General features: G+C 36.3%; 46 protein-coding genes and 1 pseudogene. 15 read left to right on the top strand and 32 right to left on the bottom strand.

What is annotated here, in order from left to right; translation table 11 throughout:
* Positions 1-146: 146 nt before the first annotated feature.
* Both K9V48_RS14370 and K9V48_RS14365 read right to left on the bottom strand, forming a co-directional pair.
* The gene (locus K9V48_RS14370) at positions 147-1,049 is read right to left on the bottom strand and encodes a fumarylacetoacetate hydrolase family protein (protein WP_224139662.1); all 903 of its coding nucleotides are present in this window, start codon (positions 1,047-1,049) and stop codon (positions 147-149) included.
* A gap of 27 nt (positions 1,050-1,076) precedes the next feature.
* Positions 1,077-1,865 carry a TatD family hydrolase gene (locus K9V48_RS14365; protein ID WP_224139661.1) on the bottom strand — a complete coding sequence of 263 codons (789 nt, stop codon included), beginning with the start codon at positions 1,863-1,865 and terminating at the stop codon, positions 1,077-1,079.
* 284 nt (positions 1,866-2,149) lie between these two features.
* Between K9V48_RS14365 and K9V48_RS14360 the strand changes: the two genes are divergently transcribed.
* The 8 genes from K9V48_RS14360 to K9V48_RS14325 all read left to right on the top strand — a co-directional run bounded on the left by K9V48_RS14360 (position 2,150) and on the right by K9V48_RS14325 (position 5,158).
* Positions 2,150-2,323: an aspartyl-phosphate phosphatase Spo0E family protein gene (locus K9V48_RS14360; protein ID WP_224139660.1), complete on the top strand. Its 174-nt coding sequence runs from the start codon at positions 2,150-2,152 to the stop codon at positions 2,321-2,323.
* A 253-nt stretch (positions 2,324-2,576) separates the two neighbouring features.
* On the top strand, positions 2,577-2,798 hold the full coding sequence (locus K9V48_RS14355) for a spore germination protein (RefSeq protein WP_224139659.1): 222 nt from the start codon (positions 2,577-2,579) through the stop codon (positions 2,796-2,798).
* Positions 2,799-2,810: 12 nt separating this feature from the next.
* The gene (locus tag K9V48_RS14350; RefSeq protein ID WP_224139658.1) at positions 2,811-3,047 is read left to right on the top strand and encodes a spore germination protein GerPB; all 237 of its coding nucleotides are present in this window, start codon (positions 2,811-2,813) and stop codon (positions 3,045-3,047) included.
* A gap of 133 nt (positions 3,048-3,180) precedes the next feature.
* The gene (gene gerPC / locus K9V48_RS14345) at positions 3,181-3,780 is read left to right on the top strand and encodes a spore germination protein GerPC (RefSeq protein WP_224139657.1); all 600 of its coding nucleotides are present in this window, start codon (positions 3,181-3,183) and stop codon (positions 3,778-3,780) included.
* Positions 3,781-3,821: 41 nt separating this feature from the next.
* Complete coding sequence (locus K9V48_RS14340; RefSeq protein ID WP_224139656.1) at positions 3,822-3,998, top strand: spore germination protein GerPD; 177 nt, start codon at positions 3,822-3,824, stop codon at positions 3,996-3,998.
* Entirely contained in the window at positions 3,995-4,360 is a 366-nt protein-coding gene (locus K9V48_RS14335; protein WP_224139655.1) for a spore germination protein GerPE, read from the top strand. Before K9V48_RS14340 ends, K9V48_RS14335 begins: the two co-directional genes overlap by 4 nt.
* 95 nt (positions 4,361-4,455) lie before the next feature.
* Positions 4,456-4,674, top strand: coding sequence for a spore germination protein (locus K9V48_RS14330; RefSeq protein WP_224139654.1), 219 nt, complete (start codon positions 4,456-4,458; stop codon positions 4,672-4,674).
* A gap of 346 nt (positions 4,675-5,020) precedes the next feature.
* Positions 5,021-5,158 (top strand): hypothetical protein, encoded by a 138-nt coding sequence (locus tag K9V48_RS14325; protein ID WP_224139653.1) that lies wholly within the window; start codon positions 5,021-5,023, stop codon positions 5,156-5,158.
* Positions 5,159-5,413: 255 nt separating this feature from the next.
* Here the strand turns inward: K9V48_RS14325 and K9V48_RS14320 are convergent, their stop codons facing one another.
* From K9V48_RS14320 to K9V48_RS14285, 8 genes are all read right to left on the bottom strand, one after another.
* Entirely contained in the window at positions 5,414-8,812 is a 3,399-nt protein-coding gene (locus K9V48_RS14320; RefSeq protein WP_224139652.1) for an AAA family ATPase, read from the bottom strand.
* Entirely contained in the window at positions 8,809-9,990 is a 1,182-nt protein-coding gene (locus K9V48_RS14315) for an exonuclease SbcCD subunit D (RefSeq protein ID WP_224139651.1), read from the bottom strand. Before K9V48_RS14315 ends, K9V48_RS14320 begins: the two co-directional genes overlap by 4 nt.
* A 139-nt stretch (positions 9,991-10,129) precedes the next feature.
* Entirely contained in the window at positions 10,130-13,852 is a 3,723-nt protein-coding gene (addA, locus tag K9V48_RS14310) for a helicase-exonuclease AddAB subunit AddA (protein ID WP_224139650.1), read from the bottom strand.
* Positions 13,845-17,333, bottom strand: coding sequence for a helicase-exonuclease AddAB subunit AddB (gene addB, locus K9V48_RS14305; RefSeq protein ID WP_224139649.1), 3,489 nt, complete (start codon positions 17,331-17,333; stop codon positions 13,845-13,847). Before addB ends, addA begins: the two co-directional genes overlap by 8 nt.
* Before the next feature lie 199 nt (positions 17,334-17,532).
* Entirely contained in the window at positions 17,533-18,456 is a 924-nt protein-coding gene (locus K9V48_RS14300) for a DMT family transporter (RefSeq protein WP_224139648.1), read from the bottom strand.
* Positions 18,457-18,724: 268 nt separating this feature from the next.
* A complete protein-coding gene (locus tag K9V48_RS14295; protein ID WP_224139647.1) occupies positions 18,725-19,360 on the bottom strand; it encodes a DUF5342 family protein in 636 nt (211 codons plus the stop codon).
* A gap of 479 nt (positions 19,361-19,839) precedes the next feature.
* The gene (gene lepB / locus K9V48_RS14290; protein WP_224139646.1) at positions 19,840-20,346 is read right to left on the bottom strand and encodes a signal peptidase I; all 507 of its coding nucleotides are present in this window, start codon (positions 20,344-20,346) and stop codon (positions 19,840-19,842) included.
* Between the two features lie 17 nt (positions 20,347-20,363).
* Positions 20,364-20,981: a TVP38/TMEM64 family protein gene (locus K9V48_RS14285; protein ID WP_224139645.1), complete on the bottom strand. Its 618-nt coding sequence runs from the start codon at positions 20,979-20,981 to the stop codon at positions 20,364-20,366.
* Between the two features lie 108 nt (positions 20,982-21,089).
* Between K9V48_RS14285 and K9V48_RS30185 the strand changes: the two genes are divergently transcribed.
* Together K9V48_RS30185 and K9V48_RS14280 are read left to right on the top strand one after the other, a co-directional pair.
* Positions 21,090-21,236 carry a YhjD family protein gene (locus K9V48_RS30185; RefSeq protein WP_498043128.1) on the top strand — a complete coding sequence of 49 codons (147 nt, stop codon included), beginning with the start codon at positions 21,090-21,092 and terminating at the stop codon, positions 21,234-21,236.
* A 576-nt stretch (positions 21,237-21,812) separates the two neighbouring features.
* On the top strand, positions 21,813-22,019 hold the full coding sequence (locus K9V48_RS14280; RefSeq protein ID WP_224139644.1) for a hypothetical protein: 207 nt from the start codon (positions 21,813-21,815) through the stop codon (positions 22,017-22,019).
* Here K9V48_RS14280 and K9V48_RS14275 read toward each other — a convergent pair.
* Positions 21,994-22,563 (bottom strand): competence protein ComK, encoded by a 570-nt coding sequence (locus K9V48_RS14275; protein ID WP_224139643.1) that lies wholly within the window; start codon positions 22,561-22,563, stop codon positions 21,994-21,996. The two genes, K9V48_RS14280 and K9V48_RS14275, sit on opposite strands and share 26 nt — an antisense overlap.
* Positions 22,564-22,965: 402 nt before the next feature.
* On the opposite strand from K9V48_RS14275, the gene K9V48_RS14270 reads away from it, so the two are divergent.
* Positions 22,966-23,199, top strand: coding sequence for an IDEAL domain-containing protein (locus K9V48_RS14270; RefSeq protein ID WP_224139642.1), 234 nt, complete (start codon positions 22,966-22,968; stop codon positions 23,197-23,199).
* Positions 23,200-23,489: 290 nt separating this feature from the next.
* Here K9V48_RS14270 and K9V48_RS14265 read toward each other — a convergent pair whose 3' ends face one another.
* The 10 genes from K9V48_RS14265 to garR form a co-directional block, all read right to left on the bottom strand.
* Positions 23,490-24,764 carry an MFS transporter gene (locus tag K9V48_RS14265; RefSeq protein WP_224139641.1) on the bottom strand — a complete coding sequence of 425 codons (1,275 nt, stop codon included), beginning with the start codon at positions 24,762-24,764 and terminating at the stop codon, positions 23,490-23,492.
* Positions 24,765-25,222: 458 nt separating this feature from the next.
* Positions 25,223-26,656: a PTS transporter subunit EIIC gene (locus tag K9V48_RS14260; RefSeq protein WP_224139640.1), complete on the bottom strand. Its 1,434-nt coding sequence runs from the start codon at positions 26,654-26,656 to the stop codon at positions 25,223-25,225.
* A 5-nt stretch (positions 26,657-26,661) separates the two neighbouring features.
* Positions 26,662-28,785 carry a BglG family transcription antiterminator gene (locus K9V48_RS14255; RefSeq protein WP_224139639.1) on the bottom strand — a complete coding sequence of 708 codons (2,124 nt, stop codon included), beginning with the start codon at positions 28,783-28,785 and terminating at the stop codon, positions 26,662-26,664.
* A gap of 204 nt (positions 28,786-28,989) precedes the next feature.
* Complete coding sequence (locus tag K9V48_RS14250) at positions 28,990-30,531, bottom strand: extracellular solute-binding protein (protein WP_224139638.1); 1,542 nt, start codon at positions 30,529-30,531, stop codon at positions 28,990-28,992.
* 210 nt (positions 30,532-30,741) lie between these two features.
* Complete coding sequence (gene xylB, locus K9V48_RS14245; protein WP_224139637.1) at positions 30,742-32,235, bottom strand: xylulokinase; 1,494 nt, start codon at positions 32,233-32,235, stop codon at positions 30,742-30,744.
* A gap of 128 nt (positions 32,236-32,363) precedes the next feature.
* On the bottom strand, positions 32,364-33,371 hold the full coding sequence (locus K9V48_RS14240; protein WP_224139636.1) for a zinc-dependent alcohol dehydrogenase family protein: 1,008 nt from the start codon (positions 33,369-33,371) through the stop codon (positions 32,364-32,366).
* 678 nt (positions 33,372-34,049) lie between these two features.
* Positions 34,050-35,372: a gluconate:H+ symporter gene (locus K9V48_RS14235; protein WP_224139635.1), complete on the bottom strand. Its 1,323-nt coding sequence runs from the start codon at positions 35,370-35,372 to the stop codon at positions 34,050-34,052.
* Between the two features lie 148 nt (positions 35,373-35,520).
* A complete protein-coding gene (locus tag K9V48_RS14230) occupies positions 35,521-36,357 on the bottom strand; it encodes a class II fructose-bisphosphate aldolase (RefSeq protein WP_224139634.1) in 837 nt (278 codons plus the stop codon).
* Positions 36,358-36,577: 220 nt separating this feature from the next.
* A complete protein-coding gene (locus tag K9V48_RS14225) occupies positions 36,578-38,026 on the bottom strand; it encodes a four-carbon acid sugar kinase family protein (protein ID WP_224139633.1) in 1,449 nt (482 codons plus the stop codon).
* Between the two features lie 2 nt (positions 38,027-38,028).
* Positions 38,029-38,922: a 2-hydroxy-3-oxopropionate reductase gene (gene garR, locus K9V48_RS14220; RefSeq protein WP_224139632.1), complete on the bottom strand. Its 894-nt coding sequence runs from the start codon at positions 38,920-38,922 to the stop codon at positions 38,029-38,031.
* A 254-nt stretch (positions 38,923-39,176) separates the two neighbouring features.
* Between garR and K9V48_RS14215 the strand changes: the two genes are divergently transcribed.
* Positions 39,177-39,815 (top strand): GntR family transcriptional regulator, encoded by a 639-nt coding sequence (locus tag K9V48_RS14215; protein WP_224139631.1) that lies wholly within the window; start codon positions 39,177-39,179, stop codon positions 39,813-39,815.
* Positions 39,816-40,066: 251 nt separating this feature from the next.
* Here K9V48_RS14215 and K9V48_RS14210 read toward each other — a convergent pair.
* Positions 40,067-40,257 (bottom strand): annotated as a pseudogene (locus K9V48_RS14210) (isocitrate lyase); the annotation flags it as partial.
* Between the two features lie 917 nt (positions 40,258-41,174).
* On the opposite strand from K9V48_RS14210, the gene K9V48_RS14205 reads away from it, so the two are divergent.
* Complete coding sequence (locus K9V48_RS14205; RefSeq protein WP_224139630.1) at positions 41,175-41,942, top strand: SDR family oxidoreductase; 768 nt, start codon at positions 41,175-41,177, stop codon at positions 41,940-41,942.
* A 696-nt stretch (positions 41,943-42,638) separates the two neighbouring features.
* Here the strand turns inward: K9V48_RS14205 and fsa are convergent.
* The 9 genes from fsa to K9V48_RS14160 all read right to left on the bottom strand — a co-directional run bounded on the left by fsa (position 42,639) and on the right by K9V48_RS14160 (position 53,171).
* The gene (gene fsa / locus K9V48_RS14200) at positions 42,639-43,307 is read right to left on the bottom strand and encodes a fructose-6-phosphate aldolase (protein WP_224139629.1); all 669 of its coding nucleotides are present in this window, start codon (positions 43,305-43,307) and stop codon (positions 42,639-42,641) included.
* A gap of 60 nt (positions 43,308-43,367) precedes the next feature.
* On the bottom strand, positions 43,368-44,333 hold the full coding sequence (pfkA, locus tag K9V48_RS14195; RefSeq protein ID WP_224139628.1) for a 6-phosphofructokinase: 966 nt from the start codon (positions 44,331-44,333) through the stop codon (positions 43,368-43,370).
* Between the two features lie 118 nt (positions 44,334-44,451).
* Positions 44,452-46,455 carry a transketolase gene (gene tkt / locus K9V48_RS14190; RefSeq protein WP_224139627.1) on the bottom strand — a complete coding sequence of 668 codons (2,004 nt, stop codon included), beginning with the start codon at positions 46,453-46,455 and terminating at the stop codon, positions 44,452-44,454.
* Between the two features lie 381 nt (positions 46,456-46,836).
* The gene (gene glpX, locus K9V48_RS14185; RefSeq protein ID WP_224139626.1) at positions 46,837-47,808 is read right to left on the bottom strand and encodes a class II fructose-bisphosphatase; all 972 of its coding nucleotides are present in this window, start codon (positions 47,806-47,808) and stop codon (positions 46,837-46,839) included.
* Positions 47,809-48,078: 270 nt separating this feature from the next.
* Entirely contained in the window at positions 48,079-48,729 is a 651-nt protein-coding gene (gene dhaL, locus K9V48_RS14180) for a dihydroxyacetone kinase subunit DhaL (RefSeq protein ID WP_224139625.1), read from the bottom strand.
* Between the two features lie 20 nt (positions 48,730-48,749).
* The gene (locus tag K9V48_RS14175) at positions 48,750-49,754 is read right to left on the bottom strand and encodes a dihydroxyacetone kinase subunit DhaK (protein WP_224139624.1); all 1,005 of its coding nucleotides are present in this window, start codon (positions 49,752-49,754) and stop codon (positions 48,750-48,752) included.
* A gap of 1 nt (position 49,755) precedes the next feature.
* Positions 49,756-50,217, bottom strand: coding sequence for a ribose 5-phosphate isomerase B (rpiB, locus tag K9V48_RS14170; RefSeq protein ID WP_224139623.1), 462 nt, complete (start codon positions 50,215-50,217; stop codon positions 49,756-49,758).
* Positions 50,218-50,434: 217 nt separating this feature from the next.
* Positions 50,435-51,700 (bottom strand): MFS transporter, encoded by a 1,266-nt coding sequence (locus tag K9V48_RS14165; RefSeq protein ID WP_224139622.1) that lies wholly within the window; start codon positions 51,698-51,700, stop codon positions 50,435-50,437.
* A gap of 331 nt (positions 51,701-52,031) precedes the next feature.
* A complete protein-coding gene (locus tag K9V48_RS14160) occupies positions 52,032-53,171 on the bottom strand; it encodes an MDR/zinc-dependent alcohol dehydrogenase-like family protein (protein ID WP_224139621.1) in 1,140 nt (379 codons plus the stop codon).
* Positions 53,172-53,657: 486 nt separating this feature from the next.
* Between K9V48_RS14160 and K9V48_RS14155 the strand changes: the two genes are divergently transcribed.
* Both K9V48_RS14155 and K9V48_RS14150 read left to right on the top strand, forming a co-directional pair.
* Positions 53,658-54,446 (top strand): DeoR/GlpR family DNA-binding transcription regulator, encoded by a 789-nt coding sequence (locus K9V48_RS14155; RefSeq protein WP_224139620.1) that lies wholly within the window; start codon positions 53,658-53,660, stop codon positions 54,444-54,446.
* A 618-nt stretch (positions 54,447-55,064) separates the two neighbouring features.
* Complete coding sequence (locus K9V48_RS14150) at positions 55,065-55,967, top strand: AEC family transporter (protein WP_224139619.1); 903 nt, start codon at positions 55,065-55,067, stop codon at positions 55,965-55,967.
* 98 nt (positions 55,968-56,065) lie between these two features.
* Here K9V48_RS14150 and K9V48_RS14145 read toward each other — a convergent pair whose 3' ends face one another.
* Complete coding sequence (locus tag K9V48_RS14145; RefSeq protein ID WP_224139618.1) at positions 56,066-57,325, bottom strand: M48 family metallopeptidase; 1,260 nt, start codon at positions 57,323-57,325, stop codon at positions 56,066-56,068.
* Between the last annotated feature and the right edge of the window lie 219 nt (positions 57,326-57,544).

The raw sequence follows: 57,544 nt of genomic DNA, 5'->3' as shown, positions 1-57,544 counted from the left end.
TTCTTCATCCCCACTGATGGTTAGCGAGACTTATCGGATCTTTACGGGCAGTTATCTCCCACTTATCTTCTTTGCTTCTCTCGAATCTCGAAGTCGGAGTTTTACTGCCCGTTAAGGTGGGATAAATTAGACTAGTACCTTCATTGTTATCCCATAATTCGATTTCTTAAAACACCAATCCTATCAACCTCAATTTCCACAACATCACCTGGCTGTAAAAACTTAGGTGGATTAAATCCATTTCCAACCCCTGCTGGAGTTCCTGTTGCAATAATATCACCTGGTTCAAGCGTTGTCCCTTGTGAGATCGTCGAGATAATTTGTTCTATTGGAAAAATCATATCTTTTATTTGACCATCTTGCCTTACTTCCTCATTAACCCTCGTTGTAATTTTTAGATCATAAGGATTGTCAATAGCAGATTTATGAACGAGATATGGTCCAATCGGACATGAGGTGTCTAGACTTTTTCCGAGCAGGTATTGCTTATGCTGTCTTTGGAGATTTCTTGCAGTCACATCGTTAAGAATCGTATAGCCAAACACATAATCCATCGCTTCTTCTTCTTTGATTTGCTTGCCCTTTTTGCCAATCACAACAGCGAGCTCACCTTCATAATCTAGCTCTTTTGTAATATGTAAATGAGGATCAATTTCATCTTCGTGTCCAATGACAGTTGTTGGAGTTTTCGAAAAAAGCATTACGTGTTCTGGCACATCTGCTTCACTACCCATTTCAATCGCATGGTCACGATAGTTTTTTCCTACACAGAAAATATTTTTCATTGGTCTTGGTATAGGTGAGAGAAGCTTTACATCAGATATCGGATAAAGATAACCTTCTGCCCCTTCTTCCACATTGATCTTATCTACAATGAGTTTAACATTTTGAATGAATTTATCACCTAATGGGATACATTCCAATAAAGTTGTTGGAAACGAGGATATCTCAAATATATCCTTTTCAGCTTTTTGTAAATTAATTATTTTATCACCGTGTACAAGACCAATAAACTGTTCATTTTGTAGAGTTGCCGTTACAAGTTTCATCAAGATCCTCCTATTTTTTTATAACATTCAACTTTTATCCGTCACAAAATTGGGATAAAGTCGGTTTGTATTATTGAAGATTTTTTCATTTAAGTTCTTTAAAGGTATTTTAGTTATATTCGATACAGACTTACTAATTTCCTTCAATAGTAATGGAGATGTTTCTTTTCTTGCAAAAGGTCCACCGTACTGCCATGGACCATCTGTTTCAATTAACAGCTGATCAATTGGAACTTTCTTTACTAATCTTTGATCTCTTTCACGATAACAAACCTCAGGTGTAACTGAAACATAATAGCCTTCTGAGACGATTTCATGGATCACCTCATCTGGTGCCTTTAACCAATGAAAATGTGCTTTTTGAATGGAGTGCTTCTTTAAAAAAGATAAAACTTTTTTCGATTCTTCATGAACAGCATGCAGTGCTACAGGTAAATTTTCATCCTTGGCCAACTTTAGAAACGTTTCTAAAATAGCGTTGAATTCTTCTTCACGGTTACGCTCTAAAAGCTCTTCTTTTCGATAAGTCGGTAAACCAATTTCACCGATTCCCGATAGATTATGTCTTTCACTTTTAACTAATTTGGTTAATTCATATAAATCGTGTTTGCTTGGTGGTGGAATTTCAGGATGGTGTCCAATTGCAGCACGAACAAAAATTGGAAAGTCTTGCTTAAGTTTTAATATATCATAGCTTGACCTCAAATTAGTTGCTACCCCTACCACTCCATCAATACCGTTTTCTTGCCACCTTTTTATGCGATCTTTTATCTCTTCTGCATCATATTGGTCAAGATGAATATGTGCATCAATCATATGTACTCCTCCCTTTTTAACACGTAAAGAAATGATTTTGCAAATGGCGATCTATCTCTTTTGAAACAAATCCAATTTTGTCTGTATACCTTTAGTTTACAATTTTCGTAGCACTTTACGAGCGTATATTTATGTAGAATCCTGTATGTTTTTTTGTTATTTTAGCGAATATGATTTTTTTAATTCAATCCATTGTATAATAAGTTTGTCCTAGTAAATGAAGGCATTTTCACTACTTCGTGAACGTTCATTTCTAAATATTAATTAAGAGATGGAGAAAGAAAATGATTATCAATAATATTGAATTAAAAAGACAAGATTTAATAAAAACAGCTATGCAATACGGGATGAACTCAGTTGAAACAATAGAATGTAGTCAAGAACTAGATACTTTGTTACTTCAGGAAATTAAGTGGAGTAATGAGAAGAAGATCGTTAACGAGAAGAAAAGCAATTAATTCAACTTGATATCTATCTTGTGTAAGAAGCTAAAAGTAAAGAATGTATTCCTACCCTCGATCATTGGTGTTCCACTGACGAAGCCTTTACCTAACATCTTCTTCACAGTTTATTAACCTCTTATTTAAATCAGATTTTTCCGCGAATATCACACATTTTCTGTTTTTTCATAAAATAATTAACATCAGTACAAATACATGAAGTCATTTTAATCGTGTATCGTTTGCCAAACTGAAAAAAGGGATGTTCATAATGCCAGCTATCGTAGGTGCATTTAAGGTAAATAGTGTTGGAACGAGTAGTGTTGTGCATATTGGAGATGTGATAACAATTTCTCCGTATAGTGAAGTAAAGACATTTGCAGGTGCCGGTTCCTTTAACACTGGTGATGGTCTTAATATTTACAACCAGAATTCTGTCACAAATACGTATGATAATGATGTTATCGATCAACCGATTGCAGGGAATTTATAAGGAGTGTTGACGATGAATTTCTATATTAATCAATCCATTTGTATTAATTACTTGCGGGTCGAAGCCGTAAGCAATTCCTCTGTCTTACAAATTGGAAGTGCTGGAATAATTAAGCCTCTTTCAAACCTTTACAATACAGGTGGCTTTACACAACCAGCTCCTCAAATTGAGAGTGAAGCATTAACCGGAGTCTTATCAGAAACAGAAGAACCAATCGTTCCACTTACATCACCAACTGCCAGTCCATAAAGTGAAACTTCCATCAGTGAGGGTTTTACTGCCCATGTATCTGGAATAAATTAGGCATTCACCCACTTACCCAGATTTGCATATATAGATAGTATCAACTGTTGTGTGAAGTAATAAAGGTGGGTGATGAAATTTGTATAATTACGATATTATGAACTACTTACAGCAACTTCAGCAATATATCCAACAACAGGATCAAAAAATTCAACAGCTGAATGAAACGATTCGTGATCTCAAATCAGATGTTGAAAAAATTAAGAAACAGCCATACACTAATATTGAAAAAATTGAATACAAATTTGACCAGCTAAAAGTTGAACATCTTGATGGTACATTGAATATAGGTCTAAACCCAACTGACCCTGGGCAAATTGACAACTTCGACGTCCAACAAGGTGGGATGAACGTAAATGGCGTTCACCAACAATTACGAGAACAACTATTTCAGCAATGCAGCGAAGAAGTAAGTCAGTTTTTAAATGAGGATTGTGTACGATTGATCGAACAGGCGGAACACCAATATGACCTGCGCCTTGATGATCCGCATCGCAAACATATTATTGAGGATATTCGTAAACAAATCGATAGTCGAATTCAATATTATATAAATGGTCAACCATTAACAGAACAAGATTCCCTACTGGATAAAAAGCAAGATATTCTCCGGCAAGTTAAAAAAGACGTTGAAAACTCAATTCATCACTTTTTAAATCATTTACCAAAAGACCAATAGGCTTTCCCTTATTCTTATTAAATAAAGGGTGTGTGACACTTATGAATTTCACAGTTGTCAATCGCGGTTTGCAAGTTGGGGCTATCCGCATTGTTGGGGTATCTAGTTCTTCTGTTTTCTTAATTGGGGATACAAATACGATTTCACTTTCAGCTACATTTGACACACCACCTGAGGCTCTTATCGTTGGTGCATTTGTGCCGCTGGCTCCACAATGATTAGTCGCTTCTCTAATGTCACTACAGCTTACGTCAATTCAATAGGGATTAGCTCGGTATTCCAAATTGGCGATTCCATGCAAGTAAAACCTTCCGTAAAGGTTTTAGCCGTACAACGTGAAGAAGAACGATATTACGGGACGGAAGGTGATCTATCCCAATATCAAATTTTTGAAGAGGAAATTCCTCAACCTCTTTTCTATGAACAGCTGACAACGAATTTCTTTCATGAAAATCCTAAAATTAACGTGCAAACCATAAATATTATCGCTCTATCAAGTTCAGCTGTATTTCAGATCGGATCAACAAGAGATATTATCTGTGAAACACGAACGAAGCATATCCGTCATTATAAAGATTAAAGCGTATATTTATCCCTTTTCCATTAGCAGACGAACACTCCAAAAAACATCTGCATAAAGTAAAGTACCATCGAAATCGAAAAGGATGTTTTAATATGCCCGCAATTGTAGGTCCAATTAAGATTAATAGTGTTGGTGGCGGAGTGGTCAACTTCGGAGATTCCTTTTATCTCTCTCCGAAAAGCCAGTCAAAATCAGCTGCAGGCTCTGGTGGAGGAAACACTGGAGATTTTCATATTGTTAATAACGGTATTAATGTGACAAATATGATTGACCCCGATGTAACAGATCAAAATATGATAGCTAATAATTAAGTGTTCGAGAAAAAGCAGCGACAGCATTCTCTAGCACGTTCCGGCAAGCCAGAAAAACACAGATTAAATCACTCAATTATCTACCATGATATCAAGCTACTATATAACTTCAAAAAAGAGCTTGGAAAATATTCCAGGCTCTTTCCCATGTTACTGTCCGTTAATGAGCGATAAAATTAAAAAACAGTTGACTAGCGTCTAGTCTGTTATATAATATAATTAAATAATTAATTCTGTTATATAACAAAATTCTTTTAATCCTAACTAAATAATAAAAGGGAACATTGTATTGAAATGACTTATTTTCAAGAAGAAAACGATGAAGAATTGAAAAGGGGCTGACAAAATGGAAAAATATCAGCGGGCTTATGAACGATATACTGAAAAATGTGAAAAGTTTGGAATCCAACTAATCGACATGATTGAATTCATCCAAAATGTAACGAAAGAACAAGCTGAAATGATGTTAAATGAAATAAACTAACTAATATTTTGGAGTAACAAGTATGTGAGGTCTTTAGGTAACCACCTGTTCAAACATTATGTTAGGTAACAGGTGGTTTTTAATTTGCTCTTTCACTTCACTATCCGAAAATTACCTTTGGTTAGCCTTTTCCAATAAGTTACTTATCAATAAATGGTAAATCATTTGTGAGGATAAGGAGCCCTCACTGATGGAAGTCTCGCTTTATTCATCAATTAAAATCGTTGCATATATGCACCATTATTCGTATTTTCCCTACATGGTTTCAAGATAAACTGTTGAACCTTTACCAGAAGGTTCAGCTGGCTCGACAATTAACTTTCTTGGTAATCTCGCACGCAGTTCAGCGACATGGCTAATGACTCCAACTGAAAGGTTTTGAGATTGGAGTTTTTCAAGAGCTGTGATAACTGTATCAAGTAGATCGACATCTAACGTTCCAAACCCTTCGTCAAGAAAGAAGAATTGGAGTGGATATTCACCGCTGAGCTGAATTTGTGTCGATAAAGAAAGCGCCAAAGCAAGTGATGTTAAAAAGGTTTCTCCACCAGATAGTGTTGATACAGGTCTTTTCACTCCACCATTTGCATCATCTCTCATAATAAACCCGCCTTGAGAGTCTACCTCAATGGCGTACCTGCCACGAGTTAAGATCGCAAGTCGTTCAGAAGCATCTCGACTTACTTGCACTAGCTGTTCTTCCGCAACATATTCAACAAAGCTATTTCCTTTGAATACGGCTTGGAGCTTTTCTAGCTTTTGCAGCGAGTCATTTAGTTCCTTTTGCTGATTTTCTATTTCCATGAATCGATCATGTTTTTCTAGCAGGACTTGAAGTGCATTTGTTGCAGCGCCCTTGCTTGCAACCGCCTCATCAACTTGTTCCTTCACTTCAATTTTAATTTGTTGAATTTGCTCCCATTCCTCTAATGAAAGCTGATTACCTGATAGTTTTTCATTAATACGATGTAAATCTGTTTGAAGCTGCTTTACTTTATCTGTATACGACTCTATTTTCATCCTCATTTTCTGTTTTATCTCAACCGATAGTAAAGAGGCTAGCGTTTCCTCAATCGTTTTAAATGAAGTCCCTTCACAAACCGACTGCCATTTTTGCTCTGCCTCTTTAAGCTTTTGATTCGTTTGAGCAAATGATTTTTCATTTGCTGCAAACTCGCTTTGAGATTTTTGAAGTTGATTAGACTGCTCTTGCCATGATTGATACAAGTCATTCTCTCTTTTAATCAACTGCTTTAATTGTGTTTCTGTTTCTTCTAAATGAAAACGAATTTGCTGACCTTGCCCAACCTCTCTAAGTTTCTCCTGCTTTTCCATCATAAGCTGTTCACAATTATTCAAAGCAGCCTGACATTCAATTTCTTGCTCGGTTAGCTGTTGATTTTTGCGCTCCTGCTCTTTTACCATTGCTTCTTGTTCATCAATAAAAGAAACACTTTTTTCAATTCGTTCATTTAATTGCTCAAACTCTTCATCTTTGTCCACGATTATCTTTTGTAGCTGCTCAACCTTATCAAGCGGTATAGTCGAGAAACGTTCAGAATAGGAAGTTATCTCTTCCTCATATGTTTTTTGAACAGCTTGCAGCTTTTGCGTCCATTCATTCGCATCATTTGTTGCCGTAGTGATGGCATCATTTCGTCTCATCACTTCTTGCTGTAACTCTCTTATTTGCTTCATTATTTTTTCAATCGATTCTTTTACTTGGAGGTAGTCCTGAGTGATTGATTTAAATTCTGTGTGAAATCTTCTGTATCCTTGCTCTGGTCGTTCTTGATCATTCGTGATTAGCTTGTCTATTTCAGCTTCTTCGATTTGTTTTAGGTCATGAAGAAATGAAAAGTCAGAAGCTACTTGTTGGGAAACACCTTCAAGCTTAATCTTAATTGAGTGGCTTTCCTGGCTCAAACTTTGCAAACGCTCAAGCTGTTCCTTTACTAATGCCGATTGTTTGTTGGCATCATCAGTATCATCTTCCTCTAAGTGAGCAGGACTTGGATGATTACAGGATCCACATACTGGACACGGCTCGCCATCAGTCAGTTGCTTAACAAGCTCAAACGCTAGCCTTTGACTTTTCGCTTTTTCTTCCTTGGTTAGTAAGATATCCAGCTGATTTTTTACTGTTTGGACATACCTAGCATGCTCTCTTTCTCTCTCTGAAACAAGAAAATAAAGTTGGTTTAAGCTGATAAATTGTTCATGAAGCTGTTGTTTACTCTTTGTTAACTTCTCTATTAGTGCGTCTAACGTTTGTTTTTCCTGATTAATAGCTACTGTCTTTTTATTAACTTGTTCAGTCGCTTCGTCTAACCTATGCTGATTATGTGTGACTTTCTGCTTCGCTTCTAACGCTGCACGAATTTGTTCACGCTCTTTCGCTGTTACCGTTTTTGTTTTTTGTTCATCTTTTAACGCTTGTTGCTTCACGTTAGCCTTCTCAACTAAGCCCCTTGCTTTCATTAATAAGGCATTGCTTTTTTCACGTTGTTCTATAAGCTCAAGTTTTTTCTGCTGTAGATCATGAAATTGCTTTTTATCACGCTGCAGCTCTTCCTCTACCTTTTGCAATTGAAGCAGCTTTTCTCGTTTAGCGACTAAAATTGGCTCCTGTTCTGCTTTATTCTTACGGATATCTTCATATGAACGACTAATGTTTTCAAACTGTTCTTTCATATCAAGATAATTGTTCTTTGCAACAGCTAGATTGATTTCCGCTTCTTTTTTCTCGTTGATAAGAGCTTGTAAGCCTTCAGCATAAGGTCGTAGGGACTCAGCTTCCTCCGCCTTATTTAATTGACGTTGTAAATCTTTGATTGTATCCTCTTCTGCTTTAAGCAATGAATTTTCCTTTTCAATGCTAGCTTTTTGCAGTTGAAGCTGCCAGATCCCTTGCTTTTGTTCAAAGTCTTTTGTGATACTCTCTAGCTCTGTCTGCCGTTTGTTTAGAAGCAATTCTGCATTTTTAAGGCGTTCTTCAGCTTCTTTCACCGCTTCTTTGGAAGCATCACCTAAGCCTTTCTTTTCTGCTTCTAGCTCATCACGCTTAATTTTTGTTGAGGCTACTCTTTTTTTCAATTTTTTCATTAATTGATCGCCATATTGTTCAAGATGAAATAGACGTTGAAGCATTTGGCGTCTGTCCGCACCTTTTAACGAGAGAAATTCAGCAAATTTTCCTTGTGGAAGAACAACGGCACGAGTAAAATCTTCGATCGTTAATCCAAGTAAACGATAGATTTGTCCATTCACATCTGCTGCTTTATCCGCAAGGACAATTTGCTCTTCACCTACTTCGATCAAGCGGCAAATTGATGTTTTGACTCGAATTTCATCTGTCCGTTTAAAGACACGTTCCACCGTATAACGTTTCTTCCCAGATGCATTTTCAAGCTCAAAGGTAAATGAGACAGTTAATTGATCTTCCGAATGATTTAAAATCCCTTGTGTATTATTCAGTGCTCGTTCGACTTTGCCATATAACGCAAGGGTCATCGCATCTAAAATAGAGGACTTTCCACTTCCAGTCGGTCCAAAAATCCCGAAAATTCCACCATCACATAATGAATCAAAATTAATAATCTGCTTTTCTCTGAAACTATGCAATCCTGAAACAGCTAATTCGATCGGCTTCATTCTTCATCACCCTCCTTGAGATCGTCATCTTGTTGGACTAGCTCCAAGAAAAGCTTGATTAACTCTGGTTCTGGTTTTGCACCACCTGTTTGCTTTTCGTAAAACTGTGAAAATAATTGATCTATTGGTAAATTGGCTTGTCTTGTCGCTGCAACTTCAAGCTCTTGCTGAAATACAGGACGAATATGAATAAATCCAGGATGCCATTTTCGTAAACGATGGATTTCTTCAATTGAGAGAGTTGTTGTTAGATGAATTTCTAAGTCAATCCATGCGGACGAATCGCGGCCTTCCTCTAACCAGCTGTGCACCTGACTAATCCCTTCTGTTGCCTTCCATCTCACAAGCGGTTTTCCTGATGATAATGGAATTTCCTTCATCACAACAGGCTGATTAGGCTCAGCATCTAAAATCGTTACCGATTTCGCATAGCCGATTTCTGAAAAACTGTAGGCAAGTGGAGAACCGGAATATCTTGTTAATGTACTTGCACGATTTATGTTTTGTGGACGATGCAAATGCCCTAATGCCACATATTGAGCCGCTTCAGGCATACTGGTTGCCGCTACCGTATAAGCTCCTCCAACTTCGATAGGACGCTCGGAATCAGTTGAGCTTCCTCCTGCTACATGAATATGACTCATCGCCATGTTTACTGTATTTGGTTGAAACTGCTTGCTCATAATCGAAAAAAGCTCGCGAATTCTTTCATCATATTTATTTCGTAACAGTACTTCATCATGTGTTTCTGATAGCACCTGCAAAAGTCTAGCTTCTGAAGGATATGCAAGTGCCGCAACCATCATCTGTTGTTGCGCACGTGGAACATCTACTTTCAAAACTTCTGCCGTTGGATAGCCGATTAAATGGATTGAATGGTTACCAGCTAGAGGAGATGCAGCCGACAAACGATCAGGATTGTCATGATTTCCCGCAATCACAATAATTGGTCGTTTTCCATTGTCAGATAATCGGGCTAGTCCATCATAAAACAGCTGCTCTGCTGCAGCCGGTGGATTGACCGTATCAAATGCATCACCAGCCATTAAAATCGCATCTACTTTTTCTTCTTCAACGATTTTCACGAGCTCATCGATAAATTGCGCTTGTTCTGCTAAACGACTTCGCCCCTCCAACGTTCTTCCAAGGTGCCAGTCTGCCGTGTGCAATATTCGCATTCATTAAAACATCCTTTCACAGCTTCAATTAGGGGTGGAACGAGCAAGCACAGCATCATAGTATTTTCGTTATACGAATCTTTTTGCAGGCTTGCTCAGATTTTAAAAGTAAGAAAGTGGTTTCCGTCCCCTTTACTATCTACATTTCAATTAAATATCCACCATCGAAGAAAAATAGATATTTTTCATTGAGAGGTCTTTGGATAATAGCTTCAATCGCTTTTGTATATAATTCGATTTGTACTCGATACCGTTCCCTTAACACCTGTTCTACTTCTGTCATCTCATTAGAAAAACGACCTTCGATTGTATCTGTTTTATAATCTAATAACACAATGCCTTCTTCATCTTCAAATAAGCAATCAATGATACCTTGTACTAATACAGGTTCATTTTCCAAGTCGTCATATAGCTGTTCTGCTTGTAACGCATAACTAAATGGAACCTCTCGATACACTTGTTTGGCGTGAAGCAGTCTTTCGCCAATACGTGAAGAGAAAAATTCAACAATTTGCTCAATGTTAATGACCTCAGCTAGTTCAATAGATAGAAGTTCTTTCTCAACTAATTCTTGAATTTTAGCCGTCACATCCATTTTTGTTACCGGCTCGCTTTGCTTCATATGCTGCATTACCGTATGCATCGCTGTTCCACGTTCCGCAGGCGAAACGGACTTACTTTGCATAAAGCTTGGTCGATTATATAAAAAGGCTTGAGATGATTGATTCCTAATAAACTGCTGATCACTATATTCATCCTGGACCTCTCGCTGTCTTTTTAATTCTGATACCGATTGCTTTGAACGGCTTGTTGTTGCAGCTTTGTAAGGATAGCTCCACATTAATTGATTGTTTACTTGTTGTTTTTGTTCACTTTCAATCAAAACGGGTTCACCACGGCTAATCGATGTCAACAATTCAAGATTTACTTCTTCCTCAGCCTTGAATGTTTCAACGAGCTCCTCCCCTTTTACCGTTTCAATTGTCCATTTAGAAGGATGCAGGGAAATCTCCTCATTTAAACATCGTTGACCTTCATTAAGTATTACACTGTCTTGATGACGAATTAATGCAGGACCGATCCAATCTAGGTAGCTTTTCGCCTTTGCTCGTTCAAAGTCTGGTAATAACCAATCAGAATGGGATAGTTGATTTCGCCAGTCAGCGATTTTCTTATCAGCATCCTTCAACGTTCCGAGCAAATAAAGCTTCTCTTTTGCCCTTGTTAAAGCAACGTATAACACACGCATTTCTTCTGCGAGAAGTTCCATTCTCATTTTCCTTTTCAAGGAAATATACGGTAGTGTCGGATAGCTTACACGTAATTTAGGATTGATTAATTTTGTTCCAAATCCTAATTCCTTATCAAGCAAATACTTTTTATTCAGATCCATCATATTAAATTGCTTCGAGAGCCCTGCAACAAAGACAATTGGAAACTCAAGTCCTTTACTACTATGAATCGTCATTAATCGCACAACATCTTCCTGCTCTCCAAGCGCACGGGCTGCACCGAGATCGTCTCCACGCTCCTGCATACGTTCAATAAAACGTAAAAAGCGAAACAAGCCGCGAAACGATGTTGCTTCATATTGACGAGCACGATCATAGAGTGCACGCAAATTTGCTTGACGTTGTTTTCCACCAGGCATTCCACCTACAAAGTCAAAAAACTTTGTATCACGGTAAAGCTGCCATATTAAGTCTGAAACTGATCCTTGTCTTGCAAGATCACGCCAGCCTTGCATAAGCTCTACAAAGGAGTTTAGTTTGATAAAAAGGGTTTGGTTCGCTAATGAACCTTTCTCTAAAAATGTTTTCAACGCATCGTAATACGTTCCCTTTTTATCAAAAGTTCGAATAAGTGCTAGCTCATTTGCATCTAAGCCAACAACAGGTGAACGAAGCACTGATGCTAACGGAATATCCTGAAATGGATTATCAATAACTTTTAAAACAGATAGCATGATTGCTACTTCTGTTGCTTCAAAATATCCGTTTGACAGATTCGCATATACTGGAATGCCAGCCTGTTTAAACTCCTCCATGATTTGTGGAGCCCATGGCATTGAACGAAGTAAAATCACAACATCACGATAGGTGACAGCACGGGTACCGCCGATGCTTCGATCATAGATTTGGAATTGCTGATCAATAAGTGATTTAATTTTTTTGGCCATTAATCTCGCTTCTAACTGAACAGTTTCCAATTCTTGTTCGTCAAAAACACCAGTCTCATCGCCTTGTTCAGCCTCTTCATCCTTTCCACCACGTTCAATTAAGAGGAGCTCTGTATTCATAAGCTCATTTTCAGGGTACGCTGCCCCAAGCTTTAGCTCTGCATCATCATCATAAACAATTTCTCCGACCTTCTCGCCCATGATTTGCTTAAATACATAATTCGTTCCGTCCAACACTTCTGTACGGCTCCGGAAGTTTTTCGATAAATCAATGCGCATGCCAGTTTGTTCTGCTGTTTGAGTAAATCGCTTATACTTATTTAAAAATAAAAACGGCTCGGCTAAACGGAAGCGATAGATTGACTGTTTGACGTCGCCGACCATGAACATATTCCCTGTTGCTTCCTCGTCTTTTGTTACGAACCTTAGAATCGATTCTTGGACAAGATTGACATCCTGATATTCATCGACTAATACTTCAACAAACTGTTGTTTATAAAATAATGCAGCCTCACTTGGTTCCTTTTCTTCCGTTTGAAGAATTTGCAGACAATAATGCTCCAAATCTGCGAAGTCAACGATTCCTTTTTCTTTTTTCATTCCTTCATAGCGGTCGGCAAATTGTTTTACAAGTGAAACAAGCTTTGTAACGACAGGCTTTAAATGCTCAAAATCCAATAAATAATTCCTAAGCGTTCGTGAAAACATTTCATCTCGTAGCTGTTCAATTTGTTTTTTCACTGCATTTCGTAAGGATGTTACCTGATCTGTTAAGGCTTTATCATATTGATCGCCTTTTACAATTTTCGCTCGTGACAATTTAAAGGTCTTGATTTGCTCACTTAGCTGCTCCCACGAACTTTTTAACGCAATTAGCTCTGACACCTGTTTTAAATCATCAACTAAGTTTTCCGCACGCGGTGCCGGTCCAGCAGGCAATGTTGTCAGTTCCATTGCTTGCTCAAGCTGATCCTTTGCTCCTAATAACTGCATCTCGATATCCTGTAGCAAATATTGAACAAACGGTAATGACTCAACTTCTTCGGTTTCACCAAGATCATACATCGCTGTAAGCTGATCAAGCCAAACGCTTGGCGTCGGATGGGATCTTGAAAAAAAGTAAAGCTCACGAATTAATGTTTGTAGCTCCACATCATTTCGATCAGATGTATAGCGATCAACAAGGTCAAAAAAGGCCTCATTATCTTCACGGCTATACTCCTCTTCAAACATTTCATCTAGCACTTCATCAATTAGTAATTGACCCTCGGTTTGATCAGCAATCCGAAATCCTGGATCGATGTTGATCAAATAATAATACTTCCTGACAACCTGTAAACAGAACGAGTGCAACGTAGAAATCGACGCTTTGTTTAATAATGTTAGCTGTCTACGTAAATGAAGCGAGGATGGATTTTCCTTTAATGCCTTTTCCAGCGCTTCTCCGATTCGACTTCTCATTTCCGCAGCAGATGCATTTGTAAACGTCACAACGAGCAGCGCATCCACATCTACTGGATTTTCTTTAGATATGATTTTTCGAATAATCCGTTCAACTAAGACTGCCGTTTTTCCTGATCCTGCTGCAGCCGCTACTAAAATGTCCTGTCCACTTGCGACAATAGCCTTCCACTGATCATCTGTCCATTGGCTATTTTCCGGCTTTGAAATAATCTCACTCATTACCTTTCCCCTCCTCTCTCATTCTTTTTAACACATCAGCATTTTTCTCACTTTTTAAGATTCGATAATTATTTTCCTCTAATGATTCGTCAAATTGACAAACGGATTTAAATTCACAAAACGTACACGGCATTTTGTCCTTTAGCTTAAATGGATTTATCTCAATGATACCGTCCGTTATATCCGTTCCAATTTTTTTAAACGTTGAACGAACATGATTTCTTAATAGATCAAACTCATCTTCACTAGCAATTGATGAGGTCGAACGGAAGCCACCTTCTTTTTTCAACCCTGCCGCTATGATGTTTGATGTGCTTCCTTCACTAAGATTGTTATCCATTAAACGTACTGCTTCCTCATCACCGAGCAATAGCCCCTTCATCTTAAACTTCTTAAAAATTTCATCATCAAGCTTATCCTCTGATAACATCGTATTTGCTTGAATCATCGGATCATGCACATGGAAATATAAAACGCCAGCCGGAGTCGCTTCTATACCGAGCCACATCTGTGAATTCGAAATTATCACGTCTAAATAAGTAAGCATTTGTAAGGCTAAACCGTAATATATTTCAGTTAGTTGTACATTTTTATCACTTGATTTATAGTCAATAATCCGCAGGAGCACACGTCCTGAATCTGTCGCTTTGTCCACGCGGTCAATTCTTCCGGCAACCTCCATTGTACAGCCATTTGGCAAGGTAAAGCGGATTGGTGGAAGTTCACCACCCTTACCGAATCCAAGCTCTAAGCCAACGGGTGTAAAACCACTAGCCTTTGCATGTTCACTTAAGATTTTTGATGCTCGCGCAAGGATTTTTTGTAGCTTTCGTTTAATGTAATGATAGCGATTCGAGCTAAGCAGAATTTCCCTTTGCAGGCGTGGAGCAAGCTTTTCTACCGCATCATTCGATAACCGCTCGCATTGATCTTTTGTTAGCTCCTTCCAATCGATATTCAGCTGCTGTAACCGATCTGAAATTAGCTTTAATGCAGAGTGAAACATTTGCCCGATATCAGGTGCTTCAAGTTTAAAAAATTGTCTTTCTCTTAGCTTTAAACCATGTGAAGTAAAATGTGAGAATGCACAGCTATTAAATTGCTCCATTCGAGAGACACTTCCCTGAATATGCTCTCCATACAACTTACGGCTCACTGATATTTCTAGCTGCTCTGGTTTGTTTTGATATGATAAACTGCTCAATACTCGTTTCGTTAATTGTTGATTTTCTGATGTGACAAAATGGTTATAGGCGTCCCACCAAATAGGATGAATGGGGTAACCACGCTTCCAAGATTGGAGCTGTGAGGTAACATAAGATAATGTCACATGCTTATTTACGATAAATGAAAGCTGTTCTTCTAAAGAAAACTGTTCTGGTTCGTTAAGAAGTCGTAGTTTTTCAATCGCTGGAAACATCTCTTCGATTCGTTTCACAATAACAGAAGGAAGCAAGGATTTTCCTTCTTCATCAGCCATTGGGTACGATAAATAAAGCTGTTCAGATGAACTCGCTAAAGCCATATAGATAATGAAATTTTCATCAAGAAGCTGTTGTCTTGCTGTTGGTGCAAGATTTATCCCTTGATAATGTAATGCCTCGCGATCATCTTCTGTTAAAATCCCTTCTTCCTTTGGTCTTGCTGGAATCACACCATCATTTGCTCCAATGATGAATGAACACTTTATATGAAAGAATCTTGATTTTTCAAGATCAGCAATTAATACTTGGTCAATAGCTGGTGGCACCAACGAAAATTTCATGGATTCGAGCCCTGTTTCAAGAATCTCTGCAAAAAGCTTCAATGATACTTTTTCGTCAGATAACATTTCAACAAATTCATCTAAGAGATTAATAACTGCCTGCCATACTTGATCATGCTCTTTTGCCTCTAAAAGCAAGCCTTTTTCCTCAGCATCCATGCGAAGGTTCTCCATTTTTTCAGGTATGTGCAAATCCTCTAAATAAAGATACAGCGCTTCGGCGAGATCTCGTCCTGTTTTGCTTCGTTTTAGCCTTTTTTGCAAGGTTAAAATTGGCTTTACGACAATGTCGCGAAGCTGGTTCAGCTTTTCCTCCATCTGTTTCTCTTCATCTGTCACTACAAAATCATCATCAAGTGAATAAAAACGACGGTATCGCCAACGTTCATCCTTCGTCCACCTTGCACCTTGAATTCCATAAGAAAGGACATAGTTTTCGAGCAAATCCATTTCCTCGCGCATCTTTTGCTTATTCATTTCAATAGGAAGTAGTAGCTCTGTTTTTACAGCACGGAAAACAGCCTCATAACGCCAATTTCCATTGATGATTTCCAAGGTAGAACGAATTAGCTCAACTAAAGGGTGGTTAAGCATGGAACGTTTTTGATCAATGAAAAAGGGAATCTCATAATCACGGAAAACTTGTTCAATGACATCACGATAATCGTTTGAGTTTCTAATAAGTAAGGCTAAATCTCGATATCGGTAGTTCTCTTGTCTAACAAGTGTGTGGATTTGTCGTGCAATTCCTTCAATTTCTGAACGGCGATTTGCTGCTTGAAAAATCGTCAATCTCGGATTATCTTCATAAATACTTGTTGGTCTTGTATCATAAAATTTTTCTAAATGCCTTAATGATTGATGAACAAAACGATGCTGTTCACCTAATAAGAGCGGCTCTTCGACATCTTTCCCTTCTTCAAGGGCAAGATTAAGTAGTTTATTGTATGTTTTTCCGGTCATTTGAAAGAGATGGAGTTCATGAGGTAAATGCTCTTTATATGGCTTATCTGCTGTAAGAGCGATTTTTACATTCGCTGCATGTTTCATTAATGCACAAACAACCTCATATTCCTGAGGTGTAAAGCTGTGAAAGCCATCAATGTAAATATCAGCCGATTTCAAATAGTCAGACGCCTCAACCTTTTCAGCTAGTAAGTGTAAATAATCCTCAGAATCTACATATTTCTCACTTAACTGGATTTCTAACTGCTTATAAAGTAAAGCCATGTCGTGTAGCTTATCTGTTAACGATTTCTTATCTAGTTCTGTATGTGCATTCGCTAAGTATTCCTCTATCTCTTGTGGTGACAGAAGGTAGCGTTTAAATTCAGTTAGCATTACCTCTAGCTGCTCAATAAATCCATTCTTATCACTAGCCTTCGTGAACACTTTAAATTCGTGTTTATATTGTTCAACTAGCTTTCTTAACATCATCTGAATACCCGTGCTCGAAAGATGATGACGAGTGACACCACCTGTTTCCTGAAGTATTCTCCATGCTAAACGACTAAAGCTAAACGTTTGAGCACGGATCATCCCACCAAGGCGCGGTGTCTTAATTAATTCATAATCTGCTCCAAATGTCATTTGGTCAGGAACGAGGTAAATAATTGGACGGCCAATTGGTTCCTTAAACAGCTTGTCTCTGATTTCATTTAAAACTGTCTCTGTTTTTCCGCTCCCTGAGCGACCTAGAATAAATTGAATGCTCATGTTTATTCCCCACTAACGTTTTAAAGTTAAAAAATAAATACCACAACTGAAATAGTGTGGTAATTGGTTGGTTTTATTTTTACGTATCCCTTTATATTTTACTTTACTTTTTAGGGAAATTCCATTTATGATACATGCCAAGTTATGTATGAGGAAGATGGTTTTGGAACTGTGTTTTTTACAATCTAAAAAGGAAAACTCAAATTTTGGATTCCTTTTTCTTAACAATGTATTTTTTTGATTTGATAAAAGTTAAAGTCATCCCACTAAAGATTAGAACAATACCCACCGATTGAAATAAATTAGGATGAAAACCTGTAATAATTGTATCTAACAATATAGCTACAGCAGGATCAAGAAACACAAGAATGGAGATTACTTTTGTTGATAAGAATCTCAAACTATCAAAAAATAAAAGATATACAATTCCTGTATGAATAATTCCTGTAGCAACAACAGCAGTCCAATTTCCTGATGTAAGGTGCGTAAATGCCTCCATATTTATAAATGGTATTAAAATTAAAATACCTAAACCCGTTTGAAGAAATGTCGTAGCATAAGGACTTAAATTGCTAATACCCTTTCCTAGCAATGTTGTAAATGCATAAAATAAGGCTGCTGCTAATGCCCAAACGATACCAGATGGCATTAATTTACCAAGGGAAACAGATAAATCTATATCTGAAATGAATACAGTTCCTAAAAAGCAAATAATAATAGAAACGACAGATTTTAAACTCATTTTCTCTTTATATAAAATACTCCCCAATATAAGTACCAAAACAGGAGCTAGATGATAAACTGAGATAGCTACCGTCACTGATGTTTCTTCAAATGACTTAAATAAAAATACCCAATTAAAGACTAGAAACAGCCCGCATGCTAATGTTTGAAGAACATCTTTTCGATTCCATTTTTCATTTCTATATTGTCCTGATATGAGCCAACAAAATCCTAGAAATAATGTAGCGCACAGGCAACGTATAAAAACTAATTCAAATGACGGTAAATTAGTATGTTCTGAAAAGAAACCAATAGAGCCAAAAATGATCATAGAAATGACCATTTTTAAGGTAGCAACTGATTGTTTGTTTGAAGCTTTCGATTGTAATTGTGTCAACATAAAACAACTCCGATATTTCTTTTTTTGCCTATGTAATTAATTTACTTAATCAATATTTAATCATGAAGAGCTTTTTGTAATGATTTATTCATTGTAATCAATTCGTTTTGAAAGGTCTAGTTTCCCAATGTACAGGTTGTTAGCTTTCCTTCATAATTCTTTAAAAAGTATAAAGTTTTCAAGAATTGCTGCTGGAGAGAGATTGTCTTCAGCAAAAAGCCACACCGGAATACATTCCGGTGTGGCTTTTTGCTATTCATACGAACGATTATTGTTCTAAATGATTCGTCATCAAGTCATGAACCTTAGATTCTAGATCTTGTAGGTCATCTTCCTCAAGTTTAGCATTTGGTTGAGGATGAAACCACTGAATTTCTCCTCCATGGAAAATACCTTGGTAATTATCCCCTTCGATGTTTAGTGTAAACTGATGACGCTCATGAAATTGATCTTCAAACAGTGGTTTTACATTAATATCTTGATAGGCATGATTCGTCATCAAGTCATAGACCTTGGATTCTAGATCTCGCAAGTCATCTTCCTCAAGTTTAGTTTCAGGCTGAGGATGAAACCACTGTATTTTCCCATTATGGAAAATACCTTGATAATTATCCCCTTCAATGTTTAATGTAAACTGATGACGTTCATGAAATTGATCTTCAAACAATGGTTTTACTTTAAAACCTTGATTATTTATGTGGTCCGTCATCAAATCATAAACATCTAATTCCAAATCCTCAAAGTCATCTTTTTCAAGTTTATTTATAGGTTGAGGGTGAAACCATTGAATTTCTCCGTCATGATAAATACCTTGATAGTTACATCCATTAATATTTAGTGTAAACTGATGACGTTCATGAAATTGGTCTCCAAACAATGGTTTTACTTTAAAATCTTGAATCATATAAAAACCTCCTAAAATATTTTACTAATTTTAAATTCTCTTTTCTCTCGTTTTTTGATTTTTAAAATATTTCCTATTAATTAATAGTTTGTAATGGTACAACTATTTATTCAGTTGCTCGTCGGTTATCAATCATTGATCCTAGAAAACACTGGATCAAAGAACTAATTAATGGCATTTCCCTTAAGTTAATATGATAACCTCCTCGTTTTGTTGATATGTATATACTAACTAGTTGAAGTTAGAAAATAAGAAGAGAAAGATTAAAATTGCATTAGAAAGAACAAAAGTGCAAGCGCCTTGATCAGCCTCGGGCAAATAAGACGCTTTTGACCTCGAGGGGCTAGGCGCTGGAGCTGGATGTCATGCGCTTATCCACAGTGCAAGAATTTTATAGTACGCTATAACACAAAAAATGCTAACCCATAAAGGCTACAACTCCTTCTAAATGCAAGAAGTTAACCTATAGTGAGTTAGCACTATTTTTGATCTCCTACTGTCCCTATAACATCATTCACACTTACTAAACCAAAATGACGGCTATCCCGACTTCGAAGACGATTATCCCCAATCACAAAAATATACCCTTCAGGAATCTTCCTTTTTTCTATAATTTCCTCAAGAGTGAAGTTTCCAGTCAGCTTTGTTACGTCGGTTTTCTCTCTAGTCGGTAAAAAGGGCTCTTTAATGACTTTACCATTTACATAAAGCTGATCATCCTTGTAATGAATTTCATCACCAGGTAAGCCAATCACTCTTTTTACATAAATTTCTTCACTGTTCGGTGGATAAAAAACAACAACATCAAACCTATTTATCGCATCAAAATATAACCCCAATTTATTTATTGAAAGCAACCTTCCTTCTTCATACGTCGGTTGCATTGATACTCCTTCAACTTTGTAATCTACAAATATTAGGTTTTTTAAGAAGATTGCCATTAAACATATTCCTACTGTTGTGAAAGCTATTCTTCTTTTTTTCATACATCCTCCTACAACGTTTAGTGGTCGCTTTTTTTTACAGTCATGGCTACATTTAAGTGCTTTTCAACCTTTTTACCAACAAACCACAATAAAAAAATAACGATTCCTGCAATAATGGATCTGATTGGCTGTGTTAAAAGTGCCCGTATATCTTGACCAATAAAGCTAACCATAAAAATCATCACTAACTTTCCAGATAAAACAGCTAAGATAAATTGCCAAATATTTATTCTCGAAAGCCCTGCAACAACATTAATCGCAGATGAAGGCGTAAATGGAAAGCATAAAATGAGAAATAACGGGCTAAACCCCCTTCGTTCTATCCACGTTAACAGCTTTTTTATCGCATTTTTCTCTCGCAAACGTTGAAAAAATTTCAACTTTCCAAGCTTTCTCATGATGATAAATACAATGATAGCACCTAAACATGCGCCAATCCAAGATAAAAAAAATCCCAGCCAAAGTCCAAACGAATTCGCATTCGCAACAATGAATACAACAAGCGGCAAGAACGGGAAAAACGCCTCCACCAATGGTAATAATATGGCGAAAAGTGGACCAAACGAACGGTAGGTTTCAAATAACTCCATTAATTGTTCTAAAGTAAAAAACTTCTGTAGTGTCTCCGGGCTCATATTACACTCCTCAATTACATCATTTAGTATTCATTTTACATATTTATCTCAAAATTTGAAAGTATCTCCAATTACCAATTAATCGGGACTTATCTGTCATTCAACAAAGTGCATCAAGTAGAACGAAATGAGGCATTCACCCTCTATTCTTTCCTTTATAATGGCTATAAAGAAAGACATAATTATTTTAATCCAAGAATTCAAAACAAAGTTTGCGAACTTATGGAAAGGTATTTATTCCAACCTCAAAAATGAATCTTTTATTTATGTGACACTTCTATCAGCGGAAGTTTTGCCAACCATTAACCTAACATGAAACAGAATTACATACTTACACCCTTAACTAAATCGATAAACTTATGCAAACCAACGGCACTTCCAGATCAGGGTAGAAGGTGTCTCCCTTTCATCTTCTTATGTCCAAACAAAAATTCTTAGTATCAACCTGACTCCATACCAAAGCACCCTAAATGGAAACAAAATCAACTCTGGAAAATAAAAAAACACATCTAAAAAAAATCTCCAAAAGTGTAGTCATCTTTTTTCTTTTTTAATGCTCTTTTCTTTTTATGTTTCTCTCTTCGTTTTTGAAAAGACATCATTTTGTCTTCTCCCTTCAAATCCCTGTATTATTTAATCTGCATAATCTAATATATTTCAACAAAAATAGAATATAATGTAACGATTTTTTACACATCATACCAATACGTACGAATCGATTGCGAGTAAGTTTCATCGTAACTGCAAATATTTTTTCGCACTTAGTGACTCGGCCGAATCATCAGAGAAACGCTGTTTTTAACAAAAGAAAACTTAAAGGGGGATACCATCATGAAGAAAACATTCATCTCAAGAGGGGCTTGCGCTTATCCACAGTACAAAAATTTTATAGTTTCCTATAAAACGATAAAAAGGCTATCCTCTGGACAACCTTTTTATATTCATCATTCTTCTATGTCTGCTGCACCAACGTCAATAACATACCGCCGAATGTTTACATCTGCAATGAGGTTTAAAGACGGTTACGAAGTTCTCTAAGCAGTTTTTCATAAATGGCACTTATCTCTTTGTCATCTTTTGGAAAAAGAAGCATATTCAGTTTTCTTTGTTCTTGTTCAATCCTAGTAAAAATATTTGTTTGAAGTCGCGCTGTCCGTGAAAGCTGTTTTTCAAAGGATCCTTCTGAAATTGGTAGAGTGATTTCCTTACCGTTATTAAAGGTAATAATGGTATTATTATGTTCTGCTTTTCTAAAGTCTTTCACATGGCTATAAGAAATCCAAATACATTGCTGTCTAGTTGAAGATGTCGTGGGGAAAAAGTAAATTGAATTTGCCGGGTCTAAAACAATAGGCGGCTTATGAGTAGTACGAATCAGGTCTTTTGTACCTTCCTTTCTTCCTTCATAACTGCTTCCAAAGAATCGGCAACTTTGATCAATAATTTCCATTGGACGTTTTTGAACAACAAATTCTTCATCAAGCTCAAGGACTTCAGTACACATATTGCTTTGATCGGGTAAAATTGCCATTGTAAAACGATTGATAATGTAATTCTCTAAACGATTTTTTACTTCATTCATTTCTTACACCTCTTTTGTAATTTTTAGGTCATATTTACCATTACTAAAATAACATGAGTATTCACAAATTTCTACAATATTTACAAAAACTAAACAAAAAAAGTGATTACTTTACATTCTTGTAAAGTAATCACTCGTCAATCTGTTGTATTATGTCCTCAATTTCAACTTTTTCATCAGGCATCTCAATTCCAAAGATAGGATTTAATGCAGTTGGTGAAAGCTCAAATTCATTTTTTTTCGTCACTTGTTCCACATCCTTTTAAATCAGTTTCCCCTAGACCATCTATTACATACCTATAAAAAATATTCCTGTTTATTTTTTAAAATATTTTAATTATTCAGTTGATTTTCGAATACTAATTCCATACAATATAAAAAAGGCATCAGGGGTGATCTTTTATGAAAAATAAAAAGCCTTCTTACACTGAGATCATGAAGTCCCGTAACACGAAAAACGTTCCACCTGAGCATCCTGTATTAGACATGTATATTCAAATGGTTGTAGACGAAGCGTTGTTTATCAGGAAAATGGCATTGCTTGAAGAACGTATTAATGATGCACTTGACAAAAAGAACAGAACATTATTTATGAAACTATCTAAAGAATACAAGGTTTTACGTAAATTAGGATAAAGACAGCCAATTGGCTGTCTTTGTTTTTTACTCATGTGTTTTCACAAAGGTGCTTTTCTAGCTTCTTATTTCATGGACTAATTATAATACTCTCTAACAATTCTTCACTACTAAAATACTGGTGACAACAGTTTGAATTTCTCTAATAATAAGCACCAGTAAACACTTATCTCCAGTTATTGATCGAAATTCGGAAACAACAAAAAGCCAAGGGATTAATAAAATCAGCCTTGGCTTCTTGATGATTTTTTTGTAATATGCTAGCTTAACATAGATCAAAACGATCTAAATTAGCTTGCTACTTGTCTTTTGTTATGCTCCACTACATTGTCTTGTCTACTAACTTTAAGAAAATTAGTCAATAACGCACTTATAAAATATAAAATAGCGAAAATCCAGATAACTCCCTCGGCTCCTATGCTTCCTATAAATAGTCCAACAAGTGCTGGTCCTATAAATGCACTTAAACCTGCTCCTAAATTTAAGATTGACATAGCTGCTCCCTTATTATCAGGTGCTAGGGATGGCATTAAAGCTGATAGTGGAACATATCCAGCTAAACCTGCCCCAAATAAACACGATACAATTAGCAGTGCCCAAAAGTTATGCCCCATGACTTGCGGAATATAATACATCGCTACAATCGAAACACCGCTTAATACTCCACCGAACCAAGCCACTGTCTTTCTCCAGCCAAATTTATCACCAATGAGCCCGAAAAATAAATTACATAATATATTGAAAAAGAAAAGTGTTCCATATATTTGAAGCCACTCAGAAATTGTATAACCAAAGTCCGCAACATACGATGGAAAAAAGATAACAAACCCAAAAGACGCTGTTGTATTTATTGCTCTTATAGCTCCACCTATAGCAACTTTAGGATTTTCATACAAAATGGTGATTCCTTTTAATAGTTCTTTCATCTTTGACTGGCTATTGTCTTTTTTCTGTATTTCAAATTTATCTTTGTTTACAACAATTGCAAAATATCCACCAACTAATACAAAGATTAATGCAGTCCACAATGTATTGATCTCACCAATTTTTGGAATAATATAACTTGAATAATAAGAACCTAGCACGTTTAAACCTAATGTAAACGCAAACCAAAACCAACCAACTGCTGATCCCATTTTTTTCTCTGGGCTTCGATAAGTTACCCAAACTAGAAAGGAATAAGCAAACAATGGGTATCCAATTCCCCTTAAAGCATATGTCAACAGCATGATAGCGTATTCATTATGAGGAAGAGCCCATCCAACAAACCCGATTGTTCCTATCACAAAAGATATTAAACCAACAGTCATTGCCTTTCTTGGACCCCAAGTTTGAACAAATACACCTGAAAACCAAGCAGATATGGTCAATGCAATACCATAAACAGTATAAAGAAAAGCAGACTGCTGCATCGGCATTCCATTTTCAATTAAGTAAGGAGATAGCCATCCAGCCTCTAAACCATCTCCAATCATAAACAGGGCAATTCCTATAAAACCCCAGATTAAATTTGAAGGAATTCCTATCTTATCAAGAAAATTTTGTTTTCCACCCATTACATTCATGTCTTCACCTTCCATGTTCATATTTGATCTAACTTTCTTAGTGATCACCTTGTCACTCTTCATGATTGTCAGTAATTCACTACTCAGGCCCATTCTCCATGAAGTGCACTCATCAAAAATGGAGCATTTACCTCTAAATATGAAAACGCTCTTACATTGCTATGTTTGCGTTCTCAATTATTATTTTACCTGTAGTTTAAAGGGCTTTCACTATCTAGTTGCCATAGCTTTGTCACATTTAAAAGACGACATTCTTTAAGAAGAAACGTACTCTACAAACGTATCCAAAAATAAGAGCAATCTCTTTCTCAACCGCGTGTATATAGACAATTAAATGATGTAAAAAACGTATACTTATCCTTTTTAAATAGAAAAGACTAACCCCCCTAGAAGGGAAGATTAGTCTTTTTAAACATGTATAGCTCTAACGAAATGGATGAAACGAATATTGCTCGGGCCTATTTTTTTAAACAATCGATCAAGCTTTTGTACGCTTCCATATCAGTAAAAGAGTGAAGTGGATAATATGCCTTTTCTGGTGCAGCTTTTTGAACAATAGATAGCAGTCTTTGATGACAAATAATTAAATCTGTATTTTCAGGAATTTCATCTACAGATGAATTGTCAACTTCCACGATAAAGTTTTCCTGTTTAAGCTTCCTTTTTAACATAGCTGCTCCCATAGCACTTGAACCTAATCCTGCTTCACAAACGAAAGTAATTCTTTCAACTTTTGGAATAGGTGGGGCATCTGAAATAGAATTGGACTGGAGATCATTTCTTGCAGCAACTTTTTGATTAGGTAAAACCGTATCCTTTAAATCTTTATTTAATTTATCAATTGTTTCTAATTGATTAAGAGCAGTAATCTGTTTTAGGTTTTCTTGTTTTGTTGGTGATTTTGTAGATGCATCCAATATAAAAAAACTACAGCAAAAAGAAATCATCGCAGATAGTAAAACACTTAAAAGTACAAACACCATATCTTCCTTAGGTACTAAAGCAGTAAATAAAAAAATACTCCCTGGCGATGGAAGAGACACTGCACCAACATCGAACATTTGAAACATGAAAATGCCTGTCATACCACCCATGATCAAAGATAATATAAGTAATGGTTTTCTCAAAACATATGGAAAGTAGACCTCATGAATTCCACCAAAAAATTGAATAAATAGTGCAAGCTGGGCTCCTTTTCGCTGTTCTGCTTTCGTTTTTAACCAATAAGCAAGAAGAACACCTAAGCCAGGACCAGGATTGGATTCTAGTAAGAAAAAGATAGATTTTCCAAGTTCTTTCGCTTGTTGAATACCAAGAGGAGCTAATACCCCATAATTAACCGGATTATTGAAAAAGAATACCTTTGCGGGCTCAATAATAACTGCTGCCAATGGTAACCAACCGGAGTAAATTATTTGTTCTAAGATTTCCGTTGACCATTTTACCCCATCAGAAAATACTTGACCTACAAAAAGAAAACAAATGATTGTAAAACTAACAGCAATCAGCGATGCTACAACATTACCAACCAATAATTCATAGCCAACGGGCACTTTTCTTGTTACAACTTGGTCACACTTCTGAACAATCCATCCTATTAATGGACCAACGATCATTGCACCTAGTATTACTGGAGCAGAGCTAGACAATGTTAATCCGTAGATAACAATAGAAGCTACGACAGCACCACGTTGTCCCCCAAGCAATTTGCCTCCAGTGTACCCGAGTAAAATAGGTAATAATGTATTATAAATTGGATTAACTAACAATAAAATTTTCTCATTATACCACCAGCCGTATATTCCGAAAATTTCATGAATAATTCCAACTGAAATAATTATCGTGATATTTTGCCATATCATCCCGCCCAGTAATTGACCAAACTTTCTCATTTACTCTATAACCCCTTTAAGCTACCTTTTACATTTGCGGCATAAGCCTTTGATAAAACTTCATCTAATGTGTTTTTTACGTCATTCAAAGGAGCCTCTTCCAGCATACCAATAAAATCTTCCTCAACTAACATTGCACTAATTTCACTAATCATCTTTATATGCTCTTTGGGGGCAAATTTAGGGGCTACTAGTAAAAGAAACGTGTTAATCAACTGCTCTTGGTCATCATCACGACGCCATTTTATAAATGCCTCCATCCGAAAAATGACAACGAGCAATTCACTTACACCATCTGATTTGGCATGAATCATTGCTAAATTATTTAGCACAAAACTTCCCTGTTGCTCACGTCTTTGGATATCTTCAAGTAATGTTGAAGATTGACAAACAATACTACTTTCTATGTTCCTTACTAGATTTTCTAACATTGGTTGTTCTATTTTCACTTGATCTATTACGTTAACATTTCTTAAAATTTGGACCATTGCTTCTCCGGTTCTAGCTAGTGGCAACATTGAAAGTTGATGATTTTCCTTTTCCGATAATCGTTCCTTTTTTGAAACATTTTTTAATGCATTTTGAATTCGATACAAATCTTCTTTTCTAAGGAATGGACTAACCGTCACAATATTTTCATTTTCTAAAGGTGGGAAATCAATTGTAGAAATGAATATATCAACTGACCCGTTCTCTTTAATCCAATCTTGAATTTGGCTTAAGGGGATTATTGCCTCAATTTCAAGATTTGGTATTTCATTTCGAAGTTGTGATGCGAGATAAGTAGACGTTCCCAGTCCGCTTGCACAAACAACAACTGCCTGATACTCCTTTTCTTCTAAATTTTTCTTTCGAATTATTGAGGCACCAATATGCATTGCGATATAACCAATTTCACCTTCTGGAATGTGAGACCCTGTTTTTTCCTTTAGAATATAGGATGCCTTCTGACAAGCAATGAAAACTTCTGGGTACTGTTCTTTTATTTTTTCTACCATTGGATTATGTATTTGCAATCCTAATTTTAAGCGTTTAAATGCTGGAACAAAATGAGCAACTAATCCTTCAAGAAGAAGTTCGTCCCCTTCAAATGATTCTTTTAAAGAATATTCAACAGCATGGATATAGCTTTTAGCTAATTCAATTGTATCAAACTCTTCATGCTGCTCTATACTTATACTTTCACCCTTTGCCAACAGAGCACCAGTAAGATGAAGCGCAATATAGTCAATTTCTACTTTTGGAATAGAAATGGACAGGATTTTTTCAATATTTACAACAATTTTTTCTGCAATTACATACATAGACTGATCTACTGAAGAATTAGGAATTAAAATCGGTTGTTCATTGACTTCACCTTGTTTATTTCTTTCAACAGCAAGCATTAGATGCACAATGAGATTTACGTAATTGCGATCTGTTAATTCAATAGATTTTTCATCTCTTAATACCTCATGTACAGCCTTTTCAACTGCTAAAATATTTGGAGTGTGAACAAATTTAAGAAGCCTATTTCTAATGACAGTTCCCAACTTACCTTGTGATTGCAATAATTCCTGTTGTTTAGATGTATAAAAAAGTTCAAGCCACTCTTCAAAAGAAATATCTTTATGAAGCAAAGAGGATAACATTGTTCTTCTTTGCTGTTCAGTTCCTTTAACATAGACACCTATACCGGGTGCACGTACAAGCTCTATCCCACCTTTTTCTAGCCATGAAGATACCTTGTCTAAATCATTACTAATTGTAGCCTCTGTAACACCATAGTTACTGCTAAACACAAACTGTTTAAACGGTTCTTTGGAGAGCAATAATTCATAAGTAATCCCTTCCCATCGTTCTTCAGGAGAGTAAGTTGAAAACGTTTTTGCCTGTCCCAGGTTTTCTTCTAATGCTTTCATCCCCTCTGGAGAGCCTTTCATCTCGATCCCTAATCCCATTCTCTTTACAATTTTTATATCATAGCTATTTAACACCGTTTTTAACGACGTAACTTCTCTTTGCATCGTTCTTGTACTCACCTTGAACATTTCAGCTAACTCTTTATATGAAATTGATTTCTTAGCAAACAACAATGTGCGAAGCAACTCTTTTTGACGAGAATTAATTATTGTTAAATCTTCATTCACTCAATTTCCCCTACTTTCTCGCAACATCTGAAAGCGCAAGCACCTTGATCAGCCTAAGGCAGGCATAAGACACGCGCATGAGGAGAAGGTGTTCTTTACCTTCTCTTTTTTCAAACCACAGCATTAATTACTGTACTTGCTCGTCCTGTGCTTCTGATCTAAAAGTCAATCGCTTTCAAGACTATTAAAATCAAATACAATGCCTTAATCCTCACCTTTGATAGAATCATTACTTTTTTTAGCAATTTTTTCGGCTGTTTTTTCAGGACTTTGCTTGTCCATTAACATCTTTGACAATTCAGTAAAAATAAATGTATTAACTTGCTGCCAATGAAGAAATTTAGGTCTAATGTACATATTCTCCTCTTCCCATGCGGTTAATATTTCCGCCATCGGTAAGAAACTTATCATTTCTTTTGATTCTGGAGTTCCAGCTTGCATACCAGCTTGAACCTCTGGCAAATTATAAATCGAATGACGGGTTGGTGTCCAACCTTGCTCCGTTTTTAAAAGCATATACTGTGTTTGTGGTGAGGTCGCCCAAATTAGAAATAACCATGCAGCTTTTATCTCCTGTTCACTAGCATATTTATTAATAGCGAGCCCGGTTCCCCCAAACATATGAGCTTGTCTCTCTTTCCCCTTTGGCAAATTGGCCCAACCAACTTTCCCTGCTACATTCGATCTACTTTCATCTTCAAAAGCGTAGGCAAAATCATGCCACTCTGGAGCCATCGCGAGCTCCCCTTTAGCAAAAGCAGCTGCAAGATCTGACCAATCCCACGAAGTACTTCCAGGTGCAGCAATGTTTATTAGCTCTTTATAAAACTTTATAGACTGTAACGCAATGTCTGAATTCATCCCAGAATTTGTAGGGAGCATTACACCTTTGTTGTTTGGAAAAACATGATCAAAATAATCCCCACCATTTGCTGCAAGAATATTACTAAAATCATTCATGAGCGAATCATCTCTTTTCGCTTGGTGACCTATTCCATATTTCACTTCAGTTATCGTTCCATCTCCAACCTTTTTATTAATCCAATTCGCAATTTCATAATATTGCTCCCAGGATAAATTCGGACCTGGTGTCCAATCATATCCGTATTCAGCTTGAAATTCATTTTTGTATTTTTCAAACACGTCTTTTCGATAGACGAGTAACATGGTGGAAGAGTCAAATGGCAATGCTAATAATCTACTTTTATCGTTTACATACCCTGTAACCTCTAAATGTGTTTGCATAAAATCCTCTAATCCTCCAGGTATATGAGGAAGCTTAGGATTACCATTCAACTCATTTAAATTAACGAAATGATCGGGATATTTAGCAAGTATTTGATATGGGTCAGCATATATAATATGATAGTTTGCCGATTTTGCATTAAAGTCAAGCCCTACCCTTTCAATAACTGTTTTTAAATCACTCGGTTCAATGTTTACTTTTATTCCTGTCAAATTTTCAAAACTATCGATATGTGCTGCTAGATACAGAGAAGGTGGTGTATTTTCCGTTGTCATATTGAGCACAGTTCCTTCAAATTCTCGCCAATCAACCCCTGGAGGTAACTCTATTTTAGGAATATTTGCTACTCGCACCTCAGCAACGTCTTCCACAACTTGGTTCGAATGCATCTCTTCCTGCTTTCCCATTTCTTCCACTTCATTCGTTATCAATACGTATTTTAATATTCCCGCTGAAATTAACAAGAAGATGCTAACGACTAATAAAGAACGTTTTTGCACGTAAATTCCTCTTTTCGCTACTTTATCATTCATACATTATAATCAGATAATAATAAAACATGATAACCTAAATCCCAGCCCTTAAGGTTAAATAAAATAAGAATCGTATAGTTTTTTTCACTATACGATTCTTTTATTGTCTCCCATTAAAAATGCAATCATCAAAAGCAGATGACGAATTTATAGAAGAGCACACTATTTAATTAGTGTTTATTTTTTTTTATATACCGGTTTTAATTGATGGTACAGTTCTTTATATATTTTATAAATTTCCTTATATGCATTTACATTCGCTAAATTTACAGACGTTGTCTGACTATTATCGAAAACGGCAGGAAAACATTCAGGACCATTCCAGACACCTATTCCTAAACCAGCCAGTAAGGCAGCGCCAAAAGCAGGGCCTTCTCGTTCTTCAAAGGCAACTAATGGCTGATTAAAAACCTCTGATAGAATAGTTCTCCACACTGGACTTTTAGCTGCACCACCTGTTACATATAATGTTTCTATATTAATATTTAATCGTTTAATTAATTCAAGACAATCTTTTAAGCTAAAAGATACCCCTTCAAGAACAGCACGCGTAAAATGATCCTTTGTATGTTGATAATTCATACCAAAGAAAACACCTCTTGCACTCGCATCATTATGAGGAGTTCTTTCTCCATTTAAATAAGGGAGATAGATTAACCCTTCCGCCCCTGCGGAAATATTGTCTACATTGGAAAGTAACTCATCATATGATAAGTTTGAGAAAGTATTCTTATACCAGTTTAGTGACATCCCTGCTGAAAGGGTAACCCCCATTGCATGCCATGTATTTGGTAGACAATGACAGAACAAATGTAGCGTACTTAAATCATCTCCATCTAGTTTTGGAACAGATTTTAGTGGAGCGAAAACAGTTCCAGAAGTTCCAACACTTACAATTCCTTTTCCTTGCTCGTAAATACCGTTCCCTAAAGCGGCTGCAGCATTATCACCAGCCCCTGCAACTACCGGAATGCCAGGAATTAACCCCGTTACGTTTGCTGCTTCACCTGAAACAGATCCGACAACGGTCTGACTTTCATGAACTTCATTTAGCCACTCAAATGGAATTTCCAACGCGTCGATGATTTCTTTCGACCATGTCCGTTTCGCTGTGTCAAACCATAATGTTCCACTCGCATCAGAAACATCACTTGATAACGCCTCGCTCAGTTTAAATACAATGTAATCCTTCGGCTGCATCAAATGATGAATATTGGCATAGCGACTCGGTTCATGTTTTTTTATCCATTGTAATTTTGGCGCTGTAAAACCAGGGAGTACTGAATTTCTTGTTATATTAAAAAAATTGCTTTTTCCAACAAGCTGTTCAATTTCTAAACATTCTTCCTCTGTTCTCACGTCATTCCAAAGGATAGAAGTTCCTAGTTCCTTTTTATCCTTATCCAATAATACAAGGCTGTGCATTTGCCCCGACACCCCAATTGCTCGAATGTTTTTTGGGTCAATTCCTTTCTCCCATAGCTTTCGAAGTGCACTCACGACACCATTCCACCATTGCAACGGATGTTGTTCGGCCCATCCTTTTTGACGAACTTCAAATTCATAAGAGTGATGACCTGTTGCTTGAATTTCACCATTAACATCCATTACAAGTACCTTTGCCCCTTGGGTACCAATATCAATTCCAAGTAATAGCCCATTGCTGTTCAATTTATTTTCCTCCATCAAAAACATTATTAGTCCGCCATGTCAGAAGGGTGTACCTATAGTATGATTTTATACTTTTGGCACACCCTCCTTATGCAATCAACTTTAAAAACGTTGTAATACCTTACAAGTTATAATTTAATTTGAACTTTTAAAATATCAGAACTTCTTGGTCCTTTTAAGAAGTCAATTGTTTCTTCTAACGAAATTTTCTTTGAAATTAAGTGGTCAATTTTGATTCTTTCCTCTTTTACCCATTGGAATGCAGGTAAAAATGTGTGATTAATAGCCATTGAACCTAATATTGTCCAATCTTTATTGTATAGTTTGAAAGGATCTATTTTCACGCTTGAGTTCTCAGGGGTTACACCAAACTGCAAATATTTTGCATTCGGTCCCATAAATTCAAATGCTTGTTCAATAACCGCTGGAATTCCCGTTGCATCAATTACCACATCAAATCCATAAGGATAGTTGTCCCGTCCAAGTTCTTCAAAAAGATTTTGGCTTAACACACCCTTCGTTGCTCCCCATTCCAACGCTAAGTCTAATTTTTCTTGAGAAATATCTGTAACAACAAGCTCAGATGCTCCCGCCATTTTAACTGCTTGCACAAGCTGTTGTCCCATTGCTCCTGCACCAAATAATAACACACGATCTCCAACTTGAAGTTGCAGGCGATTCATACCATGAACAACACAAGCCATTGGCTCAACAAATGCAGCAGCTTCAAATGACATTTTATCAGGTATTTTTACAACACCTTTACTAGGAACTTTAACATATTCCGCCATACTACCATTAACTGTATTTCCAAGTGCTCCCCAATTTTCACATTGGTTTCCTCTGTTTGTTAAGCAAAATTCACACTCTCCGCAAAATAGAGAAGGATCCGCTGTTACCCTATCACCGACTTGGAACTTCGTCACTTTTTCCCCGACTTCATGAATCACACCTGAAAATTCATGACCTGGGATAATTGGATATGGAGAAATAAACTCACCTTTGAAAATATGAACATCTGTACCACAAATCCCAACATTTTCAACCTTAATCGTTACATCATTTGGACCTGGTTTTGGATAAGGAACTTCTTTAATAACTGCTTCAAATGGTCTCTCAATCACTAATGCTTTCATTCTATATTCCTCCAACATATATAAGTTTTATAGCTTTATAACATTTGTCTTTTCATATACGGTATACCAACCCTATATCGTATTTTTAATCACAATGAATCGGTCAATACCTTTGAGATCCGTATGAGCCTCTCATTTTGTTCCCGCTTACATATTTTATTCTAGCATTAGAAAATCAGATTTACATGCTCTAGTTCTCTAAGTTTTGTCATAATGTAAACGTGACAAATTTAGTTCTAGTGCAAAGACTGTATTTGTTTGAAAGAGGCGTATAGTTTCCTAATAGAATCAGGCCTTATGTAGCAATTCCAAATAGTTGATGGATGAACTTAGCTTCATGATTCCTCGAAAATTAACTCCATAAGCAACGAAAATGAAAGAAAATCACATCATTACATGGTAGTTTAAGTAAAAACTTCACACCTTTATTGTCATCTTTCATAAATAACTTTAGAAAACTAGTGATCCTGTTCAAAAATCCCCCGTATCAAAAAAACAGCTTTTACTCCAGTTGAGCAAAGGCTGTTTTTTTGACGGATTTCTTCTATTGTAAATAAAAGAAAGAGTTTCTTGAAAAGGAACTCTTTCTTTTTAATCCAATATTAATTCATCATTTCACATAAAAATTTGATTGAATAAGCGTAGTCAAGATTTAACTCAAAATCAAATCAAATTTCATTATGATATAAACATATTTATAACTAATACACCCGCTAGTCCTACTAGAGAAATAATCGTAACCATTACAGACCACGTTTTAATCGTTTTGCCTATTGAAAGGTTAAAGTATTCCTTGTAAATCCAAAAGCCTGCATCATTTACATGCGAGAAAGTTATGCTTCCTGCACCAGCAGCTAAAACCATAAGTTCTGGACTTACACCTGTCGCTCCGACAAGAGGTGCTGCAATCCCTGCGGCTGTCATACCAGCTACGGTAGCAGAACCTATTGCTACCCTTAGGATAGCAGCGATAAGCCAAGTAAGAATTAACGGAGAAAGCGTTGATCCAGCCATGATATCAGCAATGAATTTATCAATGTGGCTGTCAATCAGTACTTGTTTGAATGCACCGCCACCAGCAATGATTAATAAAATCATTGCTATTCCGCTAACCGATTCTGAAAGGGAATGCATAATTTCGTTCATTTTTTTACCGCGATTAAGACCAAAGGTAAAGATAGCAAGAATAACAGAGAGTAAAAGAGCCACATTCGGACTACCTATAAATTCAACCACTGGCATGATCGGTGATGTAGGAATAAAAATTTCTACAAATACTTTAGAAGCTATCAGAATCACTGGCATGAGGGATGTAAGAAGACTGGTAACAAACCCAGGCATTTCTTCCTCTTTAAATTGTTTAGGATTAAATAGCTCTTTTGGAATATCTACTTCCAAATCTTCTTTCTTAAACAGCTTCGTAAATAATGGCCCACCAACAATTATGGCAGGAATCGCAATGATAACCCCATATATTAAAGTCTTACCTATATTCGCATCAAAAACAGATGCTACCGCTGTTGGTCCTGGGTGCGGTGGCACAAAACCATGCATCGTGATAAGGGCAGCGATAACAGGTAAACCGATGTATAATATAGGTACACCTGCTGCAGCAGCAATCGTAAATACTAACGGAATCAATACAACTACGCCTGTTTCAAAAAAGAGGGCGATTCCCACGATAGAGGCTGTAAGAACGGCAGCTAGTTGAACTCTCTTTTTCCCAAATGCTTTAATAAGTGTCGTCGCGATTCGTTGAGCCCCACCAGAATCGGTCATCAACTTACCGAGTATAGCTCCAAAAATGATGATCATCGTGAGACTTCCAAGTGTTCCACCTAAACCATTTTGGATAGATGTCATCGCATCAAGTGGTGTCATCCCTTCCAAAATACCTACGAATAGTGCAACAATAATCAAAGAGATGAATGCGTTTAACTTAAAGATAACCATTAATACTAATAATAGGGCAACCCCTATACAGATAGAAACTATTGGCATTTTCTTCACTTCTTTCTTTTAGTTATGTTAAAACAATGATAAGTATTCTTTTGAATGGTCTGGAATACCAATTGATTATCAACCAATTAGCACTCCTATATGAACCATTTTTCGCCTTTTTTCTATCGTAATAACCTTATCGAATTTGTTATTTATTAGAAAACAACTTAACGAATTTTGTCATGACAGGCTCCATTGATTGTTGCATGTCTGACATAATCGTAGAAAGATGTTCCATTTGTTTCTTTTCAAAATAGTTTTGTAAATGAGAAACGGCAGCCATGGATACTTCTGTGTTTACATTGATTTTACATATTCCCGATTGTATAGCTTTTTTAATGATTTCATCAGGTGTTCCAGATCCCCCATGAAGAACAAGTGGGACGTCAATAGCTTGGCGAATGCTCTCTAAAAGGTCAAGATCGACTTTAGGCTCTCCCTTATACATGCCGTGTACAGTTCCAATGGCAGCAGCTAAAAAATCTACACCTGTCTCTGCAACAAATTCCTTAGCAGATTGTGGGTCTGTAAGCGTTCCATCACCTTCCTCTTCGTCAGAGAATGCACCTCTTGCTAACGACCCTATCTCAGCTTCAACAGATACACCCGCCATGTGAGCAATTTCCACTATTTCTTTTGTACGGCGCATGTTTTCTTCCAAATCATATGCTGATCCATCAAACATTACGGATGTAAAGCCACATCGAATTGCTCGGATGATCGATTCTTTTTCATAAGCATGATCCAAATGAAGAGCAACGGGAACACTAACTTTTTCAGCCATTGCTTTAACCATTGCAGCGAACCCTTCAACATCTACTGTAGGGAAGTAACGTTCCCCTAAAGCAATAATAACTGGCTGATTTTCCTTTTCTGCAACGTTTATAGCAGCTTGAACGGTTTCTAAGTTATATACATTAAAAGCTGCAACAGCGTAGTTTCCACTTTGTGCATTCTTTAATACATCGATTGTATTCGCTAACATTATTAATCCCCCATAAGTATTATGTTTAACTCGCTATTGAGTTTTAGAAAAGCGAGTGCTAATCTCTTAGCTATTCCTTGAAATCTATTTATAATGGCATAGATTCGGTTGTATTCGTTTTCTAAATACTAATTAATGGAACGCATACGAACTTACACCATCATTGTAAAATGATGCAGTCGTATACGTATTCTATTTTTTCAAGCTGATAAACCTTTTCCTATTTATTATCTAAAATTTCAACAGCTTCCTTTAGAGTAGTCTTAGCTCCTACATTGCCCGGGAATATGATATATGTAATTCCTGGAAACTTACTTTCTTCTCCAGTAAACCATACAGGGATTCCAGGCTTAATTTGACCAGCTACCGTTGCTCTTTTTACTTCGAGACCTCTTGTTCCAATATCACTTGAGGTAATACCACCTTTAGCAACAATATATCTAGGTCTTACTTTGATTCTTTGAACAATACTTGTAACGGCATCTGAAATTTTCACAGAAAGTTTTAATTCTTCTTCTTGTTTATTTTCACCAAGATCTAGTCTTTCTCGTCTTGTATACACAGCTACCGTTTTACCTGAACGAACAAAGTTTTCACATGCCTCAATGATTCGATCTACTTCTGCTTCGAACTTTTCAGGGTGTAAAACAAGATGAACATCAAATTCAATAAATTCAATGAAATCGCATTTTTTTAATTCCTCTAGCTGCTCAGTCGTCTTTTTAACGTGAGAGCCAACAAGAATTAAACCGCCATGATTGGATTCTTCGTCTACTAATTCAGCTCTAGTAAGTAAGCCTTTGTCACTTACTCCCCCTATTATCTTAGTGAAAGCAGCTGCGCTTCTGAACATGAAATGCTTACCTGATTTTATTGCCTTTACGAGGGCAATTGTAAAAACTTTTACATCAACATAGTCTACAGCGTTTACGACTACTTTATTGAAATCAGTGACTTCAAGTAATTGGTTTGTAATTGTTTCTACATCAAGCGCTCTTAAACTTTCAAGTGATATATAGGTAGTGTTTTCAGCCTTGAATTCACCATTTGATTTTTCTTCAACCCATTCACCTAAATGAGACTTTGTAAAACCAAATGTTCTGTCTTTCGCAAATTCAGTTTCACCAGCTGGTACCAAATAATCTTCATATTGGACATAGTGGATATTATCAACAGTAAAACGGCCGCCTTCTTTAAAAAATGGAAGGATTACCTCTCCATCAAACTTAATGTCAGAACCTGATTCGATTGTTTCCATTAGCACCTTTGTTTCAAGAGGATAATGACCTCTTAACGTAGAGTCACCGCGGCTAATGATGATAAAATCCTTATCTAGTTTCTTAGCAACTTCTAACGCATTTGAAGCGATTTCTTTATGTGCTTTTTCCGTTTCAGCTGCTGTAAATCCTCTAGAGTTTGTCAGTAAGAAAAACATAGAGTTTTCCTCGTTAAACCCCTTTTCAATGCTGTCTACTGACCAATCAGTATAAACGGAAATACCATGAACGGTTTGAACACCTGTAGGATCATCATCAAGCACAATGATTTTTTTGTTAAGGTCAAGTAATTCTTTTTCCAGCATGTCATTTACAACGTTGACATCTACTGCTGGTATATTATCAAAAACATCTTTTACTAATCTCTTCTCAGTACTACTAATTGTGTTCATCATTAAGCTCTCCTTACTTCCACATTCGCAAGTCTTTCAAAATATTGAACAATACCACCATGATCGTCTGCTGCTTTTCCATCGACCTTCAAAGCATGGAAAATTTCTAATAATTGACTTGATAATGGCATTGGTACTCCAATATCATGAGCTGTCTCCATAACGTTCGTAATATCTTTCAAGTTGATATCAATTCTTCCACCAGCTACGAAGTTACGGTCTAGGATTAATGGAACTTTAGCATCTAGTACAGCACTTCCTGCAAGTCCACCTCTAATTGCCTGATACATTTTTTCGACGTCAATACCAGCTTTAGCTGCTAATACTAAGGCTTCTGACATGGCAGCAATATTTAAATTAACAATCACTTGATTAGCTAATTTCGCCGTAGTTCCGCTTCCATTTCCACCTACCAATGTAACATCTGAGCCCATTGCGTGTAGAACATCCTTCACCTGTTCGTAAACTTCTTCCTTACCACCTACCATGATGGCTAACGTTCCATCTATTGCTTTTGGTTCTCCTCCGCTTACAGGAGCATCTAGCATTTCAACACCTTTTTTAGCTGCTTCTGCTGCAATTTCTTTTGAAACCACTGGTGATATTGAACTCATATCTATAACTACAGTACCTTGTTTTGCTCCACTAAGAACGCCATTATCACCTAAAACCACTTGTTTCACATGATGTGAAGCAGGTAGCATAGTTATAATAACTTCACAACTTTCACCAATCATCTTTTGAGATTCAGAAGCAACAGCACCTGAATCGACCAATGTTTGTACCGCTTCTTTATTAAGATCGTTAACTGTCACCTGAAATCCTTTTGACAATAAGTTCAATGCCATAGGCTTACCCATAATCCCTAAACCGATAAAACCAATTTTTTTTGTCATATTAAATCCTCCCAACTTATGATAATTATTCCTTATTTTCAATATAAAAAATTAATTAATTTGATTACTGTTGTCTCATGAATGCGCTCGCAAAAACTTTTCACGAACATCATTGTATACCATAATTATATTTTTGTATACATTTTTATTATTTTTGTATACATTTGGTGTTATTCTCTTATTTAACCTATCTTTCTTTTACTTTTTTTGATAAATTATTGGTAATTAGGTTGTGGGATATAGGAGTGAACAATATGAATCGAAACAACAAGGAAAAGTCTCGCCCTGCTTATCATCAAGCATATGAAGTGATTCGTGACAGGATATTAAATGGAGATATACCAGGTGGAACGAAAATAGTTGAGGAAAAACTTGCAACGGATTTAGGATATAGCCGTACCCCTATTAGGGAATCTCTTCGACAACTAGGATATGAAGGACTCATCGTAAATAAAAAGGTTGTCCAGCCTACTGAGAAAGATTTGCGTAATTTATTTCAAGTACGGATTCTTCTAGAAGGTTTCTCAGCACAGTCAGCAGCAACTTATTTGCCTGAGGAAGATTTAACTACACTTTCAGAGTGTATTAATATTGGAAGAGAAGGAACAATTAACGAAATTATGGAAGCTAATGAACGTTTTCACGAGATTATTGTTCAGGCCAGTGGGAACTCTATTATGATCGATACAATAGACAGAATGAAGTCAATTATCTATCTTTTTCGTAAGACCGTAGTACTCCACAATCGCCCACGTTTAAATGATGAACACGAAGAGATTTATGAAGCCATTAAAGCTAGAGATGGGCAGGCAGCTGAACTCCTGATGAAGAACCATCTTCAAGCAGATTTAGATTTTTGCTTACACATTTTAAGTAGTTCAAGTCACAAATGAATAATAAGGTAAAATTTTTAACTTTCCAATATGGTTTGGGTCTACTTTGGGGTTGGTGGTATAATTTTTTCCTTCCCTATGATCAAATGTTTCGCTATGCAATCATAATCGAACTTTTACTACCTGTTGCTACATCTGCCTTACCATTTACAATTAAATTTAAATATAGCACCTCTCGTTTAATTGCCACTATATCAAATATAACGATACTAATTAGTATCGTTATATTTGATATTTTTGCTAATTTTATTTTATTGATATTTTGTAAATTGCTCCGCCTCAGTAGAACCTTTCAATGCTGTAGTAGACAATGCCTCTCAGAAATCGTCTGAGCTACTTCATCAAAATATCCAGTTCCAACCTCACATTGATGCCTTGTCGCCCTGTAACCATAAACTTCACTTGCAAATTCCTCTTGTTGAATCTCAGAATAAGCCGCCAAATGATTACGGCAATTAAATTAATAGTAAATATCTACATAAAAAACAGTAACTTAACACAAACCGACTAATTCACGATTAAGAAAAATGATTAGTCGGTTAATAGTTTCTGGCTATTCTATATACATTGTTAATCGGTAAATCGACCTAACTAAGTAAATCAAGTCCTTTGTATCAAATTATTGTTCACCATTATTAACAAACATTTCTAATATCATTAGCTTCCAAGTACTATACCTTTATCGCTAAACTTTTTTCACATTTACTGGAATTACTTTATCTTCATATGATTGGGCTTTTTCTTCAAAGTGACCCCAAGAAGGCAAGCTGTCATCGTAATTCTTACAACTACATTCGGCTCCCACCCTACAATTGTCCTTGCTTCTTCCACCATTTCACTAATCAGCACCTACCTGATTATTTTACGAAATATCTTGTATCTAAAAAAGGAAGTCCCAGCCGTTTAGGGACAAATCTTTTGGCGTATAAGCTCTAGGTGCTACATCTACTTTCTTGATCCTATCTACATTCTTAAGTTTTATGAAAAACGTTCTTCCAAGGTTCGTTAATATTATCAAGTAAAATAGTAGTTATATAAAAATTAATAAATTATTAAATAAGATGTAAATAAAAAATCGATAAACAACAATAAATGAAAATAATAAAAAAACAATCAATCAAAAACAAAAATAAATATTGAAAAAACAATAATAATTGTATTAAAATGAAAACATACTATCAATATTTTGGATTACTTAAATATCGATAGTATGTTTTCTACAGAAAATTGATTTTCTGAGAAAAATAGGTTAGAAGATTTTTATTTATATGATGTAGAATCATATTTTTCTCTGATAATAATTTTTTCAAACGCAATGAAAACGCAAACAAATCGCACAATTAGAAAGGAAGATGATCTATGGGTTTTCAAGGATTCGATAAAAACTTCAATATTACAGAAAAAGTCGCAATTGTAACAGGTGGCGGCAGTGGAATTGGAAAAGCTGTATCAGAATTATACCTAGAAAAAGGGGCAAAAGTTGCTATTCTTGACCTAAACGATAATGTGAAAGATATTGCTAAGGAATTAAGTCCAGTAAACGCTATCGGTATACAATGCGATGTTACCAATAATGAAAGTATGGACAGTGCAATCCAGCAAGTAAAAGAACATTTCGGCAAAATTGATATTCTCGTAAACTGTGCTGGAATTGTATTACTCGATGATGCAGAAAACATTTCAGATCATTACTGGCAAAAAACGATTGATCTTAACTTAACTGGATCATTTAAAATGTGCCAGAAAGTCGGTAGTATAATGATTGAACAAGGACATGGTGGTAACATTATCAACCTAGCTTCTCAGGCAGCACTTATTGCATTAGATAATCACGTCGCTTATGCTGCAAGTAAAGCTGGGATTCTTGGGGTGACTAAAGTACTTGCTTATGAATGGGCTCAATTTGACATTAAAGTAAACGCTATCTCACCTACTGTTGTTTTAACTGAATTAGGCAAAAAGGCATGGGCTGGAGAAAAAGGTGAAAAAGCTAAAAGGGAAATTCCACTCGGACGCTTTGGATACCCTGAAGAAGTTGCTGCTATTGCCTTATTCTTGGCCTGCGATGCAACAAATTTAATTACAGGTGAAAATATGGTAATGGATGGTGGAAATACGATTAAATAGGAACAAAAGCGCAAGCGCCTTAATCAGCCTCGGGCAAATAAGACGATCAGGAATAGAAGGTGGTTTTTACCTTCAATTCCTGATTGGCTGTAGACCCAAGAGGCAGTCAAGAACGCGACGTCCTGTCGCATTGACTGCACTTGCACGTCCTGTGCTTCGGGGTCGGACGCTTACGCTTGATGTCGTGCGCTTATCCACAGTACAAGAATTTTATAATTTCCTAAATAGCAAGAGTTAAAATCCATATATCCTGGAGGTATAGTATTTATTGCTATGCCTCGTTTCCGATGTTGTCTATCCTGATTATCAATCTGATCCCTCTATTTCTCCAAACAGGCTAGCAAACTTAAGCACATACTTATCATGAAGGGATACGGTGTTATTTCCTCTACTTTCAATCTGTTCATCTATATCCTCATACATAATTCTCTCGGTTCGTCATGACATTTAAAACGGGTTTTGCTTTAAAACAAACAGGTCTACTACAAAGAAGCTTTCACCTTGAATAATTACAGTATTTGTCGTTGTTACTTCTTCAAATAGAGGACTAGTATATGACGGTCGATGAAATTTCCATAGATTAAGAAACGACAAATAGGAGGATAGAACAAAAGAGTCTGACCGTTTTGTTCTATCCTCCTATTACTATCCGTTAAGAATGAAATAAATCTATATCAATCTTAATGTTAAATGCACTTAACGTTTTGGAGCCTTTTCCCAATCAGTAGCAAATTTTTCGATCCCTTGATCTGTAAGAGGATGCTTTGAAAGTTGCTCAATGACTGAGTATGGAACCGTTGCAATATGAGCGCCTGCCATAGCTACACGTGTTACATGATCAGGATGGCGCACAGAAGCAGCAATTATTTGTGAATTTATTTGATGAACACGGAATAATTGAGCAATTTTTTCTACTAATAGAACTCCATCTTCAGAAATGTCATCTAACCTACCTAAAAATGGCGAAACATATGTGGCGCCAGCTCGAGCGGCTAAAAGCGCTTGATTCACAGTAAAGATAAGAGTAACGTTTGTTTTTACTCCTTTTTTGGTTAAATAACGGCAAGCTTCTAACCCAGGTATAGTCATTGGAAGTTTAATCGTTATGTTCTTGTCCCCATTATTAGTTTTTATCAATTCTTCAGCTTCTGCAATCATTTCTTCAGCAGTCACTGCTTCAGGAGTCACTTCCGCTGAAACAGATTCTACTTCAGGTACTGTTTGACAAATTTCAGTGATTCGATCTTCGAATTTAATCCCTTCTTTAGCTACTAATGATGGATTCGTTGTAACACCAGATAAAATCCCAATTTTATATGCCTTTTTAATATCTTCAAGATTTGCAGTATCAATGAAAAATTTCATGTCTTGTTACATCTCCTTTTTATATAGAATTCATTTGTATTTTCATTAGGCTTTTTAGACCTATATTGAGAGACTTCTTGCTAACTGGTGGACATTCAAATCAAGCAGATGTTTTTCTTTGGCAACTTCCTCAAATGGCGTATGAATCAGCCCACCATTTTTTAATCCAACCATTACACCTCTTTCTCCTTTTACTAATAAATCCACGGCTTTTGCTCCCATCTGACTGCCCCTCATCCGATCGTAAGCACTAGGGGAGCCTCCACGTTGAACATGGCCTAGTATAATCACTTTTGTGTCAAAGCCTGTTTTTTCTTGAATAAGTTTCCCCACCTCTCTCCCGATTCCTTTCCCTACCCCTTCTGCGACCACTACAATGCTGTGTGTCTTTCCACGCTCATATTCTCGCTTAATACGGTCAACAACATCCTCTAAATCATGATCGGCTTCCGGAATAATAATCGATTCTGCCCCTGAGCACATTCCTGACCATAGCGCAATATCACCAGCATGACGTCCCATAACTTCAATAACATAATTACGATCATGAGAGAATGCGGTATCACGAATGTTATCAACGGCTTTCACAGCTGTGTTTACTGCTGTATCGAATCCAATTGTATACTCCGTCCCCGCCATATCGTTGTCAATGGTTGAAGGAATTCCAATTGTAGAGAATCCTTGAGCGTTCAAATTCCCCGCACACTTAAAGGAATCATTCCCCCCAATTACAACGAGGCCATCAATGTCGTTTTCTTTTAGTTGAGCTAACATCTGCTGTTGAACTTCAACCGTCTCAAAATCTTCAAAATGTGCACATTGTAAAATTGTCCCGCCCCGCTGAATAATATCACCTACACTGCCATGGTTCATTTTCACAAAGTCCCCGTCAATTAAACCTTTAAAACCACGTTGTACACCATAAACATCTAGCCCCTTAAAGATTCCCCTTCGAACGACAGCACGAATGGCCGCATTCATCCCTGGTGCATCGCCACCACTGGTTAATACTGCAATTTTCTCCATTCTTCTTACCTCCATGTTTTTAAAGACATGCTGATATAAAAAATGGCAGATTACCTACCGGTTAATTCTGCCAAAAAATGATAATATAGTTTCTTTATCCTCTGTTTAAATTCAATAATTAGATAAGCTTTTTAAATTGAGAAATAACATTTTCAACTGTAAATCCATATTCTTCAATAATTTTTTCTCCAGGTGCAGAAGCCCCAAATTGATCAATTGCTAGAACAGCCCCGTTATCTCCAACGTATTTACTCCAACCTAAGGAAGCCCCCATCTCAATTCCAAGTCGTGCTGTCACATTTTTCGGAAGAACACTTTCTTTATAGGCTTGCGATTGTTTTTCAAATCGGTCCCAGCTTGGCATACTAATAACTGATACAAAAATACCTTCTTCTTCTAAAGCCTTTTGCGCTTCAACTGCTAACGGAACTTCAGATCCAGAAGCTAATAGGAAACCAGCAACCTCACCCGTTGTTTCAGAAATAATATATGCTCCCTTTTTCACACCGGTATAGGCTTTTTGGGAATCAACAAGTGTTGGTAAATCTTGACGAGTCAGAACAAGAGCTGTTGGCTCATCTTTACTTTCTAGTGCAAGCTTCCATGCAGCTGCTGTCTCATTCGCATCAGCTGGTCGAATTGTAGATACACCAGGCATCGCACGTAATGCTGCTAGCTGTTCAATAGGTTCATGTGTTGGTCCATCTTCACCAACCGCAATACTATCATGTGTAAATACATATGTAACAGGAAGCTTCATTAATGCTGACAAACGAATTGCAGGACGCAAATAGTCAGAGAATACAAAGAATGTTGCACCGAAAACTTTTACACCACCGTGTAATGCCATTCCGTTAACAGCCGCTCCCATTCCAAATTCACGAACACCAAACCAGATGTTTCTACCGCTATAATTTTTACTACTAAAATCTGTTTCTCCATTTAATAATGTTTTATTAGAAGAAGCTAAATCAGCTGATCCACCGAATAATTGAGGAACATTTTTAGCAAGTGCGTTAAGAACTTCACCACTAGATGCACGAGATGCTAGTTTATCTTCTCCTACACGGTATACCGGAACATCCGAATCCCAACCTTCTGGTAACTCACCATTGATTGCTATTTTTAATTCCTTAGCAAGTGATGGATATGATTCCTCGTATTGTGAGAATAGTTCATTCCATCTTCCCTCTTTCACTTCTGCCGCTTCTTTAAGTTCTTCAAAATGTAACTTGACATCTTCTGGGATAAAAAAGTCTTCTTCATAGGTCCATTTATAATGTTCTTTTACAAGTTGTATTTCATCTTTCCCAAGTGGTGAACCATGTGAAGCAGATTTACCTCCTTTATTGGGAGAACCATATCCAATGACCGTTTTTACTTCAATTAAAGTTGGCTGTTCTGTATTTGCTTTCGCTTTTGCAATCGCTCGAGAGATTGCTTCTACATCATTGCCATCCTCTACACGGATGACTTGCCAGTTGTATGCCTTAAATCGGTCTTCAACATTCTCACTAAATGACATATTAAGTTCACCATCAAGTGATATATCATTTGAATCATAAAGAACAACCAATTTACCAAGTTTAAGATGTCCTGCTAATGAAGCCGCTTCAGCAGATACACCTTCCATTAAGTCTCCATCACCACAAATACTATATGTGTAATGATCTACGACGTTAAGGTCATCTCGATTATAAGTTGCTGCTAAATGTCTCTCAGCCATAGCCATTCCGACTGCCATTGCAATCCCTTGCCCTAACGGACCAGTTGTTGCATCAACACCTGGCGTATGACCATACTCCGGATGTCCAGGAGTCTTACTTCCCCATTGACGAAAGTTCTTTAAGTCATCGATAGAAACGTCGTACCCAGTTAAGTGAAGTAGACTATATAATAACATCGAACCATGACCCGCTGATAACACAAAACGGTCGCGGTTAAACCAGTTTGGATTATTTGGATTATAATTCATAAATTTTGACCAAAGTGCATAAGCCATTGGTGCAGCCCCCATCGGCATACCTGGATGACCTGAGCCTACTTTTTCAATTACATCAATTGATAATGTTCTAATTGTATGAATAGATAACTGATCGATATTTACCTTTTGTTCAATCATATTTACTTCCTCCTAATAAAATGTTTAGAATCTTTCCTTCTGAGAGGTACGTATCTTAAATCCATAAAAATTGCATAAAACGCTCAATAATAGAAGGATGGCTTCCTGCCCTTCTATTATTGAGTGGCTTATAAAGTGAGACTTCCATCAGTGGGGGTTTTCCTTATCCCCCACTGATGGATAGCGAGACTTATCGGGCTTTTACGGGCAGTTATCCCCCACCTTCGCCTCTTTGTGATTCACTCAAGCTTAGAGGTGGGGTATTACTGCCCGTTAATGCGGGATAACCTTGAGAACTTTGATTCAAGAGAAAACCTACATGTTCATTTAGATTTTTTGCTTTATAGGAAAGTGGGTGACTTTTAACCTTGTTTTCTATTATTAATCACGTGATTCAATAAATTGGTAACTTTGTTTCTTACCTCCAACAGCAATAAACGAATGTGTTAACATAACACCATTTTCTTTTTTACTTACACCCTTTAATAGAGTTCCATCTGTGATTCCAGTTGCTACAAAAAAGCAATCATCAGATTTAACAATCTCCTCTATTGTTAGTACTTTATTTGGATCAGAAATTCCCATCTTTATACACCGAGCGAACTCTTCATCAGTTTGAGGGACAAGCTGACCTTGAAAATCTCCACCTAAACATCTTAGTGCAGTTGCAGCAAGTACTCCTTCTGGGGCTCCACCCGTTCCTACTAATATATCAACATCCATTTCTTCAATTGCAGTAGCAATTGCTCCAGTAATATCAACATCTGAAAATAGCTTGACTCTTGCACCAAGTTCAAATACTTGATTGATAAGTTCCTCATGTCTTTCGCGGTCTTGTATCATCACTGTTAATTCACTAACTTCCTTACCTAAAGCCTTAGCTACTGATAACATATTTTCCGTTAATGAAAGATTTAAATCGATTGCACCTTTAGCTTTTGGACCTACAGCGATCTTCTTCATATACATATCTGGAGCGTGTAATAAGCTGCCTCTACTTGCAACAGCAATAACTGCTAATGAGTTATCCTGTCCTTTTGCCATTAAATTTGTTCCTTCGACAGGGTCAACAGCGATATCGACTTTTGGTCCATTCCCAGTTCCAAGTTCCTCTCCGATATAAAGCATTGGAGCTTCATCCATTTCTCCTTCTCCAATAACAATCGTCCCACTCATTTCGATCGTATTCATGTGATTGCGCATTGCTTCAGTCCCTGCACCGTCAGCCTCCAGTTTATTTCCTTTCCCAACCCAAGGATAGGATGCAATCGCTGCCTGTTGAGCAACCGATAAGAAATCCATGGCTAATCCTTGCACATTCTCTTTACTGCGAATATCCGTTTTAGGGTACATTATCATTTCCTCCTAGTAACGTTAAAATTATCAACATTGTATAAATATACATATTAAGTTATAAATATACATTAAATTCATTGAACTTCCCTATATAATTAATTCTAACCAAAGAAGGATTTACTTTAATGTTAATAAATTATTCGATAGCTCCCTACAAAAAGCATATGATCTGCTACCTTTCATGCAAAAGCTGTTTTGTCTAATCAAGATTCACCTATTAATCTTTCGTTTAGTTGACAATAGGTGAATCAGATTAGACCCTTCATTTTATACCGTTTGAACCGAGTTAATTGTAGTTAAGAATGTTTCAAGAATTAAGTAAGCTGATGTAGCACCTGGATCTTGATTTCCTAATGATCTCTCACCTAAACGGCTTGATCTTCCACGTTTAGATAGTAAGTCTTTTGTTGATTCCATTCCTTTATGTGCAGCAGCAACTGACTCTGTAAATGCGTTTACAAAATCTTGTTCCTTTTCAAAATTGGATTTTAAACTTTCCAAAGCAGGATAAAGTGTATCGATCATTGTCTTATCGCCCACTTCTGCTCCTCCACGCTCTTTAATTCCTTCAATAAATGCTACCCAGAAATCTTTCAAGTCTTCTCCAGTTAATTCTGTTTTATTTTGGAAAACTTTAGCTCCTCTTAGAAATCCTGTAGCATATAATGGTCCAACAGAAGATCCTACAGCACTTAAGAAAGTACGACCTGTAGTAATACAAATCTTCCCACAATCTTCTTCCGCAACTAGTTCTTCGTTTAATTTTTCATCAATCGCTTGCCAACCGATTGACATTGTCACACCGTGATCACCATCTCCAAGCTTACGATCTAACTCTGATAAATATTCTTTATTATCTTCCATTACTTCAACTACATTTTTTAAAAATATCTTTAAGTCTACAGCACTAAATTTCATTTCGTTTTCCCCCTTAGGTTTTATCTTTGTACATACATTGGACAATCAGCTGGATAATCTACTAATTCCATTAATTCATCATCTAGCTTTGTAATTGTAACAGAGCATCCACCCATTTCTAAAGATGTACTATAACTGCCAACATATGATCTGTGAATTTCTATTCCTTTTTCACTTAAGATTTGTTCGACTCTTCTAAACATGATATATAATTCCATTTGTGTAGTAGAACCTAAACCGTTTACAAGAACAGCTACTTTTTCACCACTGCCTATTGGCATATCATTTAAAATTTCTTGTACTAAACGGTCTGCTACTCGGTCTGCTGGTTGTAACTCACCTTTCTCTATCCCTGGTTCTCCATGATGTCCAAGACCTATTTCCATTTCATTAGCTTCAAGTTCAAAACTAGGTTTACCTGTCTGTGGTAAAGAACAAGGAGTTAATCCAACACCCATCGTACGCGTGTATTCATTTGCTTTTTTAGCTACACTTACGACATCGTCTAAACTGTAACCTTTGTCTGCAGCTGCACCAGCAGCCTTTGTTACAAAAAATTCTCCAGCTATTCCTCGTCGCTTTTCTTTTTCTTCTTTTGGAGCAGACGCTACATCATCAGTTACTAGTACTGTTCCAATGTTTGTACCATATTCTAAATCTGCTAATTCGGCTGCCATTCCAAAATTCATCACGTCACCAGCATAATTACCATAAATGTAAACAACACCAGCGCCTTTATCGATTTCTTTTGTCACTTCAAGAATAGGGTCCGGCGGGGGAGAAGCAAAAATATTACCAACGGCTACTCCGTCTGCCATTCCATCTCCAACATATCCCATAAAAGCCGGTTCGTGACCAGAGCCCCCGCCAATAAGTACTCCGACCTTTTCTGGACGAGTTTCTTTCGCAGTAACAATTGAACGCTTATTTTCTGGTAATAGTTTAACATGCTTCGGAAACGCTTTAACATACCCTTCTATCATTTCATCAACAACATGTGTAGGATTATTAATTAGTTTTTTCATATTAAACATTTGCCCCTTTCAATAATTCTTGTTCTTTATCGATAATTTGTTGAACCTTTCTAGCTGAATTCCCTCCAGGAAATTCTGACTCAAGATACGTTTTAACAACTTGTTTTGCAAGTTCAATCCCGATAACCTTCGAACCCATTGTTAAAACTTGCGCATTATTACTTTTTTGAGCTCTCTCAGCTGAATACGTATCGTGACATAATGCTGCGCGTATACCTGGAATTTTCCCCGCTGCAATCGCAACACCGATTCCTGTACCACATACTAAAATACCTCTATCAATTTTATTATCGTTTATATCATTCGCTACTTCAAATGCAACTTCAGGATAATCTACTTCAACACAAGCTTTACAACCATAATCATACACTTCATGTCCTAATTCTTGAATATATTCTCTTAATGTTTCTTTCATTTCAAAAGCGTTATGATCGCATCCTAATCCAATTTTCATTTGTATCTGCCCCTTACTCTTAGTTTAATAGGTTTATATCGTATAACTTAACTTTTATACTTACATTTTTTCATTTATCATTAAAATTGTCAATAATATTTTTGTTTTTATTTTCATTTATTTTTGATTACTTTCAAAATGGTCTTTTCCACTAAATAATTAAGAACGCCTTCAAAAGACGTTCTTAATTATTTTTGTATTTAATTTTCAATTAAATTTACTGTGCTACTTTTACATCAATTACTCCTTTTTCTTTACCTGATTTCGGTAATGTAACAAAAATCATAAGCAAAGAACTAACTAAATATAACCCCACAAAAATCCAAATAATACCAACTGTACCTACACTAGCAATGAAAACGCCAACAATTACAGGCCCAATAAATTGACTTAATCCTGCACCTAGGTTGAGTATAGACATTGCTGCTCCTTTATTTTCTGGAGCCAACGATGGAATTAATGCAGAAAGAGGAACATACGCAGCTAAACAAGCTCCAAAACATATCGCTACTAAAGTTGTCATTATGTAGTTCGGTCCCATAATGGATGGTACATAGTAAAGCCCCGCTGTAAAGATCGCGCATCCAATTCCACCAAACCACATAACCGTATTACGCCACCCTAATTTATCTCCTATTACACCCCAAATTAGGTTAAAAATGACATTACTTGACCAAAGTGCACCATAAATTTGTAACCATTCAGTTCTAGTAAAGCCAATTTCGATCATATATGCAGGTAGGAAAACAACAAATCCATAAGCACCAGCAGTATTAATTGCTCTAACAATTCCACCTAAACCCACTTTTGGTTTTTCAAAAGCAATTGTAATTCCCTTTGCAATATATTTAAATGCATCTGCCTTCGTTTCGAACTTCTTCTGATCACTATTTTCATCTTTATTTAAAAGGATCGCAATTGTTGCACCTAATGCAACAAAAATTAATGCACTCCAAAGCGTTTTCATTTCACCTAAGATTGGTAGTGCAAAACTTGAGTAATACGCACCTAATACATTTAAACCACCTGCAAATGCAACCCAGAACCACCCAACCGCTGTTCCTAGCTTATCACTAGGTGCATAGTACGTAATCCACACTAAGAATGAGTAAGCAAATAACGGATATCCAAGTCCTCTAAGTGAATAAGTAGGAATCATTACTGCTAAATTCATTGTTGGAATCCCAATAGTTAAGAAAACAATTGTTCCTACTACAAACATAGAAACACCTATCATCATTGCTTTTCTAGGTCCTAAAACCTCTGCAAGTACACCTGATAACCATGCAGCAATCGCAACGGCAAAACCATAAACACTGAACAATAAAGCAGACTGTTGGACAGTTAAACCATTGTCTGTCAAATAAGATGACAACCACCCTAATTCAAGGCCATCTCCCATCATAAAAAGTAAAACCCCGATATAGCCAAGTGCCATCTTATTATCCATGCCCAATTTACCTAATAAACCACCTTGATTCATTGCCACACATCCTTCTACTAGAATTTATACGTTAGAAATTTTTTATAAATTTCAACATATAACTAAACACCTAATTTAAGCGCTTTCTTTCTCTATGATGCAGCCATTCCTTTTATTAAAGGTTAAGAAGAGGGATGCCTCATTAGCTGAGTATCAGCCCTCTCGAACTTCAATTACTATAACAGCTCTCTATTATTCTTATAAAGTGAGACTTCCATCAGTGGGGGTTTTCTTTATCCCCCACTGATGGTTAGCGAAACTTATCGGATCTTTACGGGCAGTTATCTCCCACTTATCTTCTTTGCTTCTCTCGAATCTTGAAGTGGGAGTTTTACTGCCCGTTAAGGTGGGATAAATTAGGATTAAGAACCACTTTTAATGATTCAGCCCCATTTTTAACTAGTTGGAAACCTTTTTCAAACTCTTCTAACGGTAATGTATGTGTAACAACACCTTCTGTTGGAAGATCGCCGTTAGATATACCTGTAATAACAGGCTCATAACAATATGGACCTAAATGAGAACCTAATACATCAAGCTCTTTACGATCACTGATAATACTCCAGTCAACTGTTACTGGATCTTTAAATACACTAAATTCTACAAATGTACCTAGCTTACGAATCATCGTTAAGCCTTGTTCTACCGATTTTTGAGCACCAGTTGCTTCTATATAAATATCGCATCCATATCCATCTGTTAATTCTTTAACAATTGAAATTGCATCTTCTTTCGCTGGATTAATAACGATGTCAGCACCAAATTGCTTAGCAAGCTCTAAACGGTCCTCAAATAAATCTAATACTACTAGTTTTCCAGCACCTGATTTCTTAATAGCACCTATCATACCAAGTCCTAAAGTTCCTGATCCTGCTAGTACTACTACATCTCCAAGTTGAATGTTCGCACGTTGAACTGCATGGAAAGAACACGCGTATGGCTCAATCAAAATAGCTTTTTCAATAGGCAAATCTTCTGGAACTTTATAGTTGATCGCTTCTTTTGTAAATTTCATATACTCAGCCATTGCGCCGTTTACATTGTTTTGGAAGCCATAGAGGTCGTGTTTTTCACACATCCAATATTGACCACGGTTACAAAAACGGCATTTCCAACAAGGAACGATTTGTTCAGAAATGACACGATCTCCGATTTCATACCCTTCAACACCTTCACCTAAAGCAACAACATGACCAATAAACTCATGGCCAGGAATCATTGGAGCTTTGATGTAAGAGGGTTGCTGGTCGTCTCCCCAGAAACTTGGAGCACCATCAAACGCTTTCAAATCTCCCGCGCAAATTCCACATGCTTCAACTTTTACTAGCATCTCACCTTCACCAATCTCAGGAACAGCCACTTCTTCAAAGCGATAATCTCCTGGTGCATAAGCTACTACAGCTTTCATTGTTTTTGGAATAACTAAGTTAGTAAAATCTTTTTTTGTTAGGGTATTTGAATTTGAACACATGATGAATCTCTCCTTTTTTGTGTTAAATATGCTGCGGTTTTTAAAAGAATTGCAGTTTCAATTATAAGTAGTATTAAAATAAAATAAACTCTTGTTTTTTCTATTTTTTTGAAATCACTTTATTGAACGCTTACATTTCCTAACTTTCTCTATATTGCTTTAAAAAGTTTACCAAGACATTTAGCCTATTTATGTAAATTTTTGTTCACCACGTCCTTTTCATTTATTATAACTACAACTTTCATATTCTACTGATTTTTTTCACTTACTAGCTATTGTTTTCATTTTATTACTTTATTTGTTGTTTAGTCAATCTTTTTTTTATTTATTATTGATTCCCTCTCTTTTTTCTCTAAAAGTTTTACATCAGAGCAGAAAAATGATGTAATATTAGTATAGTAAGAAAAAAACTACAAATCATTTTTTTAAATATGCACAGGATTCTTTATTATAAATTTCAATTTAACTGACACATAGGGGGATATAATGGGTAAGATGTTTGCACCAGAAAGAAGAAAATTAATTATGGATATGTTAAATGAGCGACAGAGAATTACAATTAAAGACCTTTCAACAGAAATTAATGTTTCAGAAGCCACATTAAGAACAGACCTTACTAAATTAGAAGAAGATGGCCTTCTAAAGCGAACACACGGAGGAGCCATGTTAACCGATCATTTAGATAGTGAAATTAGTTTTTCAACAAGAGAAGGAAAAAACAAAGATGAAAAGACGGCCATAGCCAAAAAAGCAATTGAATTTATTTCAAACGGGCAATGTATTATGCTTGATGCAAGTTCTACCGCTCTAGAACTTGCTCGTATTTTAGCAGACAAGAACATTAAATTAACTGTCGTTACTAGTGGCATCAAGACTGCTCTAGAGTTAAATGAGCATCCAGATATAACTGTTATTTTACTCGGAGGAATCGTGAAAAGAGGTTCTCATTCTCTCGAGGGAAGCCTAGGTATTAATATATTGAATCAAATTCACATTGATCTGATGTTCACCTCAGCAAATGGCTTTTCATTAGATTCAGGACTAACAGACTTTAGTGTTTATGAAGTAGAACTAAAAAAGGCAATGGTCAATGCTTCTAATAAGGTCATAGCTCTTCTCGACCATACAAAAATTAACAAAAACTCCATTGCATCCTTTGCTTCGATAGACCAAATTGATTCCATCATTACCGATGGTGAAATCACCGAAGACTTTGCACAAAAATTAAAAGATGTAAACATTACAATAACTCAAGTAAATCCAGAAAATGATTAAAGATTTTTTAATCACACAAAACAAATTGAGGCTGACTCAAAAAGGTCGTTAACAACGACCTTTTTGAGTCAGCCTTTTTAATCTATCTTTCATCATTTTCCTTAAAACACTATGAATGGTTTTATACACTAGCAGTAGATGTAAGAAATTTCACTATCGCCTCTACCGTAAGCCTACGATCCTCTTCATGTACTAAGCCGGAACCCTTAGAAAATTAGTTCCGCTTCCTGCTCATTCATTTAATTAAATAGAACTAATAATTGATTAATTTTTTCTTAACTTCTTGTGATTGAATTGAAAGGAGATATATTTTTAGTAAAGCTATTCAGATTTTATCCTTTGAAACATAAAGCCTTTTAAGGGATAATAAAAAAGTTAGAATTTTTCGTATCCATTTAATCTTATTGTATTAATCTAAGAGCATAGAATTTAACATTTAGTTTTATGAGAACAGATAGTCAAGAGATTGCTTAGAGGAACTAAGAAAAATTGAATTGCGCTCAATTCAGACATTCTGTAGTAAAAATGAAAGGCAGAGATTTATATTTATTGTCAGTAAAAAAACGGATTGACACACAAATTGTGATACATCTAACATCTAGAAGGAGAGCATTTGAAATGAATCAAGAATTTCTTTATATCATCATGATCATTGCCCTTGGGTATTTCTTAAAACGCTTAAATATTTTACAAGAAAAAGATGGGGAAGTCATCGCAAAAATTATTTTTAAAATTACACTTCCTGCTTTAGTCATCGTTACATTTGATTCTGTAAAAATTGATACTTCTTTAATTTTGTTACCAGTCATTGTCTTAGTTTATGGATTAATTACGACAGTCATCGGACTATTTATCTTTAAAAATGAGGAAAGAGAACTAAAAGGTTCTTTTCTAATGCTTTCCGGATTTAATGTCGGCTTATTTGCATTCCCCCTTGTTTTTGCCATGTGGGGAATGGATGGATTAACGCATTTTAGTATGTTTGATGTCGGAACTTCATTTGTAGTTTTTGGGATCGCCTATATTTCAGGAAGTTATTTTTCAGAAGAGGGGCTAAGTCTTAAACCACTTGAAATTCTAAAAAGGCTTGGCAAGTCAATTCCTTTAATGACTTATCTTATTGCTAGTATTTTAAATTATAGCCATATCCAATTACCAGATACGTTCATCAATGTTGCAAGTACACTATCCAAAGCAAATATACCATTATCATTATTACTATTAGGACTTTATTTGAACTTTAAATTTGAAAAACAATTTGTTAAACCGATAGTGAAGTTTTTAACTTTCCGTTATGGTTTAGGTTTACTTGTTGGACTAGGCCTATATTTTTTCCTTCCATACGATCAAATGTTTCGATATACAATCTTGATTGGAATGTTATTACCTGTTGCATCATCAGCCTTAACGTTTGCTGTCGAATTTAAATATACTACTACTCGATTGATTGCCACGATCTCTAATATAACCATTTTAATTAGTATTGTGATATTGTATATTTTTTCTAATTTTATTTTATAGTCATTTTTTACATTATTCTTCTTTTTATAAAAAACGAAAATAAGTGGCCTTGTATAGTCTCTTAAGAGACTATACAAGGCCACTTATTCATCTCATTTCTATTCTTTCTCTCCATGCTCCTCCAAATAAACAATTCTCTCAAGCATCGTTGGGTGTGTATAACGAAAAAGCTTTACAAGTGTCGGTGGATTCACATCACTTAACCCTGCTTTTGATAGCTCCTGAAACGAACTAACTGCTGCTTCATGATTGTTTGTCATCTCAATTGCATACATATCCGCAGACTTTTCCTGATATCTCGCGACTGTATTTGCGATCGGACTTGAGGCAAATGTTAATACCCCTATCAAGATTAAAAATAGCGGAAATGCTGTTAACTCTTTTATTGAACGGATTTTTAAAAGCGTTCCGAAATGTTTAATCATAAGCCTCATTAATAAATGAATGAAGAATAACCCAACCAAGCTTGCTAATAAATAGCCAGCAATTCCGATATAAATATGCTTCATCACGTAATGGCCCATTTCGTGAGCCATGATAAACAAGATTTCATCATCACTCAATCTATTAAGGGTTGTATCCCAGAGGACGATTCGTGAATTAGATCCTATACCAGTTACATAAGCATTAAGTGCATTCGTCTTTTCTGACATATTCACTTCATAAACATGTTCTGCTGGTATTTCAGCCTCACTTGCCATTGCTAGAATTTTCTCTTCAAGTTCCTTATTTTTCAAAGGATAAAAATCATTGTAAAGTGGGTCAATTAATACTGGTTGAACAAACATTAGAAACATCGAAAACGGGATTGAGAGCAACCACGCATACAGCCACCATCTTTTCTCAAATCTTTTAATGAGCCAATACAATACAATCACAATGACTGTCATTAAAGCATAATTCACCCAAAAATCGATCACTTGATCTTTCATCCATGCCGGAAAGGATTGAGTCGTAATATTATATGCCTTCGAAATTCGATAACCTAGCCATTCAACTGGAAAAGACAGAACTGTTACAAATATTGATAGCCAAAAAAAGTATATTGCAGATTGCAGACTAAAAAACCTAGTAGTTGCATCCGACCATTCCTGCATTTTTCGTGAAATACCTGTGATAAGCAAAACAAAGAATAAAAACCATTCAAACGGTACCGTTACAAAATAGAGGAAATTTTTTATTGTAGAATATTCCTGTGATAGTAACAGCTCTCGACCAGACATGAATGTTGCTGGATCTGCTGAAGTTCCCGTATAAGGGGCCGGAACACCAGATCCAGAAAAGACGAATAAATACCAATACATAAATAATCCATAGATAAAATAAAGAAAAATCGATCCTGTTAACCATTTCCTCAATTGGCCACTCCCCCTTGAACGAGCTCTTACCTCTAGTTTAGTTTGGTGATGATTTTATTAGAACATAAAGAAGACTTCTATCAGTAGGGGTTTTCTTTCATCCCCCACTGATGGTTAGTTCGCACTTATCGGACCTTTACGGGCAGTTAATCTCCCACCTATCTTCTTTGTATTTGTACACTCAGAAGCCTGAGGTCGGAGTCTTACTGCCCGTTAAGA

Source organism: Metabacillus rhizolycopersici, from assembly GCF_020075705.1.
The sequence above is the reverse complement of the archived record's forward strand: the minus strand, read 5'-3'. Positions and strand labels throughout refer to the sequence as shown.

What these genes read in the sequence shown, in the direction of transcription:
- K9V48_RS14325 (WP_224139653.1), top strand. Translation starts at nt 5,021, where the DNA reads ATGGAAAAATATCAGCGGGCTTATGAACGATATACTGAAAAATGTGAA.
- K9V48_RS14155 (WP_224139620.1), top strand. Translation starts at nt 53,658, where the DNA reads ATGGGTAAGATGTTTGCACCAGAAAGAAGAAAATTAATTATGGATATG.
- K9V48_RS14340 (WP_224139656.1), top strand. Translation starts at nt 3,822, where the DNA reads ATGAATTTCACAGTTGTCAATCGCGGTTTGCAAGTTGGGGCTATCCGC.
- K9V48_RS14360 (WP_224139660.1), top strand. Translation starts at nt 2,150, where the DNA reads ATGATTATCAATAATATTGAATTAAAAAGACAAGATTTAATAAAAACA.
- K9V48_RS14355 (WP_224139659.1), top strand. Translation starts at nt 2,577, where the DNA reads ATGCCAGCTATCGTAGGTGCATTTAAGGTAAATAGTGTTGGAACGAGT.
- dhaL (WP_224139625.1), bottom strand. Translation starts at nt 48,729, where the DNA reads ATGAAATTTAGTGCTGTAGACTTAAAGATATTTTTAAAAAATGTAGTT.
- K9V48_RS14215 (WP_224139631.1), top strand. Translation starts at nt 39,177, where the DNA reads ATGAATCGAAACAACAAGGAAAAGTCTCGCCCTGCTTATCATCAAGCA.
- lepB (WP_224139646.1), bottom strand. Translation starts at nt 20,346, where the DNA reads ATGAAAAAAAGAAGAATAGCTTTCACAACAGTAGGAATATGTTTAATG.
- K9V48_RS14230 (WP_224139634.1), bottom strand. Translation starts at nt 36,357, where the DNA reads ATGTTAGCGAATACAATCGATGTATTAAAGAATGCACAAAGTGGAAAC.
- tkt (WP_224139627.1), bottom strand. Translation starts at nt 46,455, where the DNA reads ATGATTGAACAAAAGGTAAATATCGATCAGTTATCTATTCATACAATT.
- K9V48_RS14315 (WP_224139651.1), bottom strand. Translation starts at nt 9,990, where the DNA reads ATGCGAATATTGCACACGGCAGACTGGCACCTTGGAAGAACGTTGGAG.
- K9V48_RS14235 (WP_224139635.1), bottom strand. Translation starts at nt 35,372, where the DNA reads ATGCCAATAGTTTCTATCTGTATAGGGGTTGCCCTATTATTAGTATTA.
- fsa (WP_224139629.1), bottom strand. Translation starts at nt 43,307, where the DNA reads ATGAAATTTTTCATTGATACTGCAAATCTTGAAGATATTAAAAAGGCA.
- glpX (WP_224139626.1), bottom strand. Translation starts at nt 47,808, where the DNA reads ATGTACCCTAAAACGGATATTCGCAGTAAAGAGAATGTGCAAGGATTA.
- addA (WP_224139650.1), bottom strand. Translation starts at nt 13,852, where the DNA reads ATGAGTGAGATTATTTCAAAGCCGGAAAATAGCCAATGGACAGATGAT.
- K9V48_RS14370 (WP_224139662.1), bottom strand. Translation starts at nt 1,049, where the DNA reads ATGAAACTTGTAACGGCAACTCTACAAAATGAACAGTTTATTGGTCTT.
- K9V48_RS14365 (WP_224139661.1), bottom strand. Translation starts at nt 1,865, where the DNA reads ATGATTGATGCACATATTCATCTTGACCAATATGATGCAGAAGAGATA.
- K9V48_RS14285 (WP_224139645.1), bottom strand. Translation starts at nt 20,981, where the DNA reads ATGAGCCCGGAGACACTACAGAAGTTTTTTACTTTAGAACAATTAATG.
- K9V48_RS14275 (WP_224139643.1), bottom strand. Translation starts at nt 22,563, where the DNA reads ATGAATGAAGTAAAAAATCGTTTAGAGAATTACATTATCAATCGTTTT.
- pfkA (WP_224139628.1), bottom strand. Translation starts at nt 44,333, where the DNA reads ATGGAGAAAATTGCAGTATTAACCAGTGGTGGCGATGCACCAGGGATG.
- K9V48_RS14350 (WP_224139658.1), top strand. Translation starts at nt 2,811, where the DNA reads ATGAATTTCTATATTAATCAATCCATTTGTATTAATTACTTGCGGGTC.
- rpiB (WP_224139623.1), bottom strand. Translation starts at nt 50,217, where the DNA reads ATGAAAATTGGATTAGGATGCGATCATAACGCTTTTGAAATGAAAGAA.
- K9V48_RS14270 (WP_224139642.1), top strand. Translation starts at nt 22,966, where the DNA reads ATGAAAAATAAAAAGCCTTCTTACACTGAGATCATGAAGTCCCGTAAC.
- K9V48_RS14240 (WP_224139636.1), bottom strand. Translation starts at nt 33,371, where the DNA reads ATGAAAGCATTAGTGATTGAGAGACCATTTGAAGCAGTTATTAAAGAA.
- K9V48_RS14295 (WP_224139647.1), bottom strand. Translation starts at nt 19,360, where the DNA reads ATGATTCAAGATTTTAAAGTAAAACCATTGTTTGGAGACCAATTTCAT.
- K9V48_RS14335 (WP_224139655.1), top strand. Translation starts at nt 3,995, where the DNA reads ATGATTAGTCGCTTCTCTAATGTCACTACAGCTTACGTCAATTCAATA.
- K9V48_RS14300 (WP_224139648.1), bottom strand. Translation starts at nt 18,456, where the DNA reads ATGTTGACACAATTACAATCGAAAGCTTCAAACAAACAATCAGTTGCT.
- K9V48_RS14265 (WP_224139641.1), bottom strand. Translation starts at nt 24,764, where the DNA reads ATGAATGTAATGGGTGGAAAACAAAATTTTCTTGATAAGATAGGAATT.
- K9V48_RS14165 (WP_224139622.1), bottom strand. Translation starts at nt 51,700, where the DNA reads ATGAATCAAGGTGGTTTATTAGGTAAATTGGGCATGGATAATAAGATG.
- K9V48_RS14150 (WP_224139619.1), top strand. Translation starts at nt 55,065, where the DNA reads ATGAATCAAGAATTTCTTTATATCATCATGATCATTGCCCTTGGGTAT.
- K9V48_RS14320 (WP_224139652.1), bottom strand. Translation starts at nt 8,812, where the DNA reads ATGAAGCCGATCGAATTAGCTGTTTCAGGATTGCATAGTTTCAGAGAA.
- garR (WP_224139632.1), bottom strand. Translation starts at nt 38,922, where the DNA reads ATGACAAAAAAAATTGGTTTTATCGGTTTAGGGATTATGGGTAAGCCT.
- K9V48_RS14260 (WP_224139640.1), bottom strand. Translation starts at nt 26,656, where the DNA reads ATGAGAAAGTTTGGTCAATTACTGGGCGGGATGATATGGCAAAATATC.
- addB (WP_224139649.1), bottom strand. Translation starts at nt 17,333, where the DNA reads ATGAGCATTCAATTTATTCTAGGTCGCTCAGGGAGCGGAAAAACAGAG.
- K9V48_RS14280 (WP_224139644.1), top strand. Translation starts at nt 21,813, where the DNA reads ATGAAGAAAACATTCATCTCAAGAGGGGCTTGCGCTTATCCACAGTAC.
- K9V48_RS14225 (WP_224139633.1), bottom strand. Translation starts at nt 38,026, where the DNA reads ATGAACACAATTAGTAGTACTGAGAAGAGATTAGTAAAAGATGTTTTT.
- K9V48_RS14205 (WP_224139630.1), top strand. Translation starts at nt 41,175, where the DNA reads ATGGGTTTTCAAGGATTCGATAAAAACTTCAATATTACAGAAAAAGTC.
- K9V48_RS14175 (WP_224139624.1), bottom strand. Translation starts at nt 49,754, where the DNA reads ATGAAAAAACTAATTAATAATCCTACACATGTTGTTGATGAAATGATA.
- K9V48_RS14160 (WP_224139621.1), bottom strand. Translation starts at nt 53,171, where the DNA reads ATGTGTTCAAATTCAAATACCCTAACAAAAAAAGATTTTACTAACTTA.
- K9V48_RS14330 (WP_224139654.1), top strand. Translation starts at nt 4,456, where the DNA reads ATGCCCGCAATTGTAGGTCCAATTAAGATTAATAGTGTTGGTGGCGGA.